35 protein-coding genes and 1 other RNA gene are annotated in these 42749 nt (G+C 63.7%); 30 read left to right on the forward strand and 6 right to left on the reverse strand.

Annotated elements, in window-relative coordinates; genetic code table 11:
- Positions 1–259: 259 nt before the first annotated feature.
- Positions 260–1369, forward strand: coding sequence for an alpha/beta hydrolase family protein (locus VLE48_04050; GenBank protein HSA92160.1), 1110 nt, complete (start codon positions 260–262; stop codon positions 1367–1369).
- A 60-nt stretch (positions 1370–1429) separates the two neighbouring features.
- Here the strand turns inward: VLE48_04050 and VLE48_04055 are convergent, their stop codons facing one another.
- Complete coding sequence (locus VLE48_04055) at positions 1430–2221, reverse strand: enoyl-CoA hydratase/isomerase family protein (protein HSA92161.1); 792 nt, start codon at positions 2219–2221, stop codon at positions 1430–1432.
- A gap of 106 nt (positions 2222–2327) precedes the next feature.
- Between VLE48_04055 and rpiB the strand changes: the two genes are divergently transcribed.
- The 3 genes from rpiB (at position 2328) to VLE48_04070 (ending at position 5435) form a co-directional block, all read left to right on the forward strand.
- Positions 2328–2789, forward strand: a complete 462-nt coding sequence (rpiB, locus tag VLE48_04060) for a ribose 5-phosphate isomerase B (GenBank protein ID HSA92162.1) — start codon at positions 2328–2330, stop codon at positions 2787–2789.
- A 103-nt stretch (positions 2790–2892) separates the two neighbouring features.
- Complete coding sequence (gene glyA, locus VLE48_04065; GenBank protein HSA92163.1) at positions 2893–4185, forward strand: serine hydroxymethyltransferase; 1293 nt, start codon at positions 2893–2895, stop codon at positions 4183–4185.
- Positions 4186–4289: 104 nt separating this feature from the next.
- Positions 4290–5435: a glycosyltransferase family 1 protein gene (locus VLE48_04070; protein ID HSA92164.1), complete on the forward strand. Its 1146-nt coding sequence runs from the start codon at positions 4290–4292 to the stop codon at positions 5433–5435.
- A gap of 125 nt (positions 5436–5560) precedes the next feature.
- On the opposite strand, the gene rnpB is transcribed toward VLE48_04070, so the two are convergent.
- An RNA gene (rnpB, locus tag VLE48_04075) (RNase P RNA component class A) lies at positions 5561–5966 on the reverse strand.
- Positions 5967–6069: 103 nt separating this feature from the next.
- On the opposite strand from rnpB, the gene VLE48_04080 reads away from it, so the two are divergent.
- A complete protein-coding gene (locus VLE48_04080) occupies positions 6070–7299 on the forward strand; it encodes an ABC transporter permease (protein ID HSA92165.1) in 1230 nt (409 codons plus the stop codon).
- A gap of 8 nt (positions 7300–7307) precedes the next feature.
- Entirely contained in the window at positions 7308–8570 is a 1263-nt protein-coding gene (locus tag VLE48_04085) for an ABC transporter permease (GenBank protein ID HSA92166.1), read from the forward strand.
- A 51-nt stretch (positions 8571–8621) separates the two neighbouring features.
- Here the strand turns inward: VLE48_04085 and VLE48_04090 are convergent, their stop codons facing one another.
- Positions 8622–9752: a site-2 protease family protein gene (locus VLE48_04090; protein ID HSA92167.1), complete on the reverse strand. Its 1131-nt coding sequence runs from the start codon at positions 9750–9752 to the stop codon at positions 8622–8624.
- Between the two features lie 173 nt (positions 9753–9925).
- On the opposite strand from VLE48_04090, the gene VLE48_04095 reads away from it, so the two are divergent.
- The 5 genes from VLE48_04095 to VLE48_04115 all read left to right on the forward strand — a co-directional run bounded on the left by VLE48_04095 (position 9926) and on the right by VLE48_04115 (position 16356).
- Positions 9926–11341, forward strand: coding sequence for a serine/threonine-protein kinase (locus VLE48_04095; GenBank protein HSA92168.1), 1416 nt, complete (start codon positions 9926–9928; stop codon positions 11339–11341).
- 47 nt (positions 11342–11388) lie between these two features.
- Positions 11389–13335 (forward strand): 1,4-alpha-glucan branching protein GlgB, encoded by a 1947-nt coding sequence (gene glgB, locus VLE48_04100; GenBank protein HSA92169.1) that lies wholly within the window; start codon positions 11389–11391, stop codon positions 13333–13335.
- A gap of 122 nt (positions 13336–13457) precedes the next feature.
- Positions 13458–14039, forward strand: coding sequence for a sigma-70 family RNA polymerase sigma factor (locus VLE48_04105; protein HSA92170.1), 582 nt, complete (start codon positions 13458–13460; stop codon positions 14037–14039).
- 133 nt (positions 14040–14172) lie between these two features.
- Positions 14173–14925, forward strand: a complete 753-nt coding sequence (locus VLE48_04110) for a hypothetical protein (GenBank protein HSA92171.1) — start codon at positions 14173–14175, stop codon at positions 14923–14925.
- Positions 14926–15018: 93 nt separating this feature from the next.
- Complete coding sequence (locus tag VLE48_04115) at positions 15019–16356, forward strand: PDZ domain-containing protein (protein HSA92172.1); 1338 nt, start codon at positions 15019–15021, stop codon at positions 16354–16356.
- 200 nt (positions 16357–16556) lie between these two features.
- On the opposite strand, the gene VLE48_04120 is transcribed toward VLE48_04115, so the two are convergent.
- Complete coding sequence (locus tag VLE48_04120; GenBank protein ID HSA92173.1) at positions 16557–17096, reverse strand: DinB family protein; 540 nt, start codon at positions 17094–17096, stop codon at positions 16557–16559.
- 200 nt (positions 17097–17296) lie between these two features.
- Here VLE48_04120 and aceE point away from each other — a divergent pair, with 200 nt between their 5' ends.
- The 5 genes from aceE (at position 17297) to VLE48_04145 (ending at position 24167) form a co-directional block, all read left to right on the forward strand.
- Positions 17297–19945, forward strand: coding sequence for a pyruvate dehydrogenase (acetyl-transferring), homodimeric type (gene aceE / locus VLE48_04125; GenBank protein ID HSA92174.1), 2649 nt, complete (start codon positions 17297–17299; stop codon positions 19943–19945).
- Between the two features lie 17 nt (positions 19946–19962).
- Positions 19963–21321 (forward strand): 2-oxo acid dehydrogenase subunit E2, encoded by a 1359-nt coding sequence (locus VLE48_04130; GenBank protein ID HSA92175.1) that lies wholly within the window; start codon positions 19963–19965, stop codon positions 21319–21321.
- A gap of 9 nt (positions 21322–21330) precedes the next feature.
- Complete coding sequence (gene lpdA / locus VLE48_04135) at positions 21331–22746, forward strand: dihydrolipoyl dehydrogenase (protein ID HSA92176.1); 1416 nt, start codon at positions 21331–21333, stop codon at positions 22744–22746.
- Positions 22747–22807: 61 nt separating this feature from the next.
- Positions 22808–23587: a Crp/Fnr family transcriptional regulator gene (locus VLE48_04140; GenBank protein HSA92177.1), complete on the forward strand. Its 780-nt coding sequence runs from the start codon at positions 22808–22810 to the stop codon at positions 23585–23587.
- 127 nt (positions 23588–23714) lie between these two features.
- On the forward strand, positions 23715–24167 hold the full coding sequence (locus VLE48_04145; protein HSA92178.1) for a cyclic nucleotide-binding domain-containing protein: 453 nt from the start codon (positions 23715–23717) through the stop codon (positions 24165–24167).
- Positions 24168–24173: 6 nt separating this feature from the next.
- Here VLE48_04145 and VLE48_04150 read toward each other — a convergent pair whose 3' ends face one another.
- Together VLE48_04150 and VLE48_04155 are read right to left on the reverse strand one after the other, a co-directional pair.
- A complete protein-coding gene (locus VLE48_04150; GenBank protein HSA92179.1) occupies positions 24174–25064 on the reverse strand; it encodes a universal stress protein in 891 nt (296 codons plus the stop codon).
- Positions 25065–25087: 23 nt separating this feature from the next.
- Complete coding sequence (locus VLE48_04155; protein HSA92180.1) at positions 25088–26155, reverse strand: hypothetical protein; 1068 nt, start codon at positions 26153–26155, stop codon at positions 25088–25090.
- 177 nt (positions 26156–26332) lie between these two features.
- Between VLE48_04155 and VLE48_04160 the strand changes: the two genes are divergently transcribed.
- The 14 genes from VLE48_04160 to VLE48_04225 all read left to right on the forward strand — a co-directional run.
- Entirely contained in the window at positions 26333–26884 is a 552-nt protein-coding gene (locus VLE48_04160) for a VIT1/CCC1 transporter family protein (GenBank protein HSA92181.1), read from the forward strand.
- A gap of 61 nt (positions 26885–26945) precedes the next feature.
- Entirely contained in the window at positions 26946–29687 is a 2742-nt protein-coding gene (locus VLE48_04165) for a bifunctional acetate--CoA ligase family protein/GNAT family N-acetyltransferase (protein HSA92182.1), read from the forward strand.
- Positions 29688–29787: 100 nt separating this feature from the next.
- Positions 29788–30459: a hypothetical protein gene (locus VLE48_04170; protein HSA92183.1), complete on the forward strand. Its 672-nt coding sequence runs from the start codon at positions 29788–29790 to the stop codon at positions 30457–30459.
- Positions 30460–30466: 7 nt separating this feature from the next.
- The gene (locus VLE48_04175; protein HSA92184.1) at positions 30467–30910 is read left to right on the forward strand and encodes a response regulator; all 444 of its coding nucleotides are present in this window, start codon (positions 30467–30469) and stop codon (positions 30908–30910) included.
- 434 nt (positions 30911–31344) lie between these two features.
- On the forward strand, positions 31345–32193 hold the full coding sequence (locus tag VLE48_04180) for a DmsE family decaheme c-type cytochrome (protein HSA92185.1): 849 nt from the start codon (positions 31345–31347) through the stop codon (positions 32191–32193).
- A 7-nt stretch (positions 32194–32200) separates the two neighbouring features.
- Positions 32201–34810, forward strand: coding sequence for a hypothetical protein (locus VLE48_04185; protein HSA92186.1), 2610 nt, complete (start codon positions 32201–32203; stop codon positions 34808–34810).
- A gap of 97 nt (positions 34811–34907) precedes the next feature.
- A complete protein-coding gene (locus VLE48_04190) occupies positions 34908–35225 on the forward strand; it encodes a cytochrome c (protein ID HSA92187.1) in 318 nt (105 codons plus the stop codon).
- 80 nt (positions 35226–35305) lie between these two features.
- On the forward strand, positions 35306–35611 hold the full coding sequence (locus tag VLE48_04195; protein HSA92188.1) for a cytochrome c: 306 nt from the start codon (positions 35306–35308) through the stop codon (positions 35609–35611).
- Positions 35612–35643: 32 nt separating this feature from the next.
- Positions 35644–36114, forward strand: a complete 471-nt coding sequence (locus VLE48_04200) for a Rieske (2Fe-2S) protein (GenBank protein ID HSA92189.1) — start codon at positions 35644–35646, stop codon at positions 36112–36114.
- Position 36115: 1 nt separating this feature from the next.
- Positions 36116–37261, forward strand: coding sequence for a cytochrome bc complex cytochrome b subunit (locus tag VLE48_04205; protein ID HSA92190.1), 1146 nt, complete (start codon positions 36116–36118; stop codon positions 37259–37261).
- Positions 37261–38538 carry a cytochrome c3 family protein gene (locus tag VLE48_04210; GenBank protein HSA92191.1) on the forward strand — a complete coding sequence of 426 codons (1278 nt, stop codon included), beginning with the start codon at positions 37261–37263 and terminating at the stop codon, positions 38536–38538. Before VLE48_04205 ends, VLE48_04210 begins: the two co-directional genes overlap by 1 nt.
- Entirely contained in the window at positions 38538–40538 is a 2001-nt protein-coding gene (locus VLE48_04215; GenBank protein HSA92192.1) for a cytochrome c3 family protein, read from the forward strand. The genes VLE48_04210 and VLE48_04215 overlap by 1 nt, the downstream gene beginning before the upstream one ends.
- A 59-nt stretch (positions 40539–40597) precedes the next feature.
- Positions 40598–42136 (forward strand): NapC/NirT family cytochrome c, encoded by a 1539-nt coding sequence (locus VLE48_04220; GenBank protein HSA92193.1) that lies wholly within the window; start codon positions 40598–40600, stop codon positions 42134–42136.
- Between the two features lie 253 nt (positions 42137–42389).
- The coding region (locus VLE48_04225) for a PaaI family thioesterase (protein ID HSA92194.1) at positions 42390–42749 on the forward strand (360 nt) is incomplete at its 3' end.

The following is a 42749-nucleotide window of genomic DNA, read 5'->3' on the forward strand; positions in this document are numbered from 1 at the left end:
ATCCCACCAAGACAAAGAAGGTGAAGACCAAGTGGGATGCCGGGGATGAGTACAGGAATTGTCCCTTTCCATTGACCATCACGGTCACACTCCAGAACGACCAGGGGTCGACCCTTCCGACGGGGACCTACACTGTGAATCTCGACAAAGGAGACAAGGTAGAGTTCAATTGGCCATGAGCCACTCGACCGCAGGTGTGACTAGGCGACGGTGGCATTAGGAATGCGGCGCCACTTCGGCGCGGCCTGTCACAGTTCCCATGCGCCGCCTCTACCGCCGCTGGATGCATGACTGGGAGACCCGCCTCACCACGCGGGACACCAATCGTGTCGTCCGTCCATTTGAACTCGGTCTAGAGTGGACGCGCGGGTGGCCGCTCGCTAACGGCCACCCGCACGCTAGCAATATCGACCAAGAAGAGCTTCTGCGCGAACTCAACCGGCGGATTGTTGCCCAGAGTGCCGCCTTCTTCTCCTACCGCACTCCCGCCGACTTTCGCCTGGAGCGCCGCATCCCGGAACAACATCCTACGGGCAACGGACAGCGCCGCAACGGCCCAGCAGCAAGAAAGGAAGCCATCTTCCTCCGCTTCACGTCGCCCGTATCCACACCCCATCCGGAAAACACCCTGGCCTGCGCGCGCTGGTTCCCGGCCCGCGGCCGCCGGGCCGTCGTGGTCCTGCCGCAATGGAACTCGGATGCGGAAGGGCACAACGGACTCTGCCGCATCCTGAATTTTGCCGGGGTGGCTGCGTTACGGCTCAGCCTGCCGTATCACGACGTCCGCAAGCCGCCCGAGACCGAGCGCGCCGACTACGCCGTCAGCTCCAACGTGGCTCGCACCATCGATGCGGCCCGCCAGGCCGTCATCGACCTCCGCTGCTGCCTCGACTGGCTCGAACAGCAGGGCTACGACCGGCTCGGCGTGGTCGGCACCAGCCTGGGTTCCTGCTACGCTTTCCTGGCCACGGCGCACGAGCCCCGCCTGCGCGTCAATGTCTTCAACCACGCCTCGCTGCATTTTGCCGACGTCATCTGGAGCGGCCAGTCCACCCGTCACATTCGCGCCGCCATCCCCGCCGATGTCACCTTGGAACGCCTGCGCGGCCTGTGGTCTGCCATCAGCCCCAGTTCCTACTTTGAGAAGTTCGCGGAGCAGCCGCCCAAGCGCTCGCTCATCGTCTATGCCACCCACGACCTCACTTTCCTGCCCGAGGTCTCCCAAGCCATCATCGCCGAGTTCCGCCGCCGCAGCCTCGATCTCACCGTTCGTGTCCTTCCCTGCGGCCACTACACCACCGGCGAGGTCCCCTACAAGTACCTCGACGCGTACTACATCGCGTCGTTTCTGGAGCATGCTTTCGGCTGAAGAAAGGAAAAGGCGCGCTCATCGCGCGCCTCCGGATAACTGAGAACCGAGAACTGGGAACTACTTGTTCTTCCAAACCGGCTTTCTCTTTTCCACCACCGCCCGCAGGCCTTCCTGCACGTCCTCCAGCGCCATCAACTGGTTGAGGTAGATGTCGTGCGATTTCTTCATGGCTTCAGCCAGCGGCAGGCCCATGGCGCTGCCGATCACCTTCTTGGTCATCTCCAGCACCGGGCCGGAGAACTCGCCGATTCGCGCCAGCACCTCATTCATGACTTTCTCCAGCTCCGCTTCCGGTACAACCTTGTTCACGAACCCGATGCGCAGCGCGTCTTCCGCAGTCATCCGCTCGCCGGTCAGGATCAACTCGTACGTCTTCTTGGGACCGATGAGCTGCGGCAGCATGACCGCGGCAAAAGGCGGGAAGATGCCCAGCTTTACTTCTGGCTGCGCGAACGACGCCTTCGGTGTGGCGATCACCATGTCCCCGAAGGCCACCAGCTCCGAGCCCGCGCCGATGGCCGGGCCGTTCACCACTACGATGAGCGGCTTCGAGATCTCGCCGATGGCCGTGAACACGCGGTTGAACGCGTCCAGCGTCTGGAACACGCGGTCGGGCTTGGAGTCTTCCAGCCCGATGCCCGCCGAAAACAGCTTCTGCGACGACGTCAGCAGGATGGCCTTGACGTCGCTGCGTCCGTTCAGACTTTCGATCGCCTCGGCCGCCTCCGTCATCAACGGCACCGTCAGGACGTTGTGCGGTGGATTATGGAGTGTCAGTCGCGCCACGTAGCTCGACGTGTCGAACTGGATGTACTTGTAGCCCTGCGCGGCCGGAGTCGCGGCAGCCATGGTGCACCTCGCCCGGAAAGTTCCGGAGCGTGATTATCGTGCGAAACTCCGCGCCGGGCAAGCTCTCCAGTATCGGCAACGCCGCCCGGCACGGTAGAATCACAGCATGAGGATCGCCGTCGGTGCCGACCATGCGGGCTACGAGCTCAAGGAGGAGATCCGCAAGCTGCTGGCCGGTCGCGGCTTCGAGGTCCACGACCAGGGCACGAACTCCGCCGATTCCGTCGACTATCCCGACTATGCCCGCAAGGTAGCCGAGGAAGTCGCCGCCCACCGCGCCGATCTCGGAATCCTGGTGTGCGGTAGCGGCATCGGCATGGCCATGGCTGCCAACAAGGTGCCGAGCGTGCGCGCCGCGCACGTCACCTCGGAGTACGAGGCGCAGGTCAGCCGCGAACATAACGACGCCAATGTGCTCGCGCTTGGCGCGCGCACGCTCGACCCGTCCACGGCCTTGAAGCTGGTGGAGAAGTGGCTGGCCACGCCCTTTGCCGGCGGCCGCCACCAGCGCCGCGTGGAAAAGATCGCTCAGATCGAGAAGGAAGAACTGCTGGCGGAAAAGAAGTGATTCTGGTTTGGTTTAGGCATCCGCACCGTGCGATCTTCAACTTCCAGCTAGAAGCTAGGAGCTAGTAGCTAAGAGCCAACCGCCAAGAGCCAAGAGCGCCTTCATGAACTCCGACTGGATGTCCCGCCCCCTCTCACAGACCGACCCGGAAACCGCCGCTGCCATCGACGCCGAAGCGCGGCGCCAGCACGAAGGTTTGGAACTTATCGCCTCGGAGAACTTCGTCAGCGAGGCCGTGCTGGAGGCCATGGGTTCGGTGTTCACCAACAAATATGCCGAGGGCTACCCCGGCCGGCGCTACTACGGCGGCTGTGAGTTCACGGACGTCGTCGAAAACCTCGCCCGGGACCGTGCCAAGCAGCTCTTCGGCGCCGAGCACGCCAACGTCCAGCCGCATGCCGGTTCCCAGGCCAACATGGCCGCTTACGCTGCGGTGCTGCAGCCCGGCGACACCATTCTCGGCCTGAATCTGGCGCACGGCGGCCACCTCACGCACGGGCACCATCTGAACTTCTCCGGCAAGACCTATCGCATCGTCCCTTACGGTGTCACGCGCGAGACGGAAACCATCGACTACGACGAACTCGAGAAGCTCGCACTGCAGGAGAAACCCAAGCTGATCATCGGCGGCGGCAGCGCGTACCCGCGCATCATCGACTTCGCGCGCATGCGCCAGATTGCGGACAAGGCAGGCGCTCTCTACCTGGTAGACATGGCGCACTTCGCCGGACTGGTTGCCGGAGGCGTGCATCCTTCGCCGGTCCCGCACGCTCAGATCGTCACCTCCACCACTCACAAGACGCTGCGCGGCCCACGCTCCGGCATGATTCTTTCCAAAGCGGAGTTCGCCGCCGCCATCGACAAGACCGTGTTCCCCGGCATGCAGGGTGGCCCGCTGGTTCACATCATGGCGGCCAAGGCAGTCTGTTTCCAGGAAGCCATGCAGCCCGGCTTCCGCGACTACGCGCGCCAGATTGTTTCCAACGCCAAGGTGGTGGCGGAGACGCTCTCCACCGAAGGCTTCCGCGTCATCTCCGGAGGAACGGACACGCACCTCATGCTGGTGGACGTTTTCTCCCGGGGCATGCTGGGTAGTGAAGCGGAAAAGGCGTTGGGCGAAGCCGGCATTACGGTGAACAAGAACGCCATACCCTTCGATACCAATCCGCCGCTCAAGCCCAGCGGCATTCGCATCGGCACACCGGCAGTGACTACGCGCGGCATGAAGGAAGGGGAAATGCGCCAGATCGGCCGCTGGATCGCCCAGTCGCTCGATAACCGCTCCGATGCCGCCGTGCTGGCCAAAGTGCGCCGCCAGGTGCTGGAACTCTGCGAAGCCTTCCCGCTCTACGCCGAACGTCGCGCCCGCGCCGCCCAACCCGCGCCAGCTCCCTGACTCCGCTTTGGGGATTGTCATCTCGAGCGCAGCGAGGGATCTGCCTTTCTTCCCCTCCCTCCGCGCTACACTGGCAACTGGCAACCGGCCACGGCAACTGAATCTTGAAGATCGCTTTCGACATCCGCCGCCTGCGCAGTTTCGGCATCGGCACCTACATCCGCAATGTGGTTCAGACGCTGGCTCGCCTGGACCAGCGCAACCAGTACGTCCTCATCGGCCGTCCCCAGGGCTTTGAGGAGATCGGTCCGCTTCCTGCAAATTTCCTGACCGAGGCATTACCGCCCGAGCAATCGGCGCGCAATTATTTCGAGTTCCAGGAGGTGGTGCGCCTCTATGGGTGCGAGCTGGTGCATGTGCCGCATCTGTTCTGGCGCCCCCGCTCCATTCCTTGTCCTTACATCGTCACGGTGCACGACCTCTTCACCTACATGAGTCGCCGTCCCGACCGCTCTGCGCTGCAGCGTTTCCTGCGCACCTATCTCACACGCCGCGTGCTCCGTCACGCCGACCGCATCGTGGCTGTCTCCGATTTCACTCGCCACGACATCATGCGCCTGTTCGGCATCCCGGAGGAGAAGATCGAGGTGCTCTACAACGCCATCGATGGCCGCTTCCGCCTGGGGCACGCCACCGGCGCCGAACGGCAGGTCATTGCCGAGCGTTATCAGGTGCACTACCCGTTCCTGCTTTATGCCGGCAACATCAAGCCGCACAAGAACATCGTGCGTCTCATCGAGGCCTTTTCTGCCCTCAAGACTGAGCTCAAGAAGGATGGCAAGCTTCCCGACCTCAAGCTCATCATCATCGGCGACGATTTGTCCCAGCACCCCGACCTGCGCCGCACTGTCATCCGCAGCGGCGTGCAGCACGACGTGCGCTTCTTGGGCTTCGTACCTATCGAAGTGCTGCGCACCTTCTACGATGCCGCCAAGGTCTTCGTCTTTCCGTCGCTCTATGAAGGCTTTGGCCTGCCGCCGCTGGAGGCCATGGCCCACGGTACGCCGGTGGTCACTTCGAACGTGTCTTCACTGCCGGAAGTCGTGGGCAATGCCGCCGTGCTCGTCAATCCGGAAAACGTCTTCGAGATCATGCGCGCCTTGCATCGCGCCCTCGTGGACCAGCCCCTGCGTGAGCGCCTGAAGCAACGCGGCTACGAACAGATTCAACGCTTTTCCTGGGAGACTTCGGTGGCGCGTTTGATTGAGATCTACGAGGAAGTGAATGCTCGACGTGCCCGCGCCGCCTAGAATCCGAAGCTGAGGCGTTTGCGCGACGTCTGAGCCGCGCGCCGAAATCCTGAGCGCACGTTGCGAAAGACCCAGCCGCAGAAACTTGAAGCCCTCCTTCCCGCTCATCGCGGAAAGGAGGGCGCAGTAGCAACGGGCCTGTAAGCCGAATTCTGTCCGCTGGCCGTAGCCGGCGGGACGGTCATTCCTCTGGGCCGGACATTGCTGTCCGGCTCTAGCGACCTACCCGGGAGTTCTGGCGCGCCGAGCCGGCACGTGCCCGCGGCGTAAGCCGCGAAACTCCTCCCCTATTTGGTCTTGCTCCGTGTGGGGTTTGCCCTGCCCCGTGCATTGCTGCCCGGGCGGTGCGCTCTTACCGCACCTTTTCACCCTTACCCGCCGAAGCGGGCGGTATGTTTTCTGTGGCACTTTCCGTCGGACGGGTTTGAACCCGGCCTCCCGGACGTTATCCGGCACACTGCTCTTCGGAGTTCGGACTTTCCTCCCCGGCGCAGCTTGCGCCGCGCCGAAGCGACCGTCCGGCCCGTTTGCCTACACTTTCATTATACGGCCATTTCGCGGCGCTTCATCCCGGCAAAAAACCAGGCCTTGGAACGCTGTTTGCTACACTTCCGTAGCTACATTTGTAATCCCCATGAACACGCTGGAAGCCATTCGCATCGCCCTGCTTTCCCTGTGGGCAAACAAGCTGCGCAGCGTGCTCACGCTCCTGGGCACGGTGATCGGCGTGGCCGCGGTCATTGCCGTGGTCACTTTCACCGAAGGCTTGAACCGCTACATGGCGGAGAAGGTCTTCAACCTGGGCGCCGACGTCATCATTATCAACAAGAGCTCCAACGTCATCACCAACGTGGAACAGTGGCTGGAGGCGCAGCGCCGCAAAGACATCACCTACGAGGACTTCGAAGCCGTGCGCGACCAGTGCCGTTCCTGCAAGATCGTGGGCGCGTCCATCGGCCACTTTAGTGGCGATGTGAAATACGCCGACCGCGACAGCGAGAGCACCGGGATTCGCGGCTGGACGGCCTCCATGGGCCGCATTTACGACCTCGACCTCATCCTCGGCCGGCCCCTCACCGAAGCCGATGAACGCGCCGGTGCCCACGTCGCCGTTGTGGGTCACGAAATCTACGAGAATCTTCTCGGTCCCGGCGATCCGCTCGGCAAGTTGATCCGTGTCGATGGCCGGGAGTACTCGGTGATCGGCGTAGGCAAGAAGGAGGGTTCCTCCCTGGGTCAGAGCCGCGACAACTGGGTCGCCATCCCTCTCACCTCCTGGATGCGTCAATACGGAGCCCGCCGCAGTGTCCGCGTCTGGATCAAGGCCTACGACGTAGGTGCCGATCTCGAACGCGCCGTAGATGAGGCCCGTGTCATCTTGCGCGCCCGGCGCCACGACCTGCCCGGCCAACCTGACAGCTTCGAGGCCGATACCAACCAGACTTTCCTCAACATCTGGTCCAACATATCGAGCACCGTCTTCCTGGTCGTCACCATCCTGGCTTCCATCTCGCTCATCGTCGGCGGCATCGTCATCATGAACATCATGCTGATGGCGGTCACCGAGCGAACGCGCGAGATCGGAGTGCGCAAAGCGCTCGGCGCCCGGCGCATCGACGTCCTGATGCAGTTCCTCATCGAAGCCGTGACCATCGAACTGGTGGCCGGCGTCATCGGTGTTGTGCTCGGCGTTGTGGTAGCCAAGACGGTCACCCTGCTGGTAGGCATGCCCTCGGCCGTACCTCGCTGGGCCATCGCCGCGGGCGTCCTCGTGGCCGCGGCCGTGGGTGTCTTTTTCGGCGTCTACCCTGCCGCCCGTGCCGCCCGACTCGACCCCATCGTCGCGCTGCGCTTTGAGCTCTAAGGAGACGAATGTTCCAACGGTCCGAATTCGCAGAAAACGCAGGCATGGCGCTGGAGACTTTGCGCAAGAACAAGGTCCGCTCCGGCCTCGCGGTGCTCGGCATCGCCATCGGCATCATGCTGGTGATCGCCGTTTCCTCGGTAGTGAACGCGCTCAACTCCAACGTCAGCGGCATGATTGCCGAGATGGGCTCCAACATTGTCATGGCCTTCCATCTCGATGTCTTCACCTTCGGCCGGGCGCCCGAAGGCTGGCGAACGCGCAAGCCACTCTCGCTCGAGGATGCGGAGGCCATGAAAAACCTGCCCCACGTCAAGTACGTTACCGCCGGCGTGCGCAAGTTCCTCCCCGAGTTCGGCGTCGGTTCCTACGTAGTGAAGTACGGGGACCGCCGCGCCAAGAACGTCATCCTCGAGGGCGACACGCCCTCGGTGAAGGAAGTCTTTGACCTCAACATGCAGGAGGGCCGCTGGTTCAGCGAGTTCGATGAGGAGAATCACTCGCCCGTCATCGTGCTCGGCTCCGAGACCGCCAAGACCCTGTTCGACACCCGTGCTGCTCTCGGCCGCGAGATCAACATTGAAGGACAGATGTTCCAGGTAGTCGGAGTGGCCGCGCCCCGCAAGACCGTGCTAGGTTCGGGTTCCAATCCGGAAGACAACATCGTCTTCTTCCCGCTTTCCACCTTCCGAAAACTGCACCCCGAGCTGAAGGATCACTGGATCAGCGTCAAGGCCACTTCGCGAGAGGACATCCCCAAGGCCAAGGACGAGATGCGCGACCTCCTGCGCCGCCGCCGTCATCTGCGCCCCAACGAGCCCGACAACTTCGCCGTCTTCACCCAGGATTCCATCACCCAGGTCTGGGATCAGATCACCGGCGGCCTTTTCATCTTCCTGTTCGCCGTGGGCAGCGTGGCTCTGATCGTGGGCGGTGTCGGCGTCATGACCATCATGTTGGTCTCGGTGACCGAGCGCACCCGCGAGATCGGCGTACGCAAGGCCATCGGCGCCCGCAAGGCGGACATCCTCCTGCAGTTCAGCACCGAAGCCATCCTGCTCTCCGGGGTGGGAGGCGTCTTGGGGATCCTGGGCGGCGCTATCATCACCTACGGCGTGCGTTTCCTCTGGGAGTCGCTGCCGGCTCAGATGTCCCTGTTCTGGATCATGGCTGCCTTGCTGCTGGCTGGAGGGTTCGGCCTGGTCTTCGGCATCTATCCTGCCTGGAAGGCCGCCAACCTCGACCCCATCGAAGCCCTGCGCTACGAGTAAGCGATGTGGCGACGGTGCTGTCCTGCGCCCTGTGGTCGGCGCAGACGCGGGTTACATCCGCAGTTCCGCCCTCGCCTGCAGCAGTTGCAGCAGCTCGCTGCGGGAAAAGATTCCCATGAGTTTTCCGTCCGAGACCACCGGCAACTGGTTGACGTCCTCCCGGCGCATGAATTCCAGCGCGTCCGCAGCCGGGGTTTGGGGAGAAACCACGCGCAGCTGGCTCATGGGTCGCATCGCATCCCGCACCGTGGTTTGTGTCCAGAGCTCACGCTCCACCCGCCGCACTTCATTGGCTGTGATCAAACCGGACATCTGTCCCTGCTCCTCGACCACGAAGCATCTCCGTCCGCTCCGCAGAAGATAGTCATCCACGAAGCTCTGCAGGCTGGTTGCTCCGGAGACGGTCAAGCAGTCCCGCGACATGACGTCGCCCACGCGCACTCCTCGGATCAAGGCCATGGTTTCGCGCTCCGCCAGGCTGGCCGTGGCTGCGTCCAGGAGGAACCAGCCGACGAACGCCATCCACAGCGCGCCGAATCCCGAACCGGCAAAAAAACGCAGAAGCCCCATGACGATGAACGCCAAAGCAACTGCCTGGCCGGCGCGAGCCGCGGCTCGTGTGGCCCGGTCGGCATTTCCCATTCCCCACCAAAGAAGAGCGCGCAGCACTCGTCCGCCGTCCAGCGGGAACCCGGGAATCATGTTGAACGCTGCCAGCGCCAGGTTGATGTACCCCAGCCACACCAGCACCGCAATGGGCGGTGAGGCCAGGCTGCCGCCCGGTGTCCACCCCAGCAGCCGGCTCAGTCCCAGGCACAGGCTTCCGATCAGGATGCTGGTGATTGGCCCGGCGATCCCCACCCAAAACTCGGTCTTGGCGTCGGTGGCGTCTTTGTCGATGCGCGCCACACCTCCCAGCGCAAACAGTGTCACCGACCGTACCGGCAGGCCGCGCGCCATCGCCACCACCGAGTGTCCCAGTTCATGGGTCACGATGGCGGCAAAGAACAGCAGCGCCGTGGTGATGGCGGACAGCCACACCGTGCTCGGACTCCAGGCCGGATTCTGTGTACGGAAATAGTTGGCCAGCGAGAACGTGATCAGCAGCGCGATGATCACCCAGCTGTAGTGCAGCCCGATCTCAATGCCGCGCACGCGCCCCAATTTGATTTGTGCTTCCATCCGGGCCTTCGCCTGTCCGCTTCATATTAATGCTGCCAAGGCCGATGCTGCTTGTTCGGCTCCGATTGCGCAAGCAGCCCCGTCATTGCCTCTGTTATACTGCCGCTCGGTTTCCCATCAGGATTCTGGTGTGCCGTGTGCTTTTGCCGCGGCCCAGATTGGCCCTGCCAACCATGATTGGTACGCAGTTCGGTAACTATCGCATCGAGCAGAAGTTAGGCGCCGGCGGGATGGGTGTCGTGTACAAGGCCTTCGACACCGAGCTCGACCGCCCGGTCGCCATCAAGACCCTCCTGGCCACCGACAGCGCCGATCCCGGTTCTCTGGCTCGCTTCCTGCGCGAGGCCAAGGCTGCCTCCCGCCTGCAGCACTCTTCCATCGTCACCATCCATCACTTCGGCGTGGAGGGGGATACCCGCTACATCGTGATGGAGTTCGTGGAAGGGAAGACGCTCAAGAAGATCCTCAGCGGTAAGCCCATCCCCATCGACCAGTTTTTCGATGTCGGCATCCAGACCATGGATGGCATCGCCCTGGCCCATGAGAAGGGCGTCATTCATCGTGACCTCAAGGCCGAGAACATCATGGTCACCACTCGCGGCCAGGTGAAGATCCTGGACTTCGGTCTGGCCAAGATGCGTGAGGCCGAATCGGCGAATCCGGATGACGTTACGGTGTACAAGACCCAGGCGGGCTTGGTCATCGGCACCGTCAGCCACATGTCGCCCGAGCAGGCCATGGGCAAGGAAGTGGATGTGCGCTCCGACATCTTTTCCATGGGCGTGGTCTTTTACGAGATGGCTACCGGCGCCATGCCCTTCGATGCTCCCACGCCCCAGGCTACGCTGGCCCGTGTGCTCGATTCCGAGCCCACCCCGGTCTATCGCCTGAACCCGGACGTTCCGCCCGAACTCGAGCGCCTCATCCACCAGTGCCTGAACAAGAACCGCGACTTCCGTCCCGAGGCCAGTGAGGTGCTCTCCCGACTGAAGGCGATTCAGGCTGCCTGGATGGGCGGAGAGCAGATCATGCCCACGGCCATCGTGGGAACGAATCCGGCATATGCCGGGGCTGGAGGCTACGACGCCGCCACCGGTTTGGGCAGTGGCGACATCCGCCCGCCCTCGGGCGCCCGTGCCACCGGTTACGCTACCCGCCCGGCCTCTTCCGGGGCGATGACGTGGGGTGCCCCGGCCGAAGCGGCTCCTCCGGACCCCAAAGCCAAGGCCATGTACAAGGCGGTAAGGGCGACGCGCATTTTCCTTTCGCTGGCCTTGCTCAGCCTGCCTCTGGCCTACCTGCTTTACTTCGTGGTCGGCGGCGGCATCATCCGCCAGCAGGCCATCGAAGGTACGTTCCTGATGACCTTCATGCGGGCCGTTGTCGTTCCCGTTATGCAACTGGTGGACCGCGTCTTTACGGTCCGCCTGGTTTCCGGCGGATGGAACTTCATGCTGCTGATTCTGGGCGTGGGCGCTTTCATTCTGCGCTTCCTGCTGCTCATGCCCTTTGAGAGCGTGGAGCACAAGCTCCGCCTGCGCGTCGAGGGTTCGGGACCCCGTCGCGTCTCCCGTTTGGAGCGCATGTAGCCCTGCCGTGGTTGCGCCGCGGTCCCTGTGCCTGTTACAAGTCGTAAGTGCCCAGCGGCCGGACCAATACGCCCGTAGAGTCCGCCATCCGCCATGACGTCTCCGGCCTGACCGCTGACGACCTCTACCTGTTTAACGAGGGCACACACCACCGCCTCTACGAAAAGCTCGGCTCCCACGTACGCATGGTGGATGGGGTCGCGGGGGTCGGCTTCGGCGTCTGGGCACCCAATGCCGAGCAGGTCTTTGTCGCCGGCGACTTCAACGGCTGGAACCGCTCTTCACATCCTCTGCACTCGCGTGGCCAGTCCGGCATCTGGGAGTGCTTTGTTCCTGGCCTGAGCCGGGGCGAGAAGTACAAGTTCCACATCGTCTCTCGCCATCACGGCTACCGCGTGGACAAGGCGGACCCCTTCGCCCTTCACCACGAAACGCCTCCCAAGACGGCTTCCATCGTTTGGGACCTCGACTACCAATGGAACGACCGCGAATGGATGGAGCAACGCCGCGCCTGCAACTCCCTCCAGGCGCCTTTGGCCACCTACGAGGTGCACCTCGGTTCCTGGATGCGCGTGCCCGCAGAGGGCAATCGCTGGCTCAGCTACCGTGAGCTGGCACCTCGCCTCGCCGATTACGTCCTGGCCATGGGCTTCACGCACGTCGAGTTCCTTCCCGTCATGGAGCATCCGTTCTACGGATCCTGGGGCTACCAGGTGACCGGCTACTTCGCGCCTACCAGCCGCTACGGCACACCCCAGGACTTCATGTACCTCGTTGACCATCTGCACCAGCGCGGCATCGGGGTCATCCTCGACTGGGTGCCTTCTCACTTCCCGAGCGATGAGCACGGCCTCGCCTACTTTGACGGCACCCATCTTTTTGAGCACGCCGATCCGCGCCAGGGCTACCATCCCGACTGGTCCAGCTACATCTTCAATTACGAGCGCCACGAGGTTCGCAGCTTCCTGATGAGCTCCGGCTTCCTCTGGCTGGACCGCTACCACATCGACGGCCTGCGCGTGGACGCGGTCGCCTCCATGCTCTATCTGGACTACTCGCGCAAGCATGGCGAATGGGTGCCCAACATTTTCGGCGGGCGCGAGAACCTCGGCGCCCTTCTCTTCCTCCGTCGCTTCAACGAAGACGTGTACCGCGAGCATCCCGACGTCCAGGTCATCGCGGAAGAATCCACCGCTTGGCCCATGGTTTCGCGGCCCACGTACGTCGGCGGCCTGGGCTTCGGATTGAAATGGGACATGGGCTGGATGCATGACACGCTGCGCTACCTCAGTCACGATCCCGTCCACCGCAAGTATCACCATAACGATCTGACCTTCCGCATGCTGTACGCTTTCACCGAGAACTTCGTTCTGCCGCTTTCGCATGACGAGGTCGTCCACGGCAAGTCCTCGCTTCTGGGCCGCATGGCCGGCGACGACTGGCAGCGCTTCGCCAATCTCCGCCTGCTGTTTGCCTACATGTACGCCCAGCCCGGCAAGAAGCTGCTATTCATGGGCGGCGAGTTCGCGCAGTGGGACGAGTGGAATCACGACCGCAGCCTCGACTGGCATTTGGCCCAGTACGACCGTCACCGGGGCGTGCAGCGGCTGGTCGCCGACCTCAACCGCCTCTATCGCGAGTACCCAGCCTTGCACGAACTGGACTGCGATCCCTGGGGCTTCGAGTGGGTCGACGCCAGCGACTCGGATCAGTCCATCGTCACCCTTGTACGCCGGGCGCGCTCCACCGGACGGCTCGTTCTGGTGGCGTGCAACTTCACACCCGTACCCCGCGGCAGCTACCGCATCGGCGTGCCTCACGCGGGCCTTTGGCAGGAGGTCCTGAACACCGATTCCGCCCATTACGGCGGCAGCGGCTGGGGCAACTACGGCGGCGTGACCGCGGAACTCATCCCTTGGCATGGCCGTCCCTTCTCCGTCGGTCTCAACCTGCCCCCGCTCGGTGCCGTCTTCCTGGCGAGCGAGGGCGAGTAACGCCGGCGTCTTCGGGTCCCTCTTGACTTGCTGGGAAGGATGCTCGCCGCATGGCGCGCAGGCATCCTGCCCGCGCTCAAAAATCCGGAAGAAACGCCCCCACTCTCACGTCTAATGGGCGTGTGAAAACCGGGACTCTCGGCGCTCAGCAGGTGGACGTCGAACTCCTCCGCGCCTGCCAGGGCGGGGACCGGCAAGCCTTTCGTGTGCTCTTCGAGGTCTACCGTGACCGTGTGTACTCCATCGCGCTGCATTTCTCTGGCAACAGCGCCGTGGCCGCCGACGTCACCCAGGAGGTCTTCGTCAAGCTCTTCCATGCCATCCGCCAGTTCCGTTTCGGCTCCGACTTCGGCACCTGGCTCTACCGCTTGGTGGCCAACGCCTGCATGGACGAGCACCGTCGCCGACGTCGCTGGTTGCCTTTGCGGGACGTCTTCATGAGCCCGTCCGATTCCCAGGAGAAGACGGCGATTCGCGCGGAAGTCTCCGCGGCGGTGGAGGCCGCCGTCGCTCATCTCGCCCCTCGCTTGCGCCTGCTTATCTTGCTCCGCTATGTCGAAGGCCTCTCCTATGACCAGATTGCGGACGCCCTCGGCTGCTCCAAGGGCACCGTCGCATCTCGCTTGAACCGCGCCCACAAGCTCCTGGCCCGCAGGCTCTCGCACTTGCGTAGTGAATTTCCTGCGGAGGGCAGCAATGTTTGATCGCCACGTTTCGCGTCTGCTCTCCGCCTACTGCCACGGCGAAATTTCTCCCCGGGATGCAGAACGCGTTCGTCGGCACCTTGCGGCATGTGAACGCTGCCGACAGGAACTGGAACAGGTTCGCCTCGGAGTCTTGCTCGCCCGGCAACTTCCGCTGGCCGCCGCGCCGGCTGAGCTCTGGGAGCGGGTCGAGCGCCGCCTGGATGTTCCAGCTTCGATTTCCCGTATCCCGCGACTGACGTTTCGGCCGTTTCCGCTCGCTGCCACCGCCGCGGTGTTCGTCCTCGCTTCGCTTGCCGTTCTCTGGTACTACCGCCTGCGGGATCCGCTGCAGGTCACCATCGCGTCTGCGCCTCTCACCACGCTGGAGTCGGCCGCGCTCTCCCAGCATCGGGCCCTGGTTTCCGGCGAAGAAAGTCTGGACTACTTCGCCCACGACCCGCTCGACCTGCGGCAGTGGGTGGAGCGAAACACCCAGCTTCATGCCAGCCTGGCGCTCACGCGCCCGGTGGCGGAGGCCGCGCACTATCGCCCGGTGGGAGCGCGCCGCATCGTCGTCGGCGGCGTCGAAGTAGCCGTGCTCGCTTACCGCGTGGACGAGCATCACGTCACGGTGCTCACCGCGCGCCTTCAGGACCTCGGCGACGCGCCGCACCCCGGAATCTTCTCTAAGGACATCGCCTTCCGTTCCCTGGCCCCCGGCGATCTCAAGATGCTCACTTGGGGCACCGCCGGCCAGGCCTACGTGATGGTGTCCGACCTGCCCGGATTCGGCCAGCGAAGCTGCTTCATCTGCCATACCGACGAACAGCGCCGCGACCTCATCCAGCGCGCGCAGCCCAGGCCGGCCCGCACCCACTGGTGGAATTACGGAGTAAGCCAGTGATTCGCATCCGACGCGCTGGTTCCGTGGCGCTCATCACCAGCTTCATGAAGGATCAAACCACCAACGATTCTCACCCCTGACCGGAGACTACGCATGCGTAAACAAGTCGTGCCAGTTCTAGTCGTCGCCCTTGCCTGTGCCATTACCGCGTTCGCCGCCGAAGCCGACGTCAAGATCGGTGGCCTCCAACGCCACGCCTGGTTCGGCGCTGCCGTAGATCCGCCGGACAAAAGGGCCGGTGCGCCTGTAGGTCGCGTCGATGAAGGCACCGTCGCTGCCCAGGCCGGCCTGCGCCGTGGCGATGTCATCCTGCGCGTCAACGGCACTTTGCTGGACAGCCCGCTGGCCTACGACCGGGCGTTCGTCGCCTTGCGCGGCGGTGACACGGCGCGTCTCGAAGTCCTGCGCGACGGCCAGACCTTCGAGCGCACCGTCACACTCCCGCCCATGCCCCTGCAGACCTTCCCCGGCATTGATGTCACCTACGATTCGGTGCTTTCAGAGAACGGCCTCCGCTTCCGCACCATCATCACCAAGCCGAAGAACGTCACCGGCCGCCTGCCCGGTCTCTTCCTCGCCGGCTGGCTCAGTTGTGACTCGGTGGAGGTTCCTGTCGGTCCCAAGGGCGGCATCGAGAAGCTTCTCGACATTCTCATCACGCAGTCCGGCTTTGTTGTGATGCGCATGGACAAACCGGGCATGGGCGACAGCGAGGGTCACTGCAGCCAGGCTGACTTTCAGACGGAGCTGGCCGGCTACCGCGCCGCCATGCGCACCTTCAAGGCCCTCGACTACGTGGACCCCGAGCGCATTTACATCTTCGGCGACAGCAACGGCGCCGCGTACGCTCCCCTCATCGGCAACCATGCCGGTGTGCGCGGCTACGTCGTTTCCGGAGGATGGGCCAAGACCTGGCTGGAGCACATGCTCGAACTCGAGCGCCGCCGCCTCGCCCTGATGGGCCAAAGCCCCGGCGACATCACCGAAAAGCTCCGTGGCTATTCCGAGTTCTACAGTGCCTACTACAACCAGAAGCTCACGCCGGCAGAAGTCATCCACCGCAAGCCCCATCTCGCGGGCCTCTGGTATGACGCTCCTGAGCACCAGTACGGTCGCGCTGCCGCGTTCTACCACCAGCTTCAGGACCTCAACATCGCCGGCGAGTGGTCAAAGGTCAGCGTACCTACGCTCTCCATCTACGGGGAATACGACTGGTTCATGAGCGCCGACGACCACCAGGCCTTCGCCGCCCTGGTGAACAAGAATCGTCCCGGAGCCGGCCGCTACGTCATGCTTCCCAAGACGAACCACAGCTTCAACGTCTACGAGAGCCAGGAGAAGGTGTTCCGCGGCGAGGGTGGCAAGTTCAGCGAGACCGTTGGTCCGCTCATCCTCGAGTGGCTGCGCGAGCAGAACTCGGCAGGGAATTAGCTCCTGTTTCTCGGCAGGGGCCCTTTCACGTAAAATTTACATCCCTGCAAACGCGCTGTAACGCTCCGCAGCCACACTGAACTCCGGGCAAATGCGCGGTCGTCCCATTTGGGGGGACGCTAACCAGCGAACCGGGACGGCCGCCACTCGCCCTGATTTCATCGGCGTCATTGCGGAAAGGGCGCGTCCGAAGCGCCCTCCTACTTCTTGGGTTGCGCCGTCGGCGGCAGCACCCCGTTCAGCCGCAGGTACATCGCCGCCATGCCGTAGTGGTCAGCCCAGTTCGTTGCTGCCCCGATCACCGCCGCTGCCCGCGGCCGCTGCTGCTGGCCAAAGGCCACAGAGTCCCCCAGCTTGGAATCGTCCATCTTCTCGAGCGCCGTTCCGCAGTACGCGAACGATGCCTTCATCTCCTCCACCAGTTTCTCTTTCGCATCGGTGTCTTTTGTCTTCAGTTCCGGCTGCGCTTCGCCCGCGATCTTGGAGCAGAAAAAATAGTTGGCTTCAGCCGTATGCACCGCCAGGTGCGCAAAGGTCATCTGGTCTGCCGTGGGTTTGAAGCTGTACTTGTCCGCCGGCATCGCCTCCGCCGCGGCCACGATGTTCTTGGTGTTGCGTTCCAGCAGCGCCTTGACGGTCGAGGTCACCGGTCCCGGCTCGGATTTCTTGTCGTCCGCCGCGAGACTTGCGCCAACCAGCGCCATAGCGAGAACTATCAGCACTGCAGATCGTTTGGTCATGGATGCTCTCCTTGGGAGCGCCCCTAGCATAATCTCGCCGCTCGTTACCGCAAAGCCCGCGCCGCTTCCACTTTTTGCGATAATGAATAGGTTTGGCTTCCGGCGGCGCGCGGTTTTGGGTGCTAGACTTTGGAAACGGTTTCTTTCTGCGGCTCGGATTCTTGGGGTGAGCGACGATGTCGGAAAAATCTTCCAACCAGATGACTGAGCTCGATGCGGTTGAGCTTCGCGAGTGGCTCGACTCCCTCGACTACATTCTTCAGAACGGCAACCCCGAGCGCGCCGGCCGCTTGCTCCAGCATCTCCGGGCCCACACCGAGGAACGTGGCATCAAGCTCCCTTTCACCGCCACCACTCCCTACTGCAACACCATCCCGGTGGGAAAGCAGCCGCCCTTCCCCGGCTCGCAGGAGGTCGAACGCCGCATCAAGAGCCTGGTCCGCTGGAACGCACTGGCCATGGTCGTGCGCGCCAACCGCCTCGAGGAGGGTATAGGAGGCCACATCTCTACCTACGCCTCCGCCGCCACGCTCTACGAGGTAGGCTTCAACCATTTCTTCCGCGCCGGTACGGCCGACCATGACGGCGACGTCATCTACTTCCAGGGCCACGCTGCCCCCGGTATCTACGCCCGCGCCTTCCTCGAGGGACGCCTCCCGGTCCAGCGCCTGGAGAACTTCCGGCGCGAGCTCAAGCCCGGCGGCGGCCTCTCTTCTTATCCGCATCCCTGGCTAATGCCGGACTTCTGGCAGTTTCCCACCGTTTCCATGGGGCTCGGCCCCATCATGGCTATCTACCATGCCCGCTTCATCCGCTATCTCGAGGATCGCGGACTGAAGAAGCCTTCCGACTCCAAGGTATGGGCCTTCCTGGGCGATGGCGAAACCGATGAGCCGGAATCGCTCGGCGCCATCACCCTGGCCTCGCGCGAGAAGCTCGATAACCTCATCTTCGTGGTCAACTGCAACCTCCAGCGCCTCGACGGTCCCGTGCGCGGCAACGGCAAGATCATCCAGGAGCTCGAGGCCGCCTTCCGCGGCGCCGGCTGGAACGTCATCAAGGTCATCTGGGGCAGTGAGTGGGACCCACTGCTCGCCCGCGACCACGACGGCCTGCTCCTCCGTCGCATGGAAGAAACCGTGGACGGCCAGTACCAGAAGTACGCCGTCGAGACTGGCGCCTACGTGCGCGAGCACTTCTGGGGCGCGGATCCGCGCCTGCTGGAAATGGTTAGCAATATCTCCGACGAGGGGCTTAAGCGTCTCAAGCTCGGCGGCCACGACCCCATCAAGGTCCACGCCGCGTACAAGGCGGCCTTCGAGCACCAGGGATCTCCCACCGTCATCCTCGCCAAGACCATTAAGGGATACGGCCTTGGCGAAGCTGGAGAAGGCAAGAACATCACCCACCAGCAGAAGAAGCTGAATGAGGACGAGCTCCGCGCCTTCCGTGCCCGCTTCGGCGTTCCTGTCTCTGACGAGGATATCGCTGGCGCTCCCTTCTACCGGCCCGACGACGACGCTCCGGAGATGAAATACATGCAGGCGCGCCGCCAGGAACTGGGTGGCCCTGTGCCCGCGCGCGCCATGCTGGCCCAGCCGATCAAGCCCGTCTCGGAAGAACTATTCGAGGAGTTCCATGCCGGCACCGAGGACCGTAAGGTCGCCACCACCATGGTCTTCGTGCGCCTGCTCTCCAAGCTCCTGCGTGATCCTCAGATTGGCGACCTTATCGTGCCCATCATCCCCGATGAAGCGCGCACCTTCGGCATGGAAGCGCTCTTCCGCCAGGTCGGCATCTACTCCCACGTCGGCCAGCTCTATGAGCCCGTGGATATGGATACGCTGCTCTACTACAAGGAGGCCATCGACGGCCAGATCCTGGAGGAAGGCATCACGGAAGCCGGCTCCGTGTCTTCATTCATCGCCGCTGGTACGGCGTACGCCAACCACGGTATTAACACCATCCCCTTCTTCATTTACTACTCGATGTTTGGCTTCCAGCGCATCGGCGATCTCATCTGGGCGGCTGCGGATTCCCGCTGCCGCGGCTTCCTGCTCGGGGGCACGGCCGGCCGCACCACCCTCGCCGGCGAAGGACTCCAGCATCAGGATGGCCACAGCCACTTGCTCGCCTACCCGGTGCCCAACTGTCGCTGCTACGACCCGGCCTTCGCCTACGAGCTGGCCGTCATCATCCAGGACGGGATCCGCCGCATGTACGTCGAAGGTGAGAGCGTTTTCTACTACCTCACCGTGATGAACGAGCCCTACGCCATGCCACCCATGCCCAAGGGAGTGCAGCAGGGCATCCTGCGCGGCATGTATCGCTTCCGCGCTGCAGGGAAGAAGCACAAGCTGCGCGCGCAGTTGTTTGGCTCTGGCGCCATCCTGCCCCAGGTCATCAAGGCGCAGGAGTTGCTCGAAAAGTACGACGTTGCCGCCGACGTCTGGAGCATCACCAGCTACAAGGAGCTCTACCGCGACGGAAACGCCGCCGAGCGCTGGAACATGCTGCATCCCAAGTCGAAGCCGCGTCGGGCCTACGTGACCGAGTGTCTCGAGGACGCCCCCGGTGTCTTCGTCTGCGCCTCCGATTACGTCAAGGCCCTGCCCAACTCCATCGCCCGTTGGTTCCCGCGGCCCATCGTCGCCCTGGGCACAGACGGCTTCGGACGCAGCGAGAGCCGTGCCGGCCTGCGCGACTTCTTTGAAGTGGACGCTCGCTTCGTCACCCTGGCCGCGCTCAGTGCCCTGGCGCGCGAAGGCCAGCTCAAGCCCGAGGTCGTGCAGAAAGCCATCCGCGACCTGGAAATCGATGCGGACAAACTCGACCCCGCGGTCTCTTAGAGGAAGGAACCTTTTCGTTGGCCACTGAATTCCGGATTCCCGAGCTGGGCGAGAACGTCACCTCCGGTGATCTGGTCAAGATTCTGGTCGCCGAAGGCGACAGCATCGCAAAAGACCAGCCGGTGGTCGAACTCGAGACCGACAAGGCCATCGTCGAAGTACCCTCTTCCGTCGCCGGCACCGTATCCAAGATCCACGTCAAGGCCGGCCAGAAGGTAAAGGTCGGTGATCTCATCCTCACTGTCGAAGACGGCGCTGCCGCCCGGCCAGCTAAGGCAGAAAAGAAAGAGGAAAAGAAGAAGGCAGCTGCCGAAAAACCCCCGGAGAAGAAATCTGCGAAAGAGGAAAGGCAAGAGTCCCAAGCCTCCGCGGTCGTCGCTCCGCCGCCCCCTGCTGCGGCGGTCAGCGCGCCCCAACCGGCGCCGGCCACCGAGGCTGCACCGACGCGTGCGGCTCCCGCTGCGCCGCGCGCGCAGGCCCCAGCCTCACCCGCCATCCGTCGCTTCGCCCGCGAGTTGGGCATCGATATCAATGAAGTCCGCGGCGGCGGCCCCGGCGGACGCATCACCGAGAGCGACGTCAAGGCCTACGTCAAGCAGATCACTACCGGCGCGCGCGTCGCGCCCTCAGCCGCGGCTGTTCCCGCCGAACCGCTTCCCGATTTTTCCAAGTGGGGCGCCATCGACCGCCAGCCCATGCGGGCCATCCGCCGCGCCACGGCGCGCCACCTCAGCTACGCCTGGTCGACCATCCCGCACGTCACCCAGCAGGACAAGGCCGACATCACTTCGCTCGAGCAGCTTCGGGAAAAGTTCGGTAAGCGCGCGGAGGAGGCCGGAGGCAAGCTCACCGTCACCGCCATCGCGGTCAAGATCATCGCTTCCGCGCTCAAGCACTTTCCGCAGTTTGCCGCGTCCATCGACATGGCGCGTGAAGAGGTCATTCACAAGAAGTATTGCCACATCGGGATCGCTGTGGATACCGAGCGCGGCCTGCTGGTTCCGGTCATCCGCGACGCCGACCAGAAGAATCTCATCCAGCTCTCGGTCGAACTCTCCCAGCTCGCCGAGAAGGCCCGCACCGGCAAGCTCACACCGGCGGAGATGGAAGGTGGCGTGTTCAGCATCACCAACCTGGGTGGCATCGGCGGCACATCGTTCTCGCCCATCGTCAACGCGCCCGAAGTTGCCATCCTGGGCCTTTCCCGCGGACGCCAGGAGCCGGTCTTTGTCAGCGGCATCTTTCAGCCACGCCTCATGCTCCCGCTCTCGCTCTCCTACGACCACCGCCTCATCGACGGCGCCGACGCCGCCCGCTTCCTGCGCTGGGTCGCCGACGCCTTCGAGCAACCCTTCCTGCTCCCGCTCGAGGGGTGATGCCTTTCCATGCCTGACACCACCCATCTCGCTGTTATCGGCGCCGGCCCCGGCGGATACGCCGCCGCCTTCCTGGCTGCCGACCTGGGCCTCGACGTCACCCTCATCGACGCCGAGCTCAACCCGGGCGGCGTCTGTCTCTATCGCGGATGCATCCCCTCCAAGGCTCTTCTGCACGTCGCCAAGGTCATCGACGAAGCTGCGCGCGCGTCTGCCTGGGGTGTCACTTACCCCGAGCCCAAGCTCGATCTGGCGAAACTTCGCGGCTGGAAGGACGGCGTTGTTTCTAAGCTGACGGGCAACCTCGGCATCCTGGCGCGCACGCGCAAGGTGAAATACATCCAGGGTCGCGCCTCCTTCACCGACTCCAGCACGCTCACCATCACGCAAGAAGGGAGCAAGGGCGCTCAGACGCTCAAGTTCCAGAACGCCATCATCGCCACCGGCTCGCGACCTGCTTCCGTTCCCGGACTTTCCATCGACAGCCCGCGTGTCCTCGACTCAACTTCCGCCCTCGAACTCAAGGAGGTTCCCAAAACGCTGCTGGTCATCGGCGGCGGTTACATCGGCCTCGAGCTGGGTACGGTCTACGCCACACTCGGCTCCAAGGTCACCGTGGTGGAGATGCTCGAGGGCCTACTGCCCGGCGCCGATCGCGACCTCGTCAAGCCGCTCCATCAGCGTCTGGAAAAGCTGTTTGCTGCTATCAAGCTCAAGACCAAGGTCGCCTCCATGCAGGAAGGGAAGGACGGCCTGCGCGTGAAGTTCGAGGGCGACGACGCATCCGAGCAGACCTTTGAGCAGGTTTTGGTTTCCGTCGGCCGCAAGCCCAACCCAGTCCCGGGCATCGAGAACACCAAAGTCAAGGTAGACGCGAGGGGCTTTATTCAGGTGGACGTGCAGCGCCGCACCACCGACCCCGCCATTTTCGCCATCGGCGATGTCGCCGGCGAGCCCATGTTGGCACACAAGGCTTCCCATGAAGGACGCGTCGCCGTCGAAGCTATCGCCGGTCACAAAGTCGCCTTCGAGCCCAGTGCGATCCCCGCCGTCGTGTTCACCGATCCCGAGATCGCCTGGTGCGGGCTCACGGAAACGCAAGCGGAGAAGGAAGGGAAGAAGGTGGAGGTCGTGCGTTTTCCCTGGGCTGCATCGGGCCGCGCGATGACGCTCGACCGCTCCGACGGCGTCACCAAGCTCGTGCTCGAACCCGAGACGCAGCGCGTCTTGGGTGTTGGCATCGCCGGCCCCGGTGCCGGCGAGTTGATCGCCGAGGGCGTACTGGCGGTGGAGATGGCTGCCCTCGCCACCGACCTCAAGCTCAGCATCCATCCCCATCCCACGCTCTCGGAGACGGTCATGGAAGCCGCCGAAGTCTTCTTCGGCCAGGCCACGCACCTCTACCGCCCCAAGAAGAAATCCTGACCCACGATTTGGGAGCAAGCCTTTTGCCACGGGTGCGGCGCTGTTCCATGTAGAACATTGCATGCCGCCTTTCCCATTCGGCAACACGGCGGTGTTAGAATCGCATTGCGAGGTGGTCGTGGCGCGCGCCCCATTCGGCCTGGAAATCGCGGACAACTGCCTGAACTGCTCCCTTCGTTCAGACACCTTCTTCTGCAGCCTGCCCAAGGACGCACTGCAGAACTTCCAGACCATTGCCTCACCGGCAGCCTTTCCGTCCGACGCCGTGCTCTTCGTCGAGGGTCAGCAGCCGCGCGGCATCTACGTCCTCTGTTCGGGCAAGGTGAAGCTGTCTATGGGTTCCGCCGAAGGCAAAGTGCTGATCCTGCGCATCGCTGAAGCCGGCGAAGTGCTGGGCATCAGCGCGACCGTTTCCGGCCGTCCCTACGACTTGACGGCAGAAACACTGGAGCCGACGCAGGCCAACTTCGTGCGGCGCGACGACTTCCTGCGCTTCCTGCAGAAACACTCCACCGCTTGCTTCCGCGCCGCGCAGCAGCTGAGCGACAAATACGATGTGGCCTGCCGCGAAATCCGTTCGCTCGGTCTGTCTCATTCCGCAGCAGAGAAGCTGGCTATGTTCCTGTTGCAGCTGGCCGCCCGCGACGTCGCCCGCGGTGGCAAGGGCAACCGCATCCGCGTGACCCTCACCCACGAGGAAATCGCGCAGATGATCGGCACCTCGCGCGAAACCGTCACCCGCCTGCTCACCGAGCTCCGCAGGAAGCAGTTCATCGGCTGGAAGGGTTCCATCCTCGAGATCCGCAACAAGACTGCGCTCCAGGCCCTGGTGGGTTCCTAGCTTTTCTCTGTCACTTGCATTCGTGACCGTGGTCACAGTCTTGGACTGTCGTTTGCCTCCAAGATGCGCTCCAATGCCGGCCCCGTCCAAGAGCGCGCGCCAACCCTGCTCAACCGTCGGATGCGATTTGTGTCCGGAGCAGGACTTCCACGATGCCTTTCACGAAGACTGGGCGAAGTTCGAGCGGCGCTTCGCCGAACGAGCCTATGCCGAGGGGGAACTGCTGTTCCGCGAGGGCCGCAACGCGCGCGGCATTTATGTCCTGCGCGCGGGTGAGGCGGAATTGGTCGTGCACCCATCGGGTGGCAAGCGCATCGTGGTTTGCAAGGCCGGACCGGGCACCCTGCTGGGCCTGAGCGCCGCCATCAGTGGCGCTGCGGCCGAACTCAGCGCGGAACTGACCCGGCCGAGCCGTGCCCGCTACATTCCGCGCCCCCAGTTCCTGCGCTTCCTGAAGCAGCACACCGCCGCCTGGCTGCCCATCCTCCACCGGCTGAGCCACGAAGTGGAGCAGGCGCACCAACGCGTGCATGCCATCCGCGAAAGCCAGCCGCGCCGGCGCCGCGCCTCTGCCGACTGATTCCCCCTACGTTTCGCCCCGAACCGTGAGCACCGGGCAGTGTGCCTCGCAGGCCATGGTGTAGGCGGTGCTGGCTGGCAGATGGGCAGAGAAGGCCGCCACCGGTTTGACGCCCATCACGATCAGGTCGGCGGCGCAGTCCGTGGCCACGCGCAGGATCCAATGCCGCACCTCGCCCATGCGCACCAGAAACTCCGGCTCGCACCACAGTTCGGCCTCGGGTGGAACCAGCTTGTGCAGGCGCCGCACCGCGTCGGTGCGGATGTCCAGTTTCTGCTCCAGCTTGGCGCCGGGGTGCTCTTCCGCCACGTGCAGCAGCGTGATGCCTGCCTGGTTCTCCTGTGCCAGGGAGACAGCGTACGGCGCCGCCGCTCGCGAGGGCTCGCCGAAATCCGTGGGAAACAGGATGTGATGGAAGCCGATTTCCTCGGGCGGGCGGCGTGCGGCGTGCGGTCCCACGGTCAGCACCGGGCAAGGCGCCATGCGGAAGATTTCTTCCGAGGCCGAGCCCAGTACCATCTTGCCCAGGCCCTTCTTGCCGCGCGTGCCGGTGACCACCAGGTCGATCTCCTGGCGGCGGATCATGTCGCCCAGCGCGTCCCAGATCTCTCCCCGCCCGAACAGGCCCTGGTGGGCGATGTTTTCAAGCGCAGGTGATGCCAGCAGCTCTTCCATGGCCTTTTCTGCAAACTGATCCTGGGTTTGCCCGGCGGCCGCTCGTGCCGGCGGCGGCGGATAGATTTCCGGCAGCAACACGTGCGCCACGTAGAGCGTGGACTGGTAACGGCGCGCGATGGCCGCGGCGTACACCAGCGCCGTCTGGGCCGGAGCGGAGAAGTCGGTTGCCACCAGGATGTTTGCCAGCGAGATGCGCGTCTTTGCATCGAGCACTTTCATTTCACACCTTCCCCGGCCCGAAGTCAGGGAACCGGGACCTCGGGCATCAGCACTTCTTCCACCGGGCGGCGAGGCTCGGGCCGCACGTCCCGCCCGTAGCCCAGGCGCATGAGCATCTGCGGATAACCGTATCCGTCGCACAGGTCGCACAACTTGCTTCGCAGGTCCGGCAACTCGACGGGCTGGTTGAGGAACGACGCCCAAATCTCATGGGCGCGCGCCATCAGCAGCACACGGGCCAGAGCCTGTCCGGCTGCCAGCCAGTCGTAAGGCCAGTCGCCGTCGGTCCCCAGCACCGCCAGGGCCGGCGATCCCGCCGCGATCCTGCGGTCGGAGGCGGCGGTCTGCCCACCCAGGTCGAACGTGCGGATGAAGAACGGACCGCCCCGCGACATCAAGTCGCCGTGCCCGAACCCATAGCCGCGCATGCCGTCACAACTGGAGCTGGCGTTGGGATGCATCCATGACGCCAACTCGCGCCGGAAGCGCCGGTCGGCCCACTCGACACGGTCGCCTTCCGCCACCAGGTCCGCCACCCGGTTGCGCTCGTCCTCGCTCTGCAGGATGTGCAGCCAGGCGCCTTCGGCGCGCGCTTCCACTCGCAACTGGAAGAGCACGCCTTGGTCCACAGGCCGCGGCTCGAAGGCCAGTCGGTTGGTCCTCCGCCGCGGGATGGCGTGGAATATTTCTTCTTCCTCTATGGTTGGCGGATGCATGCGGCCCAGCCGGACGCGGGCCAGCAGGTCGGGATCGGATGTGTCCGGAAAGAGCGCGACCTCTCCGGCATGGCCGAAGTGGCGGATGGCGATACGCAGGTGGAGCAGCGCCGCGCCACAGCTCATGATGAGCTGGCGATCATCCGGGTCCACCACCGGCAGGCCGCGGCTGCGGTCGGCATAGAGTTCCACGGCGTCGTCGCGGATGCGGAACAGCCAGGGCTGGGTGTTATGGCTGGAGGGGGCCAGCACGGCATAGCGCAGCAGGAAGCGCAGCTTGTCGGCGGCGCGCCCTTCCACCGGATAGTCACCCTCGGAAATCTGCCAGGCCTCCAGGGGTGCGGGCGGCAGGATGGTCTGGACGGCGGCGGACATAAGGCACCTCCTCGCACACGACGTCCTGATTTGAGCCTAGAACCGTGCCGCGCCAGCGGCAGTGACTGCCATCACAAGCGCGCGTGAGACAGGACACCGTTCGCCAGTCGGTCCGGCGGCGACGATATCCGCGCCAGCCGTTACCATGGAGCGGCCATTCCTGTTTCGGAGGCGCGCGTGAGCATCAAGGACGATCCACCAACCTCGCTTGGTTTCTGGCCCTCGTGGGCGCATCACATCGGCGATCTGGTTTTCGGCGCCAACGACGGCATTGTGACCACCTTCGCCGTGGTCAGCGGCGTCACCGGGGCGGCGCTGAACCCTGCCATCGCCGTGGTGCTCGGCTTCGCCAACCTGCTCGCCGACGGCTTCTCCATGGCCGCCGGCGCCTACCTGGGACAGCGTTCCGAGCAGGACTACCGCGTGAGCGTGGACGGCCACATCCACGAAGGCCGCATCCACGCGGTGGGGCACGGCGCCGCCATCTTTGTAGCTTTTCTGGGCGCCGGCTGCGTGCCCCTTCTGCCTTTGCTGATCACTCGCGAGCACGCCTTCGCCATCTCCTGTGCGGCCACGGCGGTAACGCTGTTCATCGTCGGCAGCCTGCGCACCGTGATCACCCGCGGACGCTGGCTGGCCAACGGCCTGGAGATGTTGCTGGTGGGATCGGCCGCCGCCGCCGTTTCCTACGCCGTTGGACATCTGCTGGGAAGTATGGCAAGAGGATGAAGAGCCGCCTCCATCGCCGGCGCTATACTCGCTGCGCATCCTCCCGCCGGGAGCCAGCCCGATGAAGCCTGCGCCCGCACCGCTTTCCGATCCCGCGTATGACGTGCTGCGTGCCGAGCACCAGCCGCTGGACGCCTTCTTCGCGCCCCGCTCGGTAGCGGTGATTGGCGCGACCGAGCGCCCCGGCAGCGTGGGCCGCAGCATCCTCTGGAACCTGCTCAGCAGCCCCTTCGGCGGCACGGTATTTCCCGTGAATCCGGCGCGCCCAAGTGTGCTCGGCATCAAGGCCTATCCCGCCGTCGGGGCGGTGCCGGAGAAAGTGGACCTGGCCGTGGTGGTGACGCCCGCCGCGACCGTACCCGCTGTCATCGGCGATTGCGTAGACGCAGGCGTGCGCGCCGCCATCATCATCTCCGCCGGCTTCAAGGAAGTGGGTGAGCAGGGCGCGGAACTGGAACGCCGCGTACTGGACCAAGCCCGGCGTGGGCGCTTGCGCATCATCGGTCCCAACTGCCTCGGCCTGATGAGCCCCTTCACCGGACTGAACGCCACCTTCGCGCACGACATGGCGCGCCCCGGCAAAGTGGCCTTCGTCAGCCAGAGCGGTGCGCTATGCACCGCCATCCTCGACTGGAGCCTGAAAGAGATGGTGGGCTTCAGCGCTTTCGTCTCCGTGGGCTCGATGCTGGATGTGGGCTGGGGCGACCTCATTTACTACCTCGGCGACGATACCCGCACCGAGAGCATCGTGCTCTACATGGAATCCATCGGGGATGCGGGCGCCTTCCTCTCCGCTGCGCGCGAAGTCGCGCTCTCCAAGCCCATCATCGTCATCAAGGCGGGACGCACGGAACAGGCGGCGCGTGCCGCCGCTTCCCACACCGGCGCGCTCACCGGCAGCGACGAAGTTCTGGACGCTGCCTTCCGCCGCTCTGGCGTGTTGCGCGTGCGCAATATTGCCGACCTTTTCTACATGGCGGAAGTGCTCTCCAAGCAGCCGCGTCCTCGCGGGCCGCGCCTGGCCATCGTGTCGAACGCCGGCGGTCCGGCGGTGCTGGCCACCGACGCCCTCATTGCCGGTGGCGGAGAGCTGGCGCCTCTCGCGCCCGAAACCCTCAAGGCGATGGACGAATTCCTGCCGCCGCACTGGAGCCACAACAATCCCATCGACATCCTGGGCGATGCCGACGCGCAGCGCTACGCGCGTGCGCTCGAGGTCGCTTCCCGTGATCCCAACACCGACGGCATGCTGGTAGTGATGGCTCCGCAGGCCATGACCGATCCCACCGGCGTGGCCGAACTCCTGAAGCCGTTGGCCTCTTCCACCGGCAAGCCCGTCCTGGCCAGTTGGATGGGCGGCGCTGAGGTTTCGGGCGGTGAAGCCATCCTCAACCGTTCCGGCATCCCCACCTTTCCGTATCCGGACACAGCGGCGCGCGCCTTCAATTACATGTGGCGCTACAGCTATAACCTGCGCGGGCTGTACGAAACGCCGGTGCTGCGCGCCGAGTCGGGCTCGGAACCCGACCGCGCTCGTGCCGCGGAGATGGTTGCGGCCGCGCGCCGCGCCGGGCGCACGCTGCTGACCGAGTTCGAGTCCAAGCAGGTCCTGGCCGCCTACGGTATTCCTACGGTCGAAACGCGCGTGGCACGTTCGCCGCAAGAAGCGCGGGAGCTGGCCGAATCACTGGGATATCCCGTCGTGGTCAAGCTGCACTCAGAGACCGTTACGCACAAGACGGACGTGGACGGAGTCAAGCTCAACCTGGGCGACGGCGACGCCGTCGAGCGCGCCTGGCGCGAGATCGAGTCTGCGGTACGCAAGAAGGCGGGCGAAGGACATTTCCTGGGCGTTACCGTGCAGCCCATGGTACGCACCGACGGCTACGAGCTGATCCTGGGCTCCAGCCTGGATCCGCAGTTCGGTCCGGTCCTGCTGTTCGGCGCCGGAGGTCAACTGGTGGAAGTGTTCCGCGACCGCGCTCTCGCTCTTCCGCCCCTCAACACCACGCTCGCGCTGCGCATGATGGAGCAAACCAAGATCTTCGCCGCGCTCAAGGGAGTCCGCGGGCGTGCCGCGGTGGACCTCGATGCCCTCGAGCAGTTGCTGGTGCGCTTCGGGCAGTTGGTCGTCGAGCAGGCGGCCATCTGCGAGATTGACATCAACCCGCTGCTGGCCTCGCCCGAGCGCCTGCTGGCTCTGGACGCGCGCGTCGTGGTGCATCCCCGCGAAGTAAGCGATGAGCGCCTGCCGCGGCCTGCCATCCGTCCCTACCCGTCGCAGTATGTGGCACCGTGGCGGATGGGCGACGGCACGGAAATCGTCATTCGCCCCATCCGCCCGGAGGATGAGCCCTTGATGGTCTGGTTCCACCAGACGCTCTCCGAACGCAGCGTCTACCTGCGCTACTTCCAGCAATTGCAACTGGCGCAGAGGGTCTCGCACGAACGCCTGACCCGCATCTGCTTCGTGGATTACGACCGCGAGATGGCGCTGGTAGCGGAAAAACAGGACGGTCACAACGGCCAGCCGGAAATCATCGCCGTGGGCCGCCTCAGCAAACTTCATCTCGCCGAGGAAGGCGAGGTTGCGTTCCTGGTCAGCGACCAGTACCAGCACCACGGTGTGGGCACCGAACTGCTGCAGCGCCTCATCCAGGTGGGCCGGGACGAAAAGTTGCGCCGCATCCTGGCCTACATGCTGCCCGAGAACCGCGCCATGCAGCGCGTCTGCGAGAAGCTCGGCTTCCGCTTGCGGCCTGTGCCCGACGAACCCCTCATCGTGGGCGAACTCGACCTCTGACCGCGACTTGCGTGCGGTTTATCACCTCTTCCGGTGACGCTTATCACAGCCTTGCCATACACCCCGCAGTAGTCTCGTTTCAGGGGCGGGAGGCTCGCCTGTGATTTCGCAGTGTGCCAATCCGGGTTGTTCCGCTCCCTTCCGCTATCTGCGCGAAGGGAAGCTGTTTCAGCTCTACACCGATCCCGAGCCTGGAACCGGAGAACGCACCGAGACCTCCCGCCGCATTGAGTACTACTGGTTGTGCGGCCGCTGTGCCGCCACCATCACTCTGTTGTTCGAACACAAGGATGGCGCCGTCAGGGTGCACTTGAAGCACCACGGTGAGAGTGGAGGATTTATGCCGACGAACGAAGTCCAGACCATCAGGGCCAGGGAGATTCCGCTGAACAAGGACGACCGCGACCTGCTCGAACTGCTCAAGTTCGAGCTGGACTTCCTGGAAGCGGGCGGCTACGGCCGCTCCGTGCACACGCCGCAAGTGCCCACCCGTCCCTTCCAGGACTCCATCACCTGCATCAACTACGGCGACCCGCAGCGCTCGCGTCCCTGCGAAGAGTGCCTGCTCATGCAGTTCGTGCCGGAGTCGCGCCAGCACGAGAATGTCCCCTGCCATCACATCCCCCTGACCGAAAAAGGGGAGACCGTGGAAACGCTGGAGGCGTGCGGTAACCAGGCCGTGTTGGAAGAGGCCATGATCCACTGGCTGCGCGCCGCCATTCGCCGCCTGGAGCAGGATCGCGCCCTGGCCCAGGCCGCCAAGGGTGTGTGAGGAGGAGATGGGCAAACGCATCTTGATCGTCGATAACGACGAGACCGTGCTTTGTGCGCTCGAGTGCCTGCTGGGCACCATGGGCTACGAGACCGAAACCGCCTGGAGCGGAGCACAGGCTCTGGAACTGCGGCGCGCGCAGCCCTTCGACCTGGTCTTGCTCGACGACCAGCTCTCGGATGCGGACGCGGTCGAGATGCTGCAGCAACTCGCCGCTTTCCGTCCTCTCCCTCCTGTAGTCGTAACCCAGAACATTCCGTACTCGCAGCGGAAGGCGCAGCGTTTCCTGGGCCTGGGCGCCTCGGCGGTGGTGGCTAAGTGTGATCTGGAGGAGATTGCGGAAGTCGTTGCCACTTTTGCGCCGCGGCCCCTTCCCGAAATTCCCGCCACCGAGCGCGACGATCCGTTGGCCGTCAGCGGGCCTCGCATCGTCTCCCGCCGCAGTTCTTGAACGTTCACTTGCGCATTCCTCTCTTCAATCGGGTTTACAGTCCGGCTTTTTCGTTTTGGGATAGGGAACTGAGCAGGCGGTCACGGCCGGGCGATGGCCGCAGTCCCCTTGAATCTGGCCCCGAGCTGGGTTATGAAAGGACCGATTCTCACTAGGGTCCCCACCGAGCGCCAACCTCTCCTGGACGCTAAGGGCACCGATTGCAGGTAGAGGGACATCCAGGCGCAGGTGTGACCGCCATCACAGACCGGTTTTGGGTGCTCTTGCGATAAAAGTGTCCAGTTGTGTTTGCACTTATGCCGGCAAAAAAGGAAGGGGGACACCGCATGCGCCCTTCGCAGGCCGTAAGAATCACACTTCTCAGCAGCATTCTCCTCTGTCTTCTGGCTTGGCCGAATTCTCCTCCCGCATCGCCCGCGCTGATTCCGGTTGCGTTGGCGGCCGAGGTTCCGCATCCGCCGCAAGGCAAGGCGGAGGATTACGTCGGGGCAGAAACCTGCCAGACCTGCCACGAGGACAAGTTCAAGCACTTTGAGACCACCGCCCACTTCCGCACCACGCTCGACAAAAAGAAGGGGCCGGAGTACCAGGGCTGCGAAGCCTGCCACGGCCCGGGTCGTGAGCACGTTGAAGGAGGCGGCGACGTCTCGAAGATTTTCAGCTTCAAGGGCAAGTCGGCGGAAGAAATCTCCAAGCGCTGTCTGGATTGCCACCAGTATGGCGAGGAGCACAGCAACTTCGCGCGCTCCGTTCACCTGGAGAACAATGTGAGCTGCATCGACTGCCACTCGCCGCATTCCGCCAAGGCCAAGGTGGCGCTGCTCAAGGTCGACCAGCCCAACCTCTGCTACACCTGCCACCTGGATGTGAAGCCCGAGTTCTCCAAACCCTTCCACCACCGCGTGAACGAGAAGCTGGTGAAGTGTACGGATTGTCATAATCAGCACGGTGGGTTCCTGACCCGTCAGCTTCGTTCCACCACGGCCCAGGACTGGGTCTGCTTCAAGTGCCACACGGAAAAAGCCGGTCCCTTCGTGTTCGAGCACGCTCCCATCAAGACTGAAGGCTGCCTCGCCTGCCACACGCCACACGGTTCCACTAACCCTCGGCTGCTCAAGCGCAGCCAGGTGAATCTGCTCTGTTTGGAGTGCCACACCTTTACCGTGGACTCGGATATTCCTGTTACCCCGAGTTTCCACAACCAGACTGCGAAGTACCAGGCATGCACCCTGTGCCATCAGGCCATTCACGGCTCCAACTTTAGTGAAGTCTTCTTCAAGTAGGTGACCAATGAAGACCATGTGCCATGATTTCGAGAATCCGATTCCAGGTGCTCGCGGTCTTCTGGCCGGGGGCGCGAGGCTGTTCCTCGCCGTGTGTCTGGTCAGTGCCGCCGGTCTGGCGGTTGCTCAGGACCAGCCGGACGAAGGCATCAATTCTGGCAATTACAACATCCACCAATCCATCGAGTTCGGCGGGCGCATCACCGACTACTCCGGGAACGGGTCGTTGTGGAACACCTTCGTCAACCTGTACGACGGTCCCCGTCTGCTCGAGCACACTCTCCAGATGCGCTCCCTGAATCATCAGGGCACGCTGTTCGACGACCTCTACGTCTCCAGCTTCGGCTACGGCGGCGACCCCAACAACGTCACCCGCCTTAAGGTGACCAAGAACAAGTGGTATAACTTCACCGCTAGCTTCCGCAGGGATCGCAATTTCTGGGACTACAACCTGCTGGCCAACCCGCTGAATCCCGACACCTCGGTGCCGGCCGTGCCCATCGACTTCAGCCCCCACCGCTTCGAAGTGGTGCGCCGGATCAGCGACTTCGATCTCATCCTGCGCCCGCAAGACCGCTTCCGCATCCGCCTGGGATATGGCCAGAACGTGAGTGAAGGGCCCTCCTTCTCCAGTTTCCATGAGGGCACCGACGTGCTCGTGTTCCAGGACTGGAGGCAGATTCTGCATTCCTACCGCATCGGATTCGACTTCAAGTTTCTGCCCCGCACCAACATCAGCTACGACCAGTTCTTTAACTATCAGAAGGGAGACAACAGCTACACCGACGGGGTCTTGCGCGATCCGAGATTGCCGTACTTCGCGCAGTGCCCCGGTGCAGGCTGCATCATCCGGCTTCCCGATGGGACCACCACGACGGTGGATCAGGTGGACCTGGGTTTGATTCTTGATACGGCTGCCAACTCGCCCTGCGCCACTCCCATCAACGACTTCACCACCACGCCGCAGACAGCGAACCCCACCTGCAACGGATATCTGCTCTACAACCGCTACGCCAAGGTGCGGTCGAACTTTCCCACCGAGCAGCTGAGTTTCCAGAGCAGCTACTTCAAGAACGTGGATTTTTCCGGCCGCTTCGTCTATAGCGGTGGCGACACCGACGTGCCCATCTACACCGAGCAGTATGCGGGACTGGTCACTCGCACGCGCCAGCGCTCGTTCACCTTCGGTCCCAGCCACGAACTGGGCGACATGATCGGCTTCCCCGATCCCATCGGTGCACACCGCATCTCGGTGAGTGCGGATTTCGGTGTTACCATCCGCTTCACCGACAAGTTCCGCATCGTGGATAACTTCCGCTGGTCCGACTTCCGCATCCCGGGCATTGCTGCGCTGGAGGAGAATTCGCTGTTCGGCACCAACATGACCGTAGCGCCGAACGTGTTCAGCACGGCCACCTGTCCGGCCCCGTTTACGGCGGCGACCTGCCCCTCACACAGCAGCAGCTCCCCGGCGGACATCGCGCACGAGGGCTTCGTGAGCTTCCTGGGTCAGGACACCAAGATCAACACCATTCAGCTCGAGTACGATTTCACCCGCCGGGTAGGGGCGCGCCTGGGTTACCGCTTCCGCGATCGGGTCATCCGTCATGGCCATTTCGTGTTTGAGGACTTGACGTTTTTCCCGGCCACCGCGCAGCGCGGTGCTTGCAACGCCACTAATCTCGCCAATGGCAGTGCGGTACTCGATCCCGTGACCGGCATTTGCCAGGCGGAGGTGGAAGAAGGCTCGGGCATCTTCGAAGGCGAGCCGCAGCTCGAATTCAACGAGCACTCCGGATTGTTCGGGCTCTGGGCACGCCCCAACGATCAGTGGCGTTTTAGCTTTGACGTGGAAATGATGTCGGCCGACAACGTGTTCACCCGCATCATGCCGCGTAACCGGCAGCAGTACAAGTTCCGCACCACCTACAAGCCCCAGGATTGGATCTCTCTCGGCTTCAACTTCAACATCCTGGAACAGCGCAACAACGTTCCCGACGTTCAGAACCGGCAGCACTATCGCTACTACGGCTTCTTCGCCGCCTTTATCAAGGACAACTGGGGACTGGACCTCGGCTACAACTTCACCGACATCTTCTCCACCACCAACATCTGCTATGTCTATCCGGTTGCTCTGGGTACTGCCAATAGTCTTTCCCTCTCGCCCGAGTGCGCCATTGCCGCCGGCGTTACCTCGCCTCCCAGCCCGACCGGCAACTACTTCTTTGACGACGTTTCCACCTACAACAACGACATCCACTATGGCTCGATTAACTTCTTCTTCAAGCCGGTACCGCGCGTGAGGGCCGGAGTCGGCTACACGCTCACCAGCAGCGCCGGCTCGACGCTCATCCTCAACCCTGTTTCGCCGCAGGGGCCCCTGGGCATCAACTACCATCTACCGTCGGCCGACCTGTCGGTGGAGCTCACCAAGCGTTGGATGGCGAAAGGCGTCTGGAACTATTACGGCTACAACGAGAAGTCCGATGCCGGCTTCACGCTGCCAGGCGGATGCTTCGGCTTGACAGCGCCGAGTATCAACACCCCGAACGGCATCTGCACCGGGCGCGACGTGCGCGGCAACGTGGTTACGCTCTCGTTGCGCTATGCGTTCTGAAACGGTTGAAATCAAAGGCCCGCGGGTGTGTGACGTTGCTCACAGCGGGCCTTTGGCTTTTCTGGGAACATCAGAGTGGGAGTGGCAAGGAGGTTTTATGCGGAAGATGGCAGTCATTCTGGCGCTGACAGTCGCGGTATTGATGTTGGCTCCGGCGGCTCTTGCGGACGACGCCGCAGCTCTGTACAAGTCCAAGTGTGCGAGTTGTCACGGTGCTGACGGCAAGGCCAGCGCCATCGGCAAGAAGATGGGCGCCAAGGACCTGCAAGACCCGGAGCTCAAAAAGGCCACCGAGGCCGAGTGGATTGACATCACCACCAAGGGCAAGGCGAAGATGCCCGCGTACGACAAGAAGCTGACGGCCGACCAGATCAAGGCGTTGGTCGCCTACATGAAAGAGCTGTCGAAAAAGTAACCTTGCGGTACGATAACAATACAGCCCCCGTCCCCGCGTGGGACGGGGTTGATTTGAGGAGGATCTTGATGAGCCGGGCCATGATGGTTGTCGTTCTGACGGTATCGCTGCTGTTCCTCACCGCCGGAGCTGCGGCGGATGATGCGGCCGCGCTGTACAAGTCCAAGTGCGTGAGCTGCCACGCCGCCGATGGCAGCGGCTCGCCCATTGGCAAGAAAATGGGGGCGCGTGATTTTCACGATCCCGAGATCGTCAAGCTCACGGACCAGCAGCTTACCGACGCGATCAGCAAGGGCAAGAACAAGATGCCCGCCTACAACGGCAAGCTGACCGCCGACCAGATCAAGGGATTGGTCGCCCATATTCGCGACCTCCAGAAGAAGTAACCTCCCCAAGGTCTGGAACGGTAACTGAGCTTATGAACCCTCCGGGGGCCGACATCTCGCAGCCGCCACTGCCGCTCCGGCGGCGACTGGTGGAACTGCTGCTGGGCGGTGGGTTGTTGGCCTCCGCGGCTTCCTTTCTTTATCCCGTTTTGCGCTACATCGTCCCGCCGCCTTCGGCCGATCTCGGTGCCGACACCGTGGTGGCGGGCAAGGTGGGCGATCTGAAGCCCAACTCCGGCATGATCTTCCGTTTTGGCAGCCGGCCTGGGATCCTGATCTTCACCGCCGACCGCGAATACCGCGCTCTCTCCGCCACCTGCACCCACCTGGACTGCACCGTGCAGTACCGCGACGACCTGCACAACATCTGGTGCGCCTGCCACAACGGAATGTACGACCTGAGCGGCCGCAACGTTTCCGGACCACCGCCTCGGCCGCTGGAAGCCTACGAGGTTCACGTGCAGGGCGATGAGATCATCGTCAGCCGGCGCCAGAAGGCTTGACATGAAGAATCTCGTCACCCGTGCATACGAATGGCTGGATGAGCGGCTGGACCTCCAAGACCTCATGGCGCCCTTGCGCCACAAGACCGTCCCGGTCCACTACTACTCCTATTGGTACTACTTGGGTGGGATCACTCTCTTCCTTTTTCTGGTGCAGGTTTTCACCGGCATCCTGTTGTTGCTGTACTACCGACCCAGCGCCAACGAAGCCTTCGAAAGCGTGCAGTTCATCATGACCCGGGTGCAGTTCGGATGGCTCATCCGCTCCATCCACTCTTGGGCCGCCAACCTGATGATCTTTTTTGCCTTCGCTCACATGTTCAGCGTGCTGTTCCTGCGCTCTTACCGCAAGCCGCGTGAACTTACTTGGGTGAGCGGCATGGTGCTGCTGGTCTTGGCGATGGGCTTTGGCTTCAGCGGATACCTGTTGCCCTGGAACACTCTGGCGTTCTTCGCCACCAAGGTCGGCACCGACATCGTCCGCCAGGTTCCTGTGGTAGGCCACTGGCTCATGGTCTTCCTGCGCGGCGGCGAGGATGTCACCGGTGCCACCCTCAGCCGCTTCTTCGGCCTCCACGTGGCCGTGCTTCCCGGCATCACCACGCTGCTGTTGGCGATTCACCTTGCGCTCATTCAGCGTCAGGGAATCAGCGTGCCCGGCGGCATGGAGGGGGCCATGCACGCCCTGAAGTATCTGCGGAAGCATGACCCGGCAGCGGCGGAGCTGTGGTTGAAGCAGGCAGGAGCGCAGGCGGAACGCCGCGAGATGCCTTTCTTCCCCAACTTCTTCCTGCGGGAGCTGATGGCCTGGTACGTGGCCTTGGGAGTATTGGGCGCGCTGGCTGCGTTGGCTCCCTGGGAGCTCGGCACCAAGGCCGACGCCTTCGCCCCTGCGCCCGCGGGCATTCGCCCAGAGTGGTACTTCCTGTGGATGTTCCAGACTCTCAAGCTCATTCCCGCCAAGCTCGGTCCGCTCGATGGCGAGATGGTCGGCGTGCTGGCCTTCAGCGTGGCTGGAGGCCTCTGGCTCCTGCTCCCGTTTTTCGACCGTGGTGAGGGCCGTGGCTCCCGCTGGATTCTGGGCGCCGGCATCTTTGCCTTGGTCTACATGACCGCCATGAGCGTGTACGGCTACCTGGCTAGCTGATGCGACGCACCGACCAACTCGCTATCTTTGCGCTTCTGCTGTCTGTCTTTTGCCTGCCGGGCGGCGCTCCCCCGGCTCGGGCCCAGCAGGCCGACACCTGTCTCGATTGTCACGCTGAGTTCCCGGAACCCATCGGCGTCGCGCGGGAGAAGTTCGACGTAGATATCCATGCTCAGAAGGGCCTCACCTGCGCCAGTTGCCACGGCGGCGATCCCTCCAAGACCACCCCCGAGGAAGCCATGAGCCCGGCCGCCGGCTTCCGCGGACACGTGGACCGCAAGCAGGTGCCGGAGCTGTGCGCGCGCTGCCACTCCGACGGCGCCTACATGCGCCAGTACAACCCGTCCTTGCGCACCGACCAGCTCAGCCAGTACCGCACCAGCGTGCACGGCAAGCTGCTGGCCAAGGGAGACGACAAGGTCGCGGTCTGCACCGATTGCCACAGCGTCCACGGCATCCGCCCTGGATCGGACCCGCGCTCCAGCATCCACCCGCTCAACATCGCGGAGACCTGCTCCCGCTGCCATGCCGACGCCGCTTACATGCAGGCCTACAAGATTCCCACCGACCAGTACGCTTCCTACAAGGAGAGCGTGCACCACCGGGCGCTGGTGGAGCGCGGTGACCTGAGCGCGCCCACCTGCACCACTTGCCACGGCAACCACGGCGCTGCGCCGCCGGGTGTAGCTTCGGTGGAGTTCGTATGTTCAAACTGCCACGTCTTCCAGGCCCAGCTCTTCGATTCCAGCCCGCATAAGTCCGCCTTTGCGGCTGCCGGAGTCCCGGCTTGCATCACCTGCCACAGCAATCACCGGGTCGTGGCGCCGGGTGATGCCATGCTGGGCGCGGGGCCGCAATCGGCCTGCACGCAGTGTCACGTCGAAGGCGATGGCGGGTATACGGCGGCCGTCACCTTTCAGCGCCGCCTGGGCGATTTGCAGAATGCCATCCTGCGCTCCGATGAGGTTCTGGAACGCGCCGAACGGTTCGGCATGGAAGTGAGCGAAGCCAGGCTGGAACAGGGGCAGGCGCGTGACGCCCTCACCAAAGCGCGGGTCACCATTCATAGCTTTCAACTCGCGCGCGTGGAAGAAGACCTCAGCGCCGGTCTCAAGATTGCGGAGAAGACCCACCAAGACGGCCTGCGCGCTCTCCAGGAGCACGACTTCCGTCGCAAGGGCCTTGGGGTCTCTCTTCTAGCCATCCTGGTCGTGCTGGTCGCCTTGCGCCTCTACATTCGCCAGATCGAGTCCGGCCCGGGGAAGGGATCTGCCTGATGTTCCGCGGCCCGGCAGCCCTGAGTCTCCTGCTGCCGACCGCGATTGTGCTGGCGCTCACGGTGCCCGCTCCCGCCCAGACGTCCAAGGGGCTCGACTGCCTGGAATGCCATTCGGACGCGAGCATGGAAAAGCACGTGGACGCCAAGGTCTTCCAGGAATCCGTCCACGGCATCCTCTCCTGCGCCGACTGCCACACGGACATCACAGCGTTTCCCCACGAGCCTGCGCCTGCCAAGGTCGACTGTGGCACCTGCCACGCCGACGCCAGGCAGGCCTTCGAGACCGGCATCCACGCCCGGGCCGCGAAGACCGGCAACGGCAAGACGCCCACCTGCACGGCCTGTCACGGCGACCCGCACGCCATCAAGCCCTCGACCAATCCACTATCGCCCACTGCGCACGCCAACGTCCCGCAGACCTGTGGCAAGTGCCACAGCGATCGTTTCGTCGTGGAAAGCGGCGGCATCAGCACCCGCCCGTTCTTCTCCTATCAGGAGAGCGTCCACGGACGCGCCATCGCCGCCGGCAGGGAGAAGGCCGCGGTGTGCACGGATTGCCACCGCGCTCACGACATCCTCACCGCCGCCGACCCCAAGTCTCCCATTTTCAAGTTCAACGTCCCGCAGACCTGCGGGCAGTGCCACCAGGATGTCTCCCACGAGTTCATGGCCAGCATTCATGGCCGGGCCATCCAGCGCGGCAATTCGCAGGCGCCGGTGTGCACTGACTGCCACGGCATCCACCTCATCAAGGCGCACATCGACCCCACTTCCTCGGTCGCATCCCAGGCTCTGGCGCGGACTACGTGCGCCAAGTGCCATGAGGGCATGCGCCTCTCCGAGGAGTTTGGCGTTCCCGGCCACCGCGCCACCAGCTATCTCGACAGCTACCACGGCCTGGCTTCCCAGCTCGGTTCCGGCGTGGTGGCCAACTGCGCCAGTTGCCACGGGGTGCACAACATCCTGCCTTCTTCCGACCCGCGCTCTACCATCTCGAAAGAGAATCTGGTCAAGACCTGCGGCCAGTGCCACCCCGGCGCCAGTCAGAACTTCGCGGCCGGCAAGGTGCATCTGGATGTCCCCGTCTCGCGCGACATGGGCAGCCTGGGCACGCTCTGGGTGCGGCGCTTTTACATCGTGCTCATCGCCTTTACCTTGGGCGGGATGATTGTGCACAACGCCGTTCTCTGGCGCCGCCAGGCGCTGGTCCGGCGTGACCGGCGCCCGCGCCCCATCGTGCGCATGGACCGCAATCAGCGTATCCAGCACTGGCTGCTGCTTACCAGCTTCTTTGTCCTGGCCGCCACCGGCTTCGCGCTGAAGTATCCGGACTCCTGGCTGGCTTGGCTGCTGGGCTCGAATGAGACGGTTCGCCGCCTCGGCCATCGCGTCGCCGCGGTGGTGATGTTGCTGCTCGGCGCCTACCACGTCGGCTACATGCTGTTGACCCGCCAGGGCCGTCAGGGTTTGCGGGACTTCGCCCCGCGCGGCAAGGACGTCGCAGACCTCATCGCCAACCTGCGCTACCACCTGGGCCGTTCTTCCGCGAAGCCCCGCTTTGGCCGCTTCGGATACGCGGAGAAAGCTGAGTATCTGGCCGTGGTTTGGGGCACGGTTCTCATGGGCCTCACCGGCCTGATGATGTGGTTCGAGGTCGAGGTCGTCCGCCTGGTGCCGCGCTGGTCGGTGGACATCGCCACCGCCATCCACTTCTATGAAGCCATCCTGGCCGTCTCCGCGATTTTCATTTGGCACTTCTACCAGGTGATCTTCGATCCCAGTGTCTATCCCATCAATTGGGCATTTTGGGACGGTCGCGTCTCCGAGGACCACTACCGCGAGCATCATGCGCAGGCCTACGAGCAGATGCTGGAGCAGCCCGGAACCGATCCCGTCGCGGCGCCTGTGGAACCGTCGCAAGTCCCGCCGGCTGCGAAGCCCGAGGAGAAGCCAGCCGCTCCGCCTTCTGACGACAAGCCGGCACCGGACTCGTCTTGAGTTTCCTGCTGCGCCCGTCGCCCCGACTGTGAATAATAGTGGCTCGTCGAGATCATCGTATGCCTGAAGAAACCAAACCGACCTCCGCTGAACCTGCTGTTCCCCCGCGACCGCCGGGGTTGTTCCGCAACATCCTGAGCTGGATTGGCGCGGGGATTGCCCTCATCAGCCTGACCAACATCCTGTTTGTCCTGATGCTGGAGCTGTTCGGCGTCACGACCAATCCTTACGTCGGCATCCTCGCCTACATGGTGTTGCCCGCTTTCCTCGGTCTGGGCCTGGTGCTCATCCCCATCGGCATGCTGTTGGAGCGCCGCCGGCGGCGCCGGCATGCCGAAGCCGCGATTCCGGCTTATCCCCGCATCGATCTCAACCTCACACACCATCGCCACGCCTTTGCCTTCTTCCTGGTTTCCATGCTGGTGTTCTTGTCGCTGAGCGCGTTGGGCAGCTATCGCGCCTACGAGTACACCGAGACCACCGAATTCTGCGGGCAGCTCTGCCACTCGGTGATGCATCCCGAGTTCATCGCCTACCAGGCTTCGCCGCATGCCCGCGTGCGTTGCGTGGACTGCCACGTGGGGCCCGGCGCCACCTTCTACGTCAAGTCCAAGCTCTCCGGCGCCTATCAGATCTACGCCGTGACGTTTCACAAGTACCCCAAGCCCATTCCCACCCCGGTAGCCAATCTTCGTCCTGCGCAGGAGACCTGCGAGCAGTGTCACTGGCCGGAGCGCTTTTACGGCGCCCAGCTCAAGGTGATTACCCACTACGGCTCGGACGAGAGCAACACCCCGCGCCAGATCCGCCTGCTCATCAAGACCGGCGGCGGCAGCCCGACCACCGGTCTCACCGCCGGGATCCACTGGCACATGAACATCGCCAACGAGGTCACCTACATCGCCACCGACCCGCAGCGCCAGCAGATTCCGTGGGTGCGCATCAAGGACCAGCAGGGACGCGTCACCGAGTATCTGACGGAGGGCTCCGACCTCACGCCCGAGCAGATCAAAGCCGCTCCCAAGCGCCGCATGGACTGCATGGACTGCCACAACCGGCCGTCGCACATCTACTACCCGCCCGAGCGCTCCGTGGACGATTACCTGTTCGCGGGCAAGATCGACGCCACGCTCCCCTTTATCCGCCAGCAGGCGATCGAAGTGCTCAGCCAGAAGTACGACACCAGCGAGGGCGCGCGTGAAGCCATCGCCACCACCCTGGACCGCTTCTACCTCACCAAGTACCCGGACCTCTACAAGACGCGCCGGCCCGCCGTGCACCAGGCCATCGCCGGAGTGCAGCAGATCTACGCTTCCACCATCTTTCCGGAGATGAAAGTGGACTGGCGCGTCCACCCCGATAACATCGGCCACTTCTTCTATCCCGGCTGTTTCCGCTGCCACGACGGCCAGCACAAGAGCGTTGAGGGCAACGTGATCCGCAAGGACTGCGACATCTGCCACGTCGTCCTGGGGCAGGAGGAAGGCGGCGCGCCACTCACCACCGTCACCGGTAACCAGTTCCAGCACCCGGTGGACCTCGGTGATATCACCGCCGTCAACTGCGTCGACTGCCACACCGGCGGCGGCGGGCCGTAGCCTTGGGTGGCGGGCCGTGCGTGCGAACCCAGACCTCACTCCGCGCAGCGGAACAGGTTGCTCCCTCAGCCCCGCAGGGGCACAAGAGAATGTAGCCCACGGCGCAAGCTGTGGGTCAGAGAGGGAACAACCCCAGCCCCAGAGGGGCGATAGAACGGCTACGACACGGCCACGTAGGGCCGACGCAATAATCGTCTCCTGGAACGGTGGCGTCGTGCGGTGCTTTTCAATGATTCAATGACTGAATGATTCAATGAATCAATCCACCCTTTACAATCGCCCCATGGAGAAAAGCCTGCAGGAGACGTACTCGCCCCGCGGCATCTGCTTCGGCTGTGGTCCGGCCAACGAAAAAGGACTGCGCATTCGCAGCTTCGTCGGGGAGAAAACCGGCGAGGTCGTCGCCGAGTGGACGCCTGAGCCGCATCACCAGGCGTTTCCCGGCATGCTCAACGGTGGCATCATCGGGTCGCTGCTCGACTGCCACTCCAACTGGACCGCTGCCTGGTACCTGATGCGGCAAGCGGGCGCCTCCAGTCCTCCATGCACCGTCACCGCCGACTACGCCATCCGCCTGCTGCGCCCCACGCCCGTCGATGGTCCGGTGTGCCTG

This window comes from Terriglobales bacterium (genome assembly GCA_035454605.1).
Classification (GTDB): domain Bacteria; phylum Acidobacteriota; class Terriglobia; order Terriglobales; family Acidobacteriaceae; genus DATMAB01.

What these genes read in the sequence shown, in the direction of transcription:
- VLE48_04050 (HSA92160.1), top strand. Translation starts at nt 260, where the DNA reads ATGCGCCGCCTCTACCGCCGCTGGATGCATGACTGGGAGACCCGCCTC.
- VLE48_04055 (HSA92161.1), bottom strand. Translation starts at nt 2,221, where the DNA reads ATGGCTGCCGCGACTCCGGCCGCGCAGGGCTACAAGTACATCCAGTTC.
- rpiB (HSA92162.1), top strand. Translation starts at nt 2,328, where the DNA reads ATGAGGATCGCCGTCGGTGCCGACCATGCGGGCTACGAGCTCAAGGAG.
- glyA (HSA92163.1), top strand. Translation starts at nt 2,893, where the DNA reads ATGAACTCCGACTGGATGTCCCGCCCCCTCTCACAGACCGACCCGGAA.
- VLE48_04080 (HSA92165.1), top strand. Translation starts at nt 6,070, where the DNA reads ATGAACACGCTGGAAGCCATTCGCATCGCCCTGCTTTCCCTGTGGGCA.
- VLE48_04085 (HSA92166.1), top strand. Translation starts at nt 7,308, where the DNA reads ATGTTCCAACGGTCCGAATTCGCAGAAAACGCAGGCATGGCGCTGGAG.
- VLE48_04090 (HSA92167.1), bottom strand. Translation starts at nt 9,752, where the DNA reads ATGGAAGCACAAATCAAATTGGGGCGCGTGCGCGGCATTGAGATCGGG.
- VLE48_04095 (HSA92168.1), top strand. Translation starts at nt 9,926, where the DNA reads ATGATTGGTACGCAGTTCGGTAACTATCGCATCGAGCAGAAGTTAGGC.
- VLE48_04115 (HSA92172.1), top strand. Translation starts at nt 15,019, where the DNA reads ATGCGTAAACAAGTCGTGCCAGTTCTAGTCGTCGCCCTTGCCTGTGCC.
- VLE48_04120 (HSA92173.1), bottom strand. Translation starts at nt 17,096, where the DNA reads ATGACCAAACGATCTGCAGTGCTGATAGTTCTCGCTATGGCGCTGGTT.
- aceE (HSA92174.1), top strand. Translation starts at nt 17,297, where the DNA reads ATGACTGAGCTCGATGCGGTTGAGCTTCGCGAGTGGCTCGACTCCCTC.
- lpdA (HSA92176.1), top strand. Translation starts at nt 21,331, where the DNA reads ATGCCTGACACCACCCATCTCGCTGTTATCGGCGCCGGCCCCGGCGGA.
- VLE48_04140 (HSA92177.1), top strand. Translation starts at nt 22,808, where the DNA reads ATGCCGCCTTTCCCATTCGGCAACACGGCGGTGTTAGAATCGCATTGC.
- VLE48_04150 (HSA92179.1), bottom strand. Translation starts at nt 25,064, where the DNA reads ATGAAAGTGCTCGATGCAAAGACGCGCATCTCGCTGGCAAACATCCTG.
- VLE48_04155 (HSA92180.1), bottom strand. Translation starts at nt 26,155, where the DNA reads ATGTCCGCCGCCGTCCAGACCATCCTGCCGCCCGCACCCCTGGAGGCC.
- VLE48_04165 (HSA92182.1), top strand. Translation starts at nt 26,946, where the DNA reads ATGAAGCCTGCGCCCGCACCGCTTTCCGATCCCGCGTATGACGTGCTG.
- VLE48_04175 (HSA92184.1), top strand. Translation starts at nt 30,467, where the DNA reads ATGGGCAAACGCATCTTGATCGTCGATAACGACGAGACCGTGCTTTGT.
- VLE48_04185 (HSA92186.1), top strand. Translation starts at nt 32,201, where the DNA reads ATGAAGACCATGTGCCATGATTTCGAGAATCCGATTCCAGGTGCTCGC.
- VLE48_04190 (HSA92187.1), top strand. Translation starts at nt 34,908, where the DNA reads ATGCGGAAGATGGCAGTCATTCTGGCGCTGACAGTCGCGGTATTGATG.
- VLE48_04195 (HSA92188.1), top strand. Translation starts at nt 35,306, where the DNA reads ATGATGGTTGTCGTTCTGACGGTATCGCTGCTGTTCCTCACCGCCGGA.
- VLE48_04200 (HSA92189.1), top strand. Translation starts at nt 35,644, where the DNA reads ATGAACCCTCCGGGGGCCGACATCTCGCAGCCGCCACTGCCGCTCCGG.
- VLE48_04205 (HSA92190.1), top strand. Translation starts at nt 36,116, where the DNA reads ATGAAGAATCTCGTCACCCGTGCATACGAATGGCTGGATGAGCGGCTG.
- VLE48_04210 (HSA92191.1), top strand. Translation starts at nt 37,261, where the DNA reads ATGCGACGCACCGACCAACTCGCTATCTTTGCGCTTCTGCTGTCTGTC.
- VLE48_04215 (HSA92192.1), top strand. Translation starts at nt 38,538, where the DNA reads ATGTTCCGCGGCCCGGCAGCCCTGAGTCTCCTGCTGCCGACCGCGATT.
- VLE48_04220 (HSA92193.1), top strand. Translation starts at nt 40,598, where the DNA reads ATGCCTGAAGAAACCAAACCGACCTCCGCTGAACCTGCTGTTCCCCCG.